The organism is Photobacterium indicum (genome assembly GCF_003026215.1).
GTDB classification, from domain to species: domain Bacteria; phylum Pseudomonadota; class Gammaproteobacteria; order Enterobacterales; family Vibrionaceae; genus Photobacterium; species Photobacterium indicum.
In genome coordinates this window covers 57672-115342 of record NZ_PYOC01000003.1, presented here as the reverse complement: position 1 = coordinate 115342, position 57671 = coordinate 57672, and the positions used below count along the sequence as shown (strand labels likewise).

The window sequence follows — 57671 nt, the reverse complement described above, 5'->3', positions numbered from 1 at the left end:
TGTAAATGTGTCTGCCTATAATTAACTCAAATAAGATATATAGGTTTTACAATATGAAACTTTTTGTGCTTTTTATAGGAATGCTGCTTCAAGGTTTAGCTGTCTATATCGCTTTTTTTAATGGTGTAGGTGGTAGTAATGTTTATATAGCGACTATTATCTCAATTATTTCACTTTGTACTCTAATGGCGATTAGAAGTTTAATTGCCCCTGCCTGTACATTTATGGGGATTATAATTGGTTTATCACTATCCCATAATCAGGCCGATTTAAGTGTGTTGGCTAAATTGGAACAAGCAGTAAATATTGCTTTTGAAGACGTCGATTTAAGTGTGAATGGACTGAATTTCAGCGGTGTTAATGGACAGAAAGCAGTGAATATTCAAAACATTGTAGAGCCTTATACTGAACAAAACAGTCTTGTCGCTGTAGTAGAAACAGAGAATATACAGTAAATATATATACCCAAGCTACCTCAACATGCAGGATTCAGAGTGATCTCAGCGTATTTAATTCAAGGAAAATGTGTGTAGGAATGGCTTTCCCTTTCAAACACATTTGACACAGAAGTAGATACGCTGAATCACTCCCAAAGGGCGAGTTTTGTTGGGCTCTATGCGGTGTTACTTATTTTTAACGTAGAACGACTAGGTCTATAAATAAGCGCCTTACCTAGAGCCCAACCAATTCTCGCTGAAACGAGCATCTTGAGGTAACTTGGGTATATACCCAACCTTGAGGTGGTTTGGGTATATTACATGTTTAATCAATGAGTGGGATTAATAATCGCTGCCCCGCAATAATATACGAATCTGACATTTCATTGGCTTGTTTTATCATTGACACTGTCGTGTTATTGTTATGTGCCAATTCACTTAACGATTCACCAATTCTTATTTTATGTATGAAATATTTGTGTCTAACATAAAGGCGACTGTCGATGTTGTTATAAAAAGCTTCAATGTTATTTTTGGGTAATAATACAATGTTGTCTCTATTTTTAAGTGTGTAACCAGCGGTATACCCAGGGTTTAGCGCATAAAGTTGTTTACTTGATATATCTGCATGTTTCGCTATTTGTTTTAAACGAACGCGGTTGTTCACTATAACTTTTGTCACTGCTGGTGAGGCTGGTATCATCGCGAAATCGAGCTGATACTGGTATTCTTGTTTATGTTTTACAATATCAGCCATCGCAAGCAACTTTGGTACATATAAGCGTGTTTCTTTCGGTAATTCTAAATACCAAAAATCAGTTGAAATGCCTTTTTTCTTATTACTTTTAATGGCATTCCTGACTCGGGCTTCACCCGTGTTATAAGCAGCTATAGCATGTAGCCAGTTACCATCAAACTTATCGTGCAAGTATTCAAGAAGATCCAATGCTGCATGGGTTGATGCAATCACATCACGACGACCATCGTAACCTTGCCAATACTCCAATCCAAAAGACTTCCCAGTAGGTGCTGTAATTTGCCAAAGTCCTGATGCCCCTTTGTTTGAATGGGCAAACTGATCAAAAGAGCTTTCAATAAAAGGAAGCAGCACTATTTCTGTCGGTAAACCACGTTTCTGTACTTCTTCATACATCAGGTATAGAAAAGGTTCAGCACGTTTAGACACCGTTTTAATGTGTAAGGGGTTATCGACAAACCAATTTCGGTAATATCGAATACGTTTGTTATTTGGCACAGGTAGTGAAAAAGACTCTCCCATTACGTTCCACAAATCGGGTGCGGAATGAGGGGGAATTGTTGTTGTACTATTAAATGTCTGACTATTTAAATACTTAATATTAAAAGGTTCATATATAGACTGGCTGCTTTGCTTACCAGTAGCAATAAAAAAACCTTCTTGCTGCTGATGAGATATAGGGCAGTTTTGGTTAAATTCAACAGAGGTTATAGTTATAAGGTGGTCACTTTCTGTTAGAACGCTATTCGTCGGCTCAACGTTTTGGAGCCCTTGGCAACCGGAAATAATAAGTGTAAATAACAATATTAGAAGCCACTGCATATTAATACCATCTACGACTAATCAATGTGATACACCTTGTTAATGATATAAAAGTATCATTAAAACCAAGCATAAATATTTCATTGATAAAAATATAGCATGAATTATTTGTCTTGCTTGTGAATGAATATGACAATAACCAAAGTCTTGGTGATGAGACAATATTCTTGTTATTAAGGGGAGAGGTAACGGGTTATAAAAGGTACGATCGATAATCATTTTGAAAAAATCAGCTATTATTTAGTCATGTATTTGATAGTACTGTTAATAGGAAATGGTATGGAGATAACTCGTTATCCGGTAGGAACCATTCTTAAAGTTCGTTGCTTATCATATTGGCACTATGGTATGGCTGATGGGAGAGGTGGGGTAATACACAATTCAAAAAAACGTAGGCAAGTACAGTTTGATACTTTATATGAGTTTTCAGAAGGTAGAACCATCTTGGTTAGTTCAATTACCAGTGATGAACCAGAGAAAGCATATTTCTATGCCCAACAATATTTAGGTACTCCCTATAATTTATTCAATCGTAATTGCGAACAATTTGTTCGTCAATCGCATGGCTTGCCTGTTGAGTGCACTCAATTTCAACGATTATTTGTACTATTATTTGCAGGACTTCTTATTACGGGAACTGAAAATAGGCTAATTAAATTAGCGGGGATTGGCCTGCTCGTTGGCGGTATGATCGCGCCCGCAGAAAAGCGACCTTATCGACGGGCGATTGCGGGGGCTCGTTTGACCGTAGGGGGGGCGATTGTGCTTTCTAAGATATTGCGGCTTGTTTTTCGCCGTTAGTGTGTTTTTTTGTGGTTTAGTAATATTTTGGTCTATTCTTTTTCACTGTAGTAAGTCAAATTTGGACTATTCGATCTGTAGCACAGACATTGACTTGATATCCCGTTATGTTAAAAAGACGTAACAGAGTATTTGCACTAAAAAATGGAAAGAAAGTGACTATTTTAATCGAACGAGAGCATGACCTGCATATTGATGACGTTGCTGTCATGTCAGAACAAATCGCTGATGAGCTTGCTAATAAGTATGGAATCGAATGGTCTTGGCAAGATGACCGTTTGATTATTGATCATATGTCAGCCCGTGGTTTTCTTCATTCTCAGCATGGAAAAATTACCATTCAATTGAAATTAGGCTTTGCTGCTAGCCTTTTTGCTTCAAGTATTGAAAACAGTATTTCTAAACGTCTTGATCAGCTACTGATTACGCAATAATTACCTTTTCGTGTTGTTATTTACCGAGCTGTTATTTCATTAAAATAGCTCGGTTACCTTTACCTCTCTACTTACCTACCTCTTTGCTTATTAATTATCTTTATTCTTCAAATATTTGATCTCGCCCACGATAAATTGCTGTTTTAGTAAGAACATTCTAATTGAAATTCCTATTCTAGTTACAAGTAGTCAGGCAATACCCACTGACTGACAGTCGAATTAACAGTAATCCCGGAGGGCGCAACAATGAGCATCTTTAAACAGACTGCAGATGAATCAAGCAAAGAGAAAAAGCTTGTACGTGATGCCATGGTCTACAACATTTGGTTAGCAGGATTAGGTGCTTATGCGAAAAGTGCCGATGAAGTTAATCAACTGTCAGGCAAAGGCAAAAGCCTTTTTGATGAGTTAATTGAGCGTGGTCGTTCAGTTGAATCAAATACAAAAGAACGTGTACATACAGCACGTAGCCAAACATCAGTCGCTATTGAAGAACGTATGCATCAAATGGTGCAAGGTTTCATCGGTATTGATAATGAACGTTTAGATCGTGTTGATGACAAAATTGATCAACTAACAGCCAATATTGAAGCGCTATTAGTTCGTCAACAAGAAGGCAAATCTGCAGTTAAGAAGACTGTAGCGAAAGAGCCAGCAAAGAAAGTAGCTAAAACACCCGCAACCCGTGGAAAAAAACCAGGCGTTGCGCGTCGTAAATCAGCAGTGAGTGCTGTAGAAAAAAAAGAAACACTTTCAGAAAAAGCAGTAGTGGCAAATTCTGAAGTAAAGCAGGAAACCGTAGTAGCTAAAGCTGTTGTTGCTGATTCTATTGCGGATAAACCAAAAACTGACGCTAAGTCTGCCGTAGTGAAAACTGAACTGGCAAAAACTGAGTCATTAAATGAGAAACCAGAAGCAGTAACTACTGCTGGCAATCAATCTGTTGTTACAAAGCCAGTAGAAGTGAATTAATACGCGCTATATACCGATGAGCTTATGCATGAAATGGTGAGCTTTAAAGAAGACTTAGCGAGATTATCTTATACAGATCAGCGTTTATACGCAGGAGATTATTATGATTGATAAAACAGTAGCAAAAGCGGCGAAAAATGTCGTAGAAAGTGGCGAAGGTGTTGCACGCAATATTTGGCTTGCAGGTTTAGGTCTATATAGCCGCACACTTGAAGAAGCTCAACAAATTAACGATAAAACGAATACTGCGTTTGATGAACTTGTTGAACGCGGCAAAGAAGTTGAAGTTCAAGCGAAAGAGTGCATTGGTAAAAATGCAGAAAAAGCGACTGACGAAGTTGAAGCTGGTATGAATGATTTATTCTATCGCTTAAGTGGTGTTGATCGTGAAAAGCTAGATCGTATGGACGACAAAATCGACAAACTAACATCAGCAGTTGAAAAGCTAGCAGAAGTAGAATAGTTACAATTTACACAGGGTTACGAGGTTATAAGCCAGCCAAGCCAGACAATAATGTAGCCCTGATAGCATATATAGACTGAGTTATAAGAGATTTTTCTAACAACGTTAGTTATATGCTTTTTAAGGTTGCGCGTGTGCCATGCACGCGCACCTCTTTTTGTTTGTAACAATTCTATGTATTAGGACAGGGCAAAAAGACAGTGATAATCTATATTATTACGACGTATGTCACTTAACGTTTACTGCCATGGATTAAGCCGATAGGTTATCGATGAACTTTTATTTATAAGATTCATGACCTAAAGTACTAATAAAGAATGTAAAATTTAAGGGGGGTCGTTATGTACAGTTGGCGTACAAGAGCATTCAACAAAGTTTTATCACGCGTCATGCGCCAGCGCCTTGCGAGTTGTCACTCCACATTAGAAATGCGTGAACTTATTAAGAATATTGATAGCTATGGCGCACTCATTAGCATGCCTAAAGGAATGGAAGTTGCTCCTACAAAATTTGCTAGTATCAACTGCGATTGGGTCGATATGCCTAAAAGCAGTGGCAATAAAATCATTTTGTATTTTCATGGTGGCGGTTTTTGTTTCCATAGTCCCAATACCCATAATGCTTTCTTAGCCAGACTATCCAATGCAACCAAATCTCGTGGTTTAATGGTTAATTACAGCTTGGCACCAGAATCCCCATACCCGATAGCAGCTGATGAATGTTACGCTGTCTATAATGCGTTATTGTTACAAGGGTATTTAGCGCATCAGATAATCATTGCCGGCGACTCTGCTGGTGGAAATCTTGCATTAACAACGGCTATTCGCTTACGTGAAGCAAAGCAGCCAATGCCTGCAGCTCTCGTGCTTATGTCACCGGTTACAGATATGGCTGTAACGGGGGAGTCTGCGTTTACAAAAAGTAAAGATGATCCTTTCTTCGATTTAAGCAGCTTATTGTTGATGAGAAATAACTATATCGGATTGCAAAATCCTTGTGAGCCTGATGTCTCTCCTTTTTATGCCGATTTACATGGATTGCCACCTACTTTTATCACCGCTGGTACGGAAGAGGTCCTAATGGATGATGCTATACGTACCGCCAATAAGATGAGTGAAGCAGGGGGAGATGTAACGATCAATATCGTTAAAGGTGTACCTCATGTATACCCATTGTTTTATCAGCTAACCGAAGCGCGTGAAGCCATTAAGCTTATGTCTGAATATATTACAGGCAAATATAAAGAAGCTAAGCCATTAACGAAAAAGGCCAGCTAACCCCTTTCTTTCTGATAGCCTTTTTAACCGAAGGCTACCGTCCTAAAATCCTATCTCTTTGGCATTAATTTAAGTTGTATTTACTGTGCTTTCATATTGATACGTATCACTGTTTGTGGTGCCAAATTACATGCAGTTATTTACCCTGCGTGTTAATTGATTATTACTTTATCGGAAAGTAATAAATACGTGATCTTGCCCAGATAAAGGTGTGATCAACACCATACTGTCACGAAAAAACTATAAGATAAGTATTCTGGTCTGTGCAGTTTTAGCGCCGTTTAGATGTAGATTAATGCTAGGGCTAGCCCAAAGGGCACGAAAGAATTAAGAAAGGTAATCAGATGAATAATGCAAACGTGTTAATGGTTGATGAAAAATACCAATCCTACCCAGAGGGGATTCGTGACAAGTTATTATCACTGCGTCAATTAGTGATTGATGTATCAAAGAAAATTGATTTGCCAGCGCAAGTTCAAGAAACAATCAATGCTAACGAACCCAGCTTTGTTGTTGATGGTGGTAGCCCGATTCGTATTGATTGGAAATCACATACACCCAATCAATATGCAATGTATTTTCAATGTAAAACTAAATTGGTCGATACATTTAAAGAATTATATGATGATACTTTCCGTTTTGATGATGATAAAGGCATTGTTTTTACCGTTGACGATGACATTGCAACTCGTGAGTTAGCACACTGCATTTCACTGTCGTTACGTTATCATCAAATTAAGCATTTACCGCTGCTAGGTGTGTAGGTTTTGAGTCAATCCTAAGCAGTTGATACCGGAAGATGCCAGATAACATTTGTTAACATTGTGAATTACGTAGAATTAGGTAACTATACATCTATATAAATTGTCGCCTAAGAAGTGTGGCAATAAAACGATATAGGAAAAAGTATGGCGAAGAAATTTTACGTTGTTTGGGCTGGTCGAGAAACAGGTGTTTTCACAAGTTGGCCATATACGAAAAAGCTCGTCGATAAATTTCCGCAAGCACGCTATAAATCATTTCCTACAGAGCAAGAAGCAGAAGCTGCATTTGCATCTGGCCGTGTAAGTACCCCAAGGTCATCAGTAAAAAAGACAGCGTCTAAGCCGTCTGCATCTCTTGCACCTAAAACGGCTAATTTTGAAGTTAATATCTATTGTGATGGTGCGTGCGATCCGAATCCGGGTAAATCAGGCTCTGGCGTCGCTGTGTATCGTGATGGCGCGTTAGCTGAGCTTTGGTATGGATTATATAACCCAATGGGCACAAATAACACGGCAGAGCTAAATGCACTGCATCAATCATTGCTTATTGCTAAGCAGGAAATTGAGAAAGGTTTGCGTGTTCAGGTATTAGCGGATTCTCAGTACGCAATTAATTGTTTAACGTTGTGGGCATATAGCTGGAAAACAAAAGGCTGGAAGCGAAAAGTTGCAGGGGATATAAAAAACCTTGAATTGATTCAGCAAGCTCATGCACTGTACGACACAATCAAAAACCGCGTAGTAGTATCACACGTAAAAGCGCACATTGGTGTTGAGGGCAATGAACTTGCCGATCGCATGTCGGTATATGGCGCCGATCAAGAGCAGTACGACTTTTGCCAGTACTCAGATGCATTAGATATAGAAAAGATTTTAAATTATAAGCGTGGTTAATATGATTTTATAATCATGCTATTTGATAAGTGACCAAAATAGAAAACGGGTCGTTAAGTCGGATTGTAAACCGATTTAACGACCCATTTTAGAATTATAATAAAGTATGACTTAGCCTTGTAAATCAGCCAATTTAACTTGTTGGTAGTTTTTCGCTGAATCAGAAATTTTGCCGCTATTACCCGTTTGTAACCACTTTTTAATGCGGCCAGCATCGCCAATAGGGGTGAGCTTGCCTTGCGCATCAAGCATAACCATTAAAATCTCTTTACCATCAATCTTGGTGATCATTGTTAAACAATGACCAGCAATATCTAAATAACCCGTCTTAGTCATTTCTACATCCCATTTTTTACCACGAGCCAAAACATTTGTATTGGTGTAACCCAATTTGTATTTCGGTTTAGAAAAGTAAACGGTGTGAACGGGCGTTGTACTGTATTCACGGATCTTCGTATATTTATATGCGGCTTTTGCCATTTTATTAATATCTGAAGCTGTTGATACGTTTTTAGGATCGAGGCCTGAACTATCCACAAACCTTGTGTTGGTCATACCTAAAGCTTTGGCTTTCGCATTCATGGCTTTAATAAATGCGTTGTAGCCACCAGGGTAGTTCCCTGCCAGTGCTGCCGCAGCCAAGTTTTCAGATGACATAAGTGCAATGTGTATAGTTTCGCCACGGCTTAATCGTGATTCCATACGAATACGTGTGTAACCGTTATACATCCGTTTCTTATCAATCGGCTTGAAGGTTATTTTCTCATCTAAAGGCAATTTTGCATCGAGTGTAACCATTGCTGTCATAAGCTTAGTAATAGAGGCTAATGGCATTACCACGTTCTGGTTCTTTTTATATAAGGTTTTGCCAGATTTTAAATCGGTCACATAAGTACTGACTGACGCTGTTTGAATGTTGTTGGGATCTAATTTGGCAGTCGTGGCATGTGCGGAAGTGGCGATACTTACGCTTACCAGGGAAAAAATGAATAATAATGCTCTGCCCACAATTGCTCCTTGAGGATGAAATAGTCGAAATGGATAAAAAAGGAAAGAGTGCATTGTTCCCTTTAATGCCCAATACGTGCAAGTCAAGTTTATGTAAAAAAACGGAGAAGTGCTGAATAATTAAGCAGTCAGACGCAGATTTTAATGAAACGCAATGCAATTAGATGAATCAATATGCAGTGTGTGGATTATAATGAGAAAATATGCCAGACGAGTGTTGGTGAGGAGGTCATATGAAAATGGAACAATTGGAAAAATACCTGCTTAGCTTAAAAGGGGTTCAAGGTGGTTATCCTTTCGGCCCTGAAGCATATGTATTTAAAGTGATGGGGAAAATGTTTGCACTGACTGCCATTCATAATGAGGCTCCCAGTGTGACGCTAAAGTGCCTTCCTGCCGATGCTGATTTTTTAGTTAATGAGTTTGCCTCTATCATTCCTGGCTATCACATGAATAAGCAACATTGGATAACAATCGCTTTAACGGGGGAGCTATCGGAAAGTGTATTGCAAGACTTAGCCGATAAATCTTATAGCTTAGTTGTGAGTAAATTAACACGAGCAGATAAAGAAGCATTGTCTGCGTTATAATCGTTAACTGTCTTTATTGAAAAAGCCAGCTCATTGAGCTGGCTGGTGATATCAGTCTTTGTTTTTCAGTCAAAGAGGGGGATAGGCTTAGCTTGAAAAGTTATACGTTAAGCTAACTGGGCTAGTGATGTTTTGAATTGATGATTCTTGCTTATCATCAAATTTAGCCAGTATCGAGTATTTACCTTTCGATACTTTTACCGAGACATTATTGCCGTTTCCTACTGGTAACCCATCAATATAGAACACTGCATCTTTATTGCTTACAAGCATGATATCAAATGAGTTAATGCCGACTTCTTTCATGATTTGAGCATTGATTTGTTCGTTATATTGAACAAATAAGTTAAAGCTAACGTTGTAATCAACATTCCCTTCAAAATCCATACTGGCTGAATTGACCGTAAATTGATTGGTACTGCTTGTAATATCAATCTGACCAAAGCGTGATTCAATAGCATCATTCACAAGCTTACTTGTCGTTTGTTTGCTTTCAAAACAGGCGCGAATAGATTCATAAGGGGAGCATTGAAGCTTGCCTTCTATTTTAATAGGAAGGGGCTTTGAAAATTCTGTTTTTATACGGGTAACAACACTATTTTTGATGGCGGTAAGTTTATCGCTATACACGTTTTTAGATTGGCGAATGGAGTGGTTTAGCTTCTCAAGTTCCGCGTTATATTGAGTGACAAGTACCGTATTTTTGTGAATTGTATCATTGTTTGCTTTAATCTTATTTGATGTCTTTTTCATTGACTCAAAGTAGTAATTTGTATTTTCTTCTGTGCCAGAGAGCATCTCTTTGCTTAGTTTTTGTTGGTACTCTTGGTAGACTTGTCTTTCGTTAACAATCGAGGCTTTTAACTGACTCGTCTGGTTGGTTAACGTGAATATACTGCTATTAACTTTCGTTAATTTTTGTAATTCAGCAGTATCATTAAACTGTTCTCTTACAGAGCTGACTTGCTCTTGCTCGGCTTTTGTTAGCAATGGGGTCGCTTGAGTACAAAACGAAACCCCCACTGATATAAGAATAATGGCTTTTTTTAGCATGATATAACGAACCTTAGAAATATGAGAATAGTATTAATTTTCTTTAAGTTAGTAATGTTTAGTCTGTAATTTTTGATAAGTAGTGAATTCAGCGTCTTTTATATTCCGACTTGTCATATGACTATCGATTATCTCGAGTTGAAAAGGTTCGTACACGGTTATCCATTACGTGTAAGAACTGTACCAGATGACTACTTTGAATATCTTTATATACTTAGGGTAGATATTTAATAATTATTCTTCTACAAAGTCATTATATTTATTAATTTTAACCATATAAATTATACATTTATCATTGTTTATGATAACTCGATCATATCTCGAATGATTTTATGTGAAACTGGTGTCTTATTATTTTGTTAAGTTTATTTATATCAAGGTTGTATCGTCAAAAACAAGGCGGTTATTAAGTCAAAATATTAACGAAGTAATAATGGTGATATAAAGGCGGATAAATGAAAACCGGTTACGCCGTAACATGGTTCATGTCGTTACGGCGCTGAGTAGGTTATTAGTTAACCAGTTCGTCTAATAAGTCTTGATGTGTATAGAACGGTGATCTTGCAGATTCAGTTAAGTATGGTTCTACCATTGAAATTAAACGTAAAACGCCAGCACGAATGAGTTCCGTTTCACTGTATTTATCATCTAATAGTGTTTGGTAGTTTAACCAATTCAAACTGACTAAAAGTAAGTTATCTGATAATAGCGGTAGACTGTTATTATCGCATTGCAGTTTTCCTAAGCTCACTAAATGCGCAAGCATATCGCTACTGAGTTGCCGTAATTTTAAAATTAATGTGCGAATTTTACGTTTTATCTGTGGGTTTTGACCGTTCAAGTTATCTAAATTTCTGAACATGAACCGATAATGGGTAAACAATGCCATCACGGTATGCATGAAAGGCCAGTAATCATCAAAATCCTGAACTTGCTTGGGATACTCAATACTGATGGTTGATACTGAATTTTGTAATTCATTAATCAAGGTCGCAATAATCTCGTCTTTACCGCGAAAATGGTAATACAAGTTACCTGGGCTAATCCCCATTTCAGTAGCAATGATCAAGGTACTCACTTGCGAGATACCATTACGATTAAAAAGGTCAAGACTGACTGATAGAATCCGATCTCGAGTCTTCATTTTTCTTCCTTGTCTGACGTTTTTGGTTGTTGGTTAGCGTTTCGTTGTTACCAAGGTTACTGCTGGTAACAACGAAAGGGTTTATAAACACAACGTTGTTTGTTTAGTTGCCTAATACCAACCTAAATATTATCTAGATTGGTATAAGTTTGCGTGCTACTCAGTTAGTAATACAGGTAGCGCCTCAAGCAAAAATTCATACTCAGTTTGCATTTGCTGCTTTATATCGTCACAAATGAACGAGACCAATGTGCTACCAATGAATGGCACAGATGAACTAATGGTCATCTCCACATTATTACGCGTTGTAGGCCCACTTTTTAGCTTTGCTGCTGGCTCACTAAATAGCATTTGACCGGTAATCGCCGCAGGCACACCGATAAGCTCAACTTGCATCTCACACTTTAGTTGATCACCGTCTAACCAGTGCCAAGTTTCAGATTGCTTTATTGTGTTGTAATTACCTAGCAGGCTTTTTAGCATTCCTGGCACATTCGCCGGTACTTCTCGTTGTGTCTCCACAAGGAAGCCATCTTCTGTTTCTTCAATTTTGACGATACGTACATTACGCGCACCGAGTTTTTGATACTTTTCGATAATCAGTTCTTCTTCGCTGAAGAAACGTAAAATAGTATCGAGATCTTCTTGGTAATCATGAATCGCTGAGACTTGCATAATGTGTCCTTACATATGTATTTCACGGATGAGATTGGATAACGCCATTACGTCAGCACTATTTTGTTTAGGATCGCTGTCGTGTTTTTTCCCATCTGTTTCGGGGGCCATGTTAAAACCGGTATTCATTACCAGTTCACCTAATTTAGGGTAAACGCCGTGAACTAACGCGGCAAAAAGACCGATACGGTTTGCGATACGTTTCGGCTTTTCAATAATTGCTTTGATGATTAAATCGGCGGCTTCATCTGACGATAGCAGCGGAATGCCACCTTTTGCTTTACGGTAATGATCGGCAATCATCGGAGTTTCGACTAACGGCATATTAATTGTCGTGAAGTTAACGCCTTGTCCACATAATTCAGCACTTGCTGTACGTGTAAATGAATCTAATGCCGATTTAGAGGCAGCATAGGCAGAAAAGCGAGGTTGGTTCGTTAATACAGCAACGGAAGACAAGTTGATGATATGCCCTGATTGCTGCTCCACCATGCCAGGCAGGCTACCTAGAATTAAACGTAGCGCGCCAAAGTAGTTAATTTGCATGGTACGTTCATAATCGTGCAAACGGTCTGTCGAGTGCATAACAGAGCGGCGAATTGAACGACCCGCGTTGTTGATCAAAATATCGATGTTGCCGTGATGGCGTTTAATTTCATCCATCACCTTGTTACTTTCTTCTTCTTTACTGAGATCGGCTTGGTAGATGAATGCGCGTCCACCTCGGCTTTCAACATCATTTCGAGTTTGCTGTAGGCGTTCTAAATCACGGGCAATCAAGACTAACGTGGCGTTGGTGTCTGCCAGTTTCAATGCAGTGGTGTAACCAATACCTGAAGAGGCACCTGTTAGTACAACCACTTTATTTTCTACACAGCCTTTTAAGGTGCGATCGACATGAAGTGATGGATCAAGGTTACGCTCCCAGTAATCCCAAATCTTTGGCGCATAATCTGTTAAGCGAGGGCAATTGATTGTGCTGTCTTCTAAGGCTTTTAATGTGTTGTGGCAATCGAATTGGGTAGGGTAGTTAAATAAACATAATGCTTCTTTCGGTACTTGCATCTCTTGGCTTAACGCATCCATGAAACGACGAAGTACTGGTAATTGGCTTAACTCTTTCCATAAATGCGTCGGTATCATGCGAAATAGTCGCATATCTAAACGCATTGCCATACGTGGCGCGTGACCGGCTTCAGCAAAAATATTGATAACCTCACCTGCGCGGTAAGGGTCGGGATCGACAATATGGAAAGCTTGTCCGTCTAATTCATCTTTGTGGGCAATGTGATCGATGCTATCAACAACATAATCGACAGGCACTAAATTTAAACGCCCACCTTCAAGGCCCAGCATCGGCATCCATTCTGGTAATGAACGACGTAGCTTTTGTAAAATCTTAAAGAAATAATAAGGACCATCGACACGTTCAGCTTCACCAGTTTTTGAATCACCGATAACGATACCCGGTCGGTATGCTCGCCAAGGGATGGTTGCTGTTTCTTGAACCAGCTTTTCAGCTTCATGTTTGGTTTTGAAGTAAGGGTGTTCCAAATCGGTTGCTTGCTCTAGCATGTCCTCTCTAAACCAGCCACGGAATAGACCTGCTACGGCAATTGAACTTACATGATGGAAACAGCCTGCTTGAATTCGTTCTGCTAGCCGAAGGGCATTTTCTGTGCCTTCAACATTGGCACGCATTAAATCATTTTCATCTGCTTCTAAATCGTAGACTGCTGCAAGATGGAAAAAGTGCGTTATCTTACCTGTTAGATGTTTGATGTTTTCTGTAGAAAGCCCCAGATTTGATTCTGTAATTGAGCCTCTTACGGTATGAAACTTATCTTGAGGAAAAGCATGCTTTTCAATTAAATCTTGAAGTTTCTTCTCAGAAGATTCGCTACGCGCCAATACGTAGAATACTCCAGGACGTTTTGCCATACGTTGCAATAAATGGGATCCGATGAACCCTGTTGCGCCGGTAATGAAATAATTCATAACCACTCCTTACGCGATTTTTTTTATAAATATAGTCATCCATCACAGCAGCCAAACTGGTCGGATGAGGATTCTTTATTATGCTACTTGTGGCGTAAATTCTCAAAGAGGAGCAACCAAAAATATCGAGTAGATCAATATTCCTTCATGGAATCTTTAGATTTAGAGTAACTGCTCACATTTGGGGTGTGAAGCGATGTAAAATCAACTCATTTAGTGCATTAGTTTTTGTATTGGTAATCATGATGGGTCGACAATGTTATATCGTGGTTTTCTACAAAGAAGAGATTGTTATACATAGTAAAAGCGTTCATTTATTAAGAGGTGAATGACGGTGTTTTATTTTATGATGGCTTTTTGCGGCGAGGGATAACAGGTTGCTTGTAAGAATTGCAATCATTGTTGTTATGTGGTCAGAGTAAGTATTTAAAACGAAGCATTAAATACTTGCTCTGCTCCTGACTATTACAGGCGTAATCCGTTGTGTAATACCATTCTGGATAAGTAAATGATCAGATACTTGTCTAGATTGGTATTAGTTAGCACTCCATACTTGCTTGCCGCTGCGTGCAAAGTTATAACCGCCTAGTTGATCACCCTTGGCTTGTATTTCCATGTCAGATAACGATTGCAATAGCTGTTGTTGTAAGGTGCGGAAGTAAATGTTTTTAGGTATTACTAATTCAAATGCTTCTCTACATAAAGGTATAAAGCCCAAACCAAATTCACCAGCTGTGCTTTGGCTTGCACACCCCACATCTGCAAGCCCACGTGCAATATATGAAGCCAGTTCACGTTCACTGTTACACGTATCAGCCTTTGTAAGCATACTGATATTAAAGGCATGACCATGTAACCATTCTTCTAAGGCGCGCATACTACCGGCACCTTCTTGGCGTAACGCCCAACGCCAACGTGAGGCGAGTAATTCTTGTGGGTTTAACGAACGTGAGTTAACAGCTTCTGCAATGTCGTGACTCACGACTAACCCTTGTTGGCGTTCGAAGGCATGTATTAGCACCCAGTTTTTATGACCCGGATATTGTTGTAATAAAGCAGGGTGACGCAAAGCCGCTTCTTCAGCATGCCCCCAATGAATTGCGCATATATCTACATGCCCTTTACTTAACATGGCTAACCCTTGTCGAGTACCTGTCGAGGTATAACCGACTAAGGCGGTACTGCCTAATTGGTTCGCCATTTTCCCTACCACCATCTGTAATAAAGGATCGTCAGACCCCGCTATTAATAAGCGATCGTTTAGCACACCGTTATGACAAGATTCTAATAGCCATTTATCGAGCATTGATTTAGGGAATAGCCATTTACCCGTTACTTTCGTTGCGGGTAACAATGCATCGTTTGCCAAGGAGTAGACTTTCTTTTCATTCAGATCTAAATATTCAGCAACTTGTTTAGCATTCATAAACTCTGGAAAGCTAGTGGACATTACGCCTTACCCCCAGAACGCTCATCTCTATGTGCACCTTTAGCTTTATCATCTAAGTTGAAGCCAGACGCATCACCTTTCACATCTAAAATCAGGTTATTCATGCCGTTATAAACTTGGAAGCGATTTCCTTTAGCGCGGGCTATCATGGTAATGCCCAACGTCTTTGCTAAGTCATAGCCCATCTGAGTCGCACCAGAGCGAGAAAGCAGAACAGGAATACCCATTTGCGCGACTTTGATCACCATCTCTGACGTCAAACGACCAGTCGTATAGAAAATCTTGTCTTCACCGGTTTCACCTTTCAACCACATCTCACCAGCTAAGGTATCAACGGCGTTATGACGACCTACATCTTCAACAAACGATAAAATATTGGTGTCTTTACATACTGCGCATCCATGAACAGCACCTGCGGCTTTATAGGTTTCATTATGGTGGGTAAGGGACTCAAGCAAACCGTATAAGGTTGACTGCGCTAATGTTATTTGAGGCAGTGTAACACCTTCTAGTTTCTTTATTACGTTACCGAACATGGTGCCTTGACCACAGCCTGAGGTAACGGTTTTCTTACCGAGCTTCTTCTCTAAACCGTCAGTGTTTTCTTTAGTAATGACCGCGGCAGAATTGGTATCCCAATCAATAATGACAGATTCAATGGCTTCAATATCATCAATAAATCCTTGGTTTTTTAAATAACCCAACACTAGCACAGACGGTCTTTCACCTAATGTCATTAAGGTAACAACTTCAATCCAATTCAAGTAAACGGTAAGCGGATGCTCGCAGGCGATTTCTTTGGTCATCATGTCGCCGTATTCATCCATCACGTCGACGGTCATTGTCTGACTGACAGAAGAGTTTGTTTTTATAATTTTTGGCAATTGGGGCATCAGAAAATCCTGCTGGTTCATCAATGTCTGTAAACAGATTATATGTGTTTTTATTCTAAGGGTTCAGTATTTTAGACGTATCATGCTTTCTTAATACTGAACTCGCCATATCTCACATTAACACTATGCTATATAGAGCTTAGTACTTGAAATATAGATAGAGCGAGAGATAAAGCAAGGTTCATTCCAACTTAACTATTTTTTATTTTTAAGTTAACAAGATCGTTTATTTAGACGGATTTGTTACTCGAGGACACCTCCTCCTTAGGGGTAATCTTTCCCTTATTTCTCATAATTATTCAACTTGGTCTAAATATTGCCTTTCTTGGTCTAAATATTGCTTTAGTTACGATGAAAGAGAATCACTGTTGAACATAACAAACAAGAATTAAGGAGCATGTGTGCAACAACTCGATGAACATAAGCTACTACAAAAAGATGAATCTATTTGGCCGATTGCCTTTCGCTTAGTGTCGGAAGAAAAGCAAGTAGGTCGCTGGACGACACTATCTTGGACGATTGAAGATGTTGTTCTTTACGATCAAGACAGGGTGTATGAAATTGATGAATCTAAAGGCAGTTATGAGCGACTTCTAACACTTTATCGTGATGAGCGCACAGACTATCGCTTTAACCTTAGCTCTCAAGACCCGCACTTATTCATTGTTTGTGAAGAAGAGAATGAACAATTATCCCCGTTATTAATTACTGCTGCGCAAAGTGTTGCCAGTAGTTATATGGACGGTGACTACCAAGTATTACACATTAAAACCCCATTACCTGTACAGGCGTGGATGGAAGCATTCATCGGGCGCCATGGCGAGTTAATTGAATTCAAGCGCAAGCGCTGTAAAGACAAGAAAGGACGTTCTAGTGGCAACTAATTTTTTCCAGCGTTGGTCTAGCCGTAAATTGACTGCCAAGGAAGAGCATGAAGAGCCAACTAGCAATGATGCTGCTGTATCTACCATACCGGCAAGTACTGAAGCGCAACAGGCTGCCAGTATTGATGATTCATCGGATGATCTTGAATCAAAATATATTGAACCTGAACTCGGTGAATTTGCAGGGACGAGTGAAGATGATGTAACAGACTCAGCTGAATCATTGATTGATGTTACTGAAGATAAGATTTTAACGATAGAAGATGCAGCAGATGTCACGTTTGATAGTGGTGTTGCCTCTTTCTTAAAGCAAGGTGTTGATAAAGCAGTTAAAAAGGCAGCCTTGCAGAAACTATTTCACTCTGATGAATTTAACTACATCAGTGATATGGATGATCACACCGAGGATTTCTCGAATATTCCAACGCTAGATCCTAACGTAGCAAAACAACTGCGTGGTTGGGTGAATAATGTATCTGAAAGCATTAAGAAAGTAGCAGATGCGTTAGATGATGGAAAAGAAAGTGCTGGTGGTGAGCTGACTGACGCCAATCTTATTACAGATGCTAGCACTGCGTCAGAAGGTGAAGCAGAAAATCTTACTATGGCTGATGAAGCGACAACTGGTGACACATTATCACAAGAGCTGCCTCAAGAACTGTCACAAGTAGAGATAGCTGAAGAGACAACAGAAGAATTAGCCGACGGTGAGTCTATCCCTACCTCTTTATCTCAGACAGATAAAGAAGAAGACTTACTTGTTGGTGTTGAAGCTAACAAAAATTAATAACGAAAAAGTCTAAAGAAAGGCAGTTGAGACATTAAGGGAATAATAACCCTATAATTAACCGGGACAAATTGACGCATTTGCATTTAAGTGCAGAGACAAATTGTCCCAGTTGAGATTGTACCAACTGTCCCTTTCTGACTTTAGTTCCTTATAGGTCATTTTATTCCGTTAAAAGTTGGTTCGGTTATTGCTCTTATAGAAGCAGAAGAACTTATCCCGTTCTTTAATCGACACTGACTAACGGTGACGAGTACACAGGAATAAGAATGTTAAAAAGTACACTAGAAGCATTTTCTGATACGAATGGTCAAGCTCGACTGAATGCTATTACAGGCACAGTAGAATTGTCGAATTTGATTCCCCCTACGGTTTCTTATGAGAGTCGTGGTGATTTATTGATCATCGGTGCTCAAGGTTCGATTACAACACTGGCAAGCCAATTTTCAGCCCTTCATTCTGTAACGCTTCTTGCTACAGAAAAGACGGCGATTGATGAAGCATCAAAATCAACGAAAGCTGAAAAATGTGCAAATTTGTATTTTAGTAAAGAGGTTGCCATTAAAGGTTACCTTGGCGCGTTTGAAGTGACATGTCGCGTAGACGGAACAATTACAGAGACTAAAGTCAATCTTGCGAAAGTGGCTATTGGTCGTGATTGTTTTGATCTTGTATTAGACATGACGGAAGAAGGGATTGTGGCAACTGAAATTCCTGCTCCGGGTTATTACCTAGTAGGTGCAAGTAAAGGTAAGTTGGCCGATGTGACTGAAGAACTGCCTGCTATGTTAGGTACGTTTGATAAGCCTAAATACTTCCGATTAGACCCTGATCTTTGTGCGCACTCATCTCGTGGTGTGAATGGTTGTAATCGTTGTGTTGATGCATGTCCTGCTGGTGCCTTATCAAGCCTTGGTCATGCTATCGAAATTAACCCTTATCTTTGTCAGGGGGTGGGAACATGTGCAACGGCTTGTCCTACTGAAGCGATTACATATGCATTACCAGATCCTGAAAAGACACAAAATTTTGTGCATCGTTTACTCGCACGTTATCAAGAAGAAGGGGGAGAAAAACCAACGATCCTTTTTTATGGTAACCGTGATGAAGAAACCATTACTCAAACACTGACGACACTTCCTTCAAATGTTGTGCCTATTGCGTTGGAAGAGTTAGCGACTGTTGGTGTTGATACTTGGTTTAGTGCATTGGTTTATGGTGCGCATCAAGTTTTACTTGCAACTAATACGGCTTATATTCCAGCAACGATTGATCGTGTTTTGGCTGATGAACTTTCGATTGCCAATAACTTTTTAACGGAACTGGGTTATGAAGAAAATCGAATAGCGCTGTTTGACTTATCTACGGCTGATTCATTTACGGCATTTGATAAACCACTTATTGCGCTTACACATTCTCAAACTTTTGCAGAACAATTGTCTGGTACTAAGCGTGAGAAATTGTTTGCTGCACTTGAACGACTGTACGCCAATAGCCCAGAGCAACCTGAATATTCAGCTGTGCCTGACAATGCGCCTTATGGTTCTGTTGAATGTAAAACGGATGATTGCACATTGTGTATGAGTTGTGTGGCGGTTTGTCCTACACGTGCATTTCATGCTGTGGGTGGTCGTCCAGGATTACAACTTATTGAAGAAGATTGTGTTCAATGTGGTTTATGTGAAAAGGCATGTCCTGAAAAGGTTCTTACGTTAAAACCTGGCTTTAATTGGAATGCTGAAACACGTAAAGCCGCTGTTGTGGTTCATGAAGAAGAAGCGGCTTGTTGTACAAGTTGTGGTAAAGCGTTTGCCCCTGCATCCATGGTGAAAATGTTGACGGAGAAATTACAGAGTCACTCTCAATTTCAAGGAGATGCGATTCGTCGTTTAGCCATGTGTGAAGATTGTCGTGTGCGCGATATTTTCTCAAATATGGAAGACGATCCTGAAAGTCAGCTAAGGGTATAGGGCAAATTTATGGAATCACAAAATATGTCTAATTCAGAAACTATGTCTACATCAGAAACAATAGCGCTAACAGAAGATACTCGGTTGCGTGTTGATATTTACAGCATGTTGGCACATCTACTGCGTAAAGCACCCGATCAGAATGTGATCGATTGGTTAGCGGCATTAGATGTTGATGCCCCAAATGCATTGAAACAAACAACAGGTATGGCAGCGGCTTGGCCATTACTAAAACTTGCGGCACAGAAAACAACCTTGATGGCGACAGAAGATGAATATCAAGATTTGTTTATTGGTATTGGTCGTGGCGAGATTGTGCCTTTTGGTTCTTGGTATTTAACCGGTTCATTAATGGAAATGCCTCTTGCGCATTTGCGTCATGATCTTAAACAACTGGAATTTGAACGTGATGAATCAGTAAAAGAGCCAGAAGATCATATGGCAGCCTTGTTAGAAGTGATGGCAATGCTGGTGGAAGAGGGCGAGAACACACTGCAAGCAAGGTTCTTTAATCGTCATATCGCAACATGGTGTGAACGTTTTTGCGCTGATCTTAAAACCGCTAAAAGTGCTGTGTTTTACAGCGCGGTTGGCGAACTAGCATTGCAATTTTTGACTGTAGAAAAAACGCGATTTGTAGAAGCGAACTAATATTAACGCATTCGCTTTTATTGATGTAACGAATTATAGCTATAAAAAATAATCGATTTCCTATGAGAGTCGAAGAATACGACGAAGGAGCAAGCTTTATGAGTGAGCAAAGTAAACCTAATGAAAGCCGTCGCCAATTGTTGAAAAACATTGGTTTAGGCGTGGCAGTAAGTGCTATTGCTGCTGGCACAACAACGGCTGCTCATGCTGCTGTTGATAAGCAAGACGATAGCAAAAAAGAAACCCAAACTACTGGCTATCACGAAACTCAGCATGTTCGTGATTACTACGAAACCTTGTAAGCGGAGCTTTAAATGAAATTAACAAAACGTTCCGATAATGTAAGCAAGGACGAAAACCAATTAGGTATTTCTCGTCGTTCCTTTATTCGTAATACATCACTTGCTGCCGCTGGTGGTGTTGCTGGTGCCAGCATGTTTGCGCCTGGCATGATGAAAAAAGCAGAAGCGAAGACTGTCGACCCTACATCGCCAGTTGAAATTAAACGTACCATTTGTTCACACTGTTCTGTTGGCTGTGGTATTTATGCTGAAGTACAGGAAGGGGTATGGACAGGGCAAGAACCTGCTTTTGACCACCCATTCAATGCGGGCGGTCACTGTGCAAAAGGTGCAGCACTGCGTGAACACGGTCATGGTGCTAAACGTCTTAAATACCCAATGAAGTTAGTCGACGGCAAGTGGACCAAACTGAGCTGGGAACAAGCATTAGATGAAGTCAGTAAACAAGTGCTTAAGATTCGTGAAGAGTCTGGCCCTGATTCTGTTTATTGGTTAGGTTCAGCAAAGCATAACAACGAGCAAGCGTATCTATTCCGTAAAATGGTGTCGATGTGGGGTACTAACAATGTCGATCACCAAGCACGTATTTGTCACTCTACTACAGTAGCCGGTGTTGCAAATACATGGGGCTACGGTGCGATGACAAACTCGTTGAACGACATGCATAACTGTAAGTCGATTCTGTTTATCGGTTCAAACCCTGCTGAAGCACACCCTGTTGCTATGCAGCACATCTTGATCGCAAAAGAGAAGAACAGCTGTAAGATTGTAGTTGCCGATCCGCGTCGTACTCGTACGGCTGCAAAATCTGATCACTATGTCTCTTTACGCCCAGGTTCTGACGTTGCTTTCGTTTGGGGTGTGTTGTACCACATCTTTAAAAACGGTTGGGAAGATAAAGAGTTTATTCGTCAACGTGTTTACGGCATGGAAGACGTACGAAAAGAAGTGGCAAAATGGACACCAGCAGAAGTTGAACGTGTTTCTGGTGTACCAGAAGCTGATGTTTATGAAACGGCAAAATTGTTATCTGAAAATCGCCCTGGCTGTGTAGTGTGGTGTATGGGTGGTACGCAACACACTACTGGTAATAACAACACACGTGCTTACTGTATTCTTGAGCTTGCTCTAGGCAATATGGGTAAATCTGGCGGTGGTGCTAATATTTTCCGTGGTCACGATAACGTTCAAGGTGCGACTGACTTTGGCGTACTGTCTGATAACTTACCGGGTTATTACGGCCTTTCTGAAGGTGCATGGAAACACTGGGCAGGCGTGTGGGATGTTGATTACGAATGGCTAAAAGGCCGTTTTGATCAAGCTGATTACCGCGGTAAGAAACCAATGAACCATGCAGGTATCCCTGTTTCTCGTTGGATCGATGGTGTGCTTGAAAATAAAGACAACATTGAGCAGAACGATAATATTCGTGCAATGTTCTATTGGGGACACGCAGTAAACTCACAAACCCGTGGCCCTGAAATGCGTACCGCAATGGGTAAATTGGATATGATGGTTATCGTCGATCCGTACCCAGGTGTTGCCGCTGTAATGAACGGCCGTACAGATAACGTGTATTTGCTACCAGCAACGACACAGTTTGAAACAACGGGGTCTGTAACAGCAACAAACCGTTCTATTCAGTGGCGTGATCAGGTTATTGAACCGCTATTTGAATCTAAGCCTGATCATGAAATCATGTTTAGATTATCGCAAAAACTCGGTTTATCTGATCAGCTGTTTAAGAATATTAAAGTTGAAAACAATATCCCTGTTATTGAAGATATAACCCGTGAATATAACAAGGGTATGTGGACAATTGGTTATACAGGCCAAAGCCCTGAGCGTCTTAAAACACACCAACAAAACTGGCATACCTTCCACAAAACGTCGCTAGAAGCTGAAGGCGGTGTGGTTGATGGCGAAACTTATGGTCTTCCTTGGCCATGTTGGGGTACGCCAGAAATGAAGCACCCTGGTACACATATTCTTTACGATACATCGAAAACTGTTGCACAAGGTGGCGGTAACTTCCGTGCACGCTTTGGTGTAGAGCGTGAAGGGGAAAGCTTGCTGGCAGTCGATAGCTATTCACTAGGTTGTGAGCTTGAAGGTGGTTTCCCTGAATTTACCGATAAGCTGTTGAAGCAACTAGGTTGGTGGGATGACTTAACCGACGCAGAAAAAGCAAAAGCAGAAGGTAAAAACTGGAAAACAGATGTTTCTGGTGGTATCCAACGTGTTGCGATTAAACACGGTTGTATTCCTTTTGGTAATGCAAAAGCGCGTGCTGTTGTATGGACCTTCCCTGATGCTGTGCCTATTCACCGTGAGCCGCTGTACACACCACGTCGTGATTTGGTTGCTGACTATCCTACGTGGAATGACAGTGAGGCAATGTTCCGTCTACCTACATTCTATAAGTCGATTCAAGATAAAGATGTATCGGGTGAATACCCAATGATTCTTACATCTGGTCGTCTTGTTGAATACGAAGGTGGCGGTGATGAAACCCGTTCAAACCCTTGGCTTGCTGAACTGCAACAAGAAATGTTTGTAGAAGTTAACCCTAAAGATGCGAACGATCTTGGTTTCCGCGATGGCGATATGGTGTGGGTTGAAGGTGCTGAGAAAGGCCGTATTCACGTTAAAGCGATGGTTACCCGTCGTGTGAGACCGGGCTTGGCATTTCTTCCATTCCACTTTGGTGGTTACTTTGAAGGTGAAGATCTTCGTGGTAATTACCCTGAAGGCTCTGCACCGTATGTGTCGGGTGAATCAGCGAACATTGCAACAACATACGGTTATGACCCTGTAACACAAATGCAGGAAACCAAAGTAACCCTATGTAAAATATCTAAAGCGTAAGGAGTCATTCAGATGGCACGTATGAAATTTCTTTGTGACTCTAAGCGTTGTATCGAGTGCAATGGTTGTGTTACCGCATGTAAGAACGAGAACGATGATGCCCTAGAGTGGGGTATTCAACGTCGACGCGTTGTAACCCTTAATGATGGTGAACCCGGCGAAACGTCAATCTCTGTCGCTTGTATGCATTGCTCAGATGCACCATGTATGGCGGTTTGTCCTGCTGATTGTTTCGAACAAACTGAAGACGGTATTGTTCGTCACGATAAAGACCTTTGCATCGGTTGTGGTTACTGCTTGTTTGCTTGTCCTTTTGGTGCTCCTCAATTTCCTAAAGAGGACGCCTTTGCTGAACGTGGCAAGATGGATAAGTGTACTTTCTGTGCAGGCGGTCCCGGTGTTGAACCTGGCTCGATTGAAGAAAAACAAAAATACGGTGCAAACCGTATTGCAGAAGGCAAGCTACCTATGTGTGCATCGCTTTGTTCAACAAAAGCCTTGTTAGCAGGTGATGCTGCTAAAATCTCTGACGTCTTCCGTGAGCGTGTAGTTGCACGCGGCGCGAAAGAAGCGGGTTGGGCAAATGTTGATGATCTTGCATACGATGCAAGTAAAGAACAAAAAGCCTAATTTCTTATTTGAATCGCTCGTTTGTGTGTAAGCGCACACGAGCGACTCATTGTAGAAAGATGATATGAAAATAATGAAATCAGCATGTAGTCACAAAACTGGTTTCTTTTTACCGCTGTTTTGTATAAGCAGTTAGGAGTTTTAATGACTAAGCGAATCCAACGTTGGTTCACTTTATTGGTTACTGCATTTATGCTGGCGTTTACTTTGTCGGCGATAGCCAGTGAAGAGTCGAGCCAAAACATAAATAATGAGCGCTTAGGGGAATCTGTCATTAAAGGTGAAATGGCAGGTTTCGCTGGTGCTGACTATTGGCGCGCGGTCAAGAATGGTCAAGAAGGGACAACAACATCTAAATCACCAGAGCATGGTGTGTTGATCAGTGTTCCTGGGCAGACGTGGTACATTCTGAAAGAAAAGTGGATGTCACCGTTAGGCGCATTGGCTATCTTCGGTAGCCTTGCAATGGTTGCACTCGCGTACGTCACTATTGGCCCTTTGAAGCTAAGCAAACCTAAAACTGGTCGTAAAATTAAGCGCTGGAGCCGTATGGATCGAGCCTTACACTGGAGCATGGCGTTTACGTTCTTAACGTTAGCATTCAGTGGATTAACACTGGTTTATGGTAAGCATTTCATTAAACCCATTGTGCCATCAGAAATATGGGGTTGGGTTATTTATGCCGCGAAGCAATACCATAACTACATAGGACCTATCTTTGCTATCTTATTGTTTACCGTTTTAATTAAGTGGTGGCGTAAGAGCATAGTTAACAAAGTAGATATAGTATGGTTCATGAAACTAGGCGGAATGGTGGGGAAGCATAAAGGTAAGCATCCATCCGCTGGATTTTCTAATGGTGGCGAAAAGGTCATTTTTTGGTTGCTGATTTGGTTTGGTATTTTTATTGCTGTAAGTGGGTTTGTATTAGATTTCCCTATATTTGGTCAAACACGCCGCGATATGGAATTATCTAATCTCGTGCATATGTTCTCTGCTTTGATCTTAATCTGTGGTTTTGTATTCCATATCTATATTGGTTTATTTGGTATGGAAGCAGCATTAGATGGCATGATTACGGGTGAAGTCGATGAGACATGGGCGAAAGAACACCACGATTTATGGTATGACGATGTTAAAGATTTACCTGAAAATCAACCCGGTTATGATGAAAAATTGGATGCTGAATCGAAAGGTAAAGCAAGCCAAGATAATGTATAGCGACTGATGTGTAGTTATTTGGCGTAGTCGCCGTAACGTTAAAGAGAGGCCGATGGTATAATCCATCGGCTTTTTATTGTCTGTTAGTAATGTAAAATGTCTTAATTTATAATGAGTTACAATTATGTTAGAATAAGTGAAGTATGACAAATGGAAATAGATGCTTTATTTACTCAGGCCTAACGCACTATAACTTTAAATTGGCAATCAATATAACTCACAACTTGAGATCGTTAAAACACAGATAAAAAATACAAATCGCTTTAAAGTAAGAACATTGAGTATTCATTAAAGACTGTGAGCTTGATAAAGGCTTGTTAGACCATGGTATTATACGAAGTAGGTTAAAACCATATAAAAACAATGGTATAAATAGTATATCGTTACAATAAGGACAGTGAGTATGCTTTTTCCCTACCGTAATATTGTTATTTTAACTGGTGCGGGCATTTCTGCTGAATCTGGTATAAGAACATTTAGAGATCAAGATGGTTTATGGGAAAACCATCACATTGAAGATGTTGCAACACCAGAAGGGTACCGCCGCAATCCTGTTTTAGTCCAAAATTTTTATAATCAACGTCGTCAACAACTAGAAAGTGGAACTGTTTCCCCCAATGCTGCCCACCTTGCTTTATCTAAGCTTGAAGCTGAACTTGATGGCACGGTTACGATTGTCACTCAAAATATCGATAATTTGCACGAGATGGCAGGCAGCGAAAATGTTATACACATGCATGGTGAATTATTAAAAGCACAGTGCAGTGGAACAGGGCAGAGTATTCATTGGCAAGGCGATATAAAATTAGATGACCACTGCCATTGCTGCCAGATTCCTTCACCGTTACGACCTAACGTTGTGTGGTTTGGTGAAATGCCTATCGGAATGGAGCGCATACACGATGCGTTACTAAAAGCAGATTTATTTATTTCTATTGGTACATCTGGTGCAGTCTATCCTGCCGCTGGGTTTGTTCATGAGGCTGCTATGCATGGTGCTCATACTATTGAGTTAAACCTTGAACCGAGTGAAGTTCAAAGCGAATTTGCTGAAAAACGTTATGGGCCAGCATCGATAGTGGTGCCGGAATTTATCGATGAAATATTAAGTACCAAATAGCATTTATTCTGCTGTATTCATATCATAAAAAAAGAGGCTCAATAAGAGCCTCTTCTAATTTTATGCGTTATATCTTAAAGCAATTTGCGCAAAATACCATTCTGGGTAAGTAAATGGTCAGATAATTGCGTAGATAAAATTGATAATAACAAGGCAGAAATTGAAGTAACTAGTGGTTCTAATTATAAAATTTCTAACGTAGTTATAAGCTATTTTAACCAGCAAAAATGACCAGATATTTGTCTAGATTGGTATAAATTACTGACCAGCTTTTAGCTTTTGGTAATACTCTTCATAAATTGTATTTGCTGTACCAACATTATCTTGCCATTCACCCGCATCAAGTACGTCTTGTGGTGGGAAGATATTTTGATCATTAACAAATTCAGCAGGCAATAGCTTTTTAGCTGTTGCTACTGGTGTAGGGTAGCCGATTTCGACTGCAATTTTTGCTGCGTTTTCTGGACGAAGTAAGAAGTCGATCATCTTATGAGCTGCTTCTGTATTTTTCGCTTTTGCCGGAATAGATAAACTATCCATCCAGAAAATAGCACCTTCTTTCGGCCATACGATATCAATTGGAGCACCTTCAAGACGCGCCATATATGCAGAGCCGTTCCATAACATACCCAGTGACGTTTCACCTGCCATGTATGGGTTTGCAGGGTAGTCAGAGTTGAATACTAATACGTTTGGCATTAGTTTTTTCAATTCTTCGTATGCTGCTTTAATTTCTTCAGGATTCGTCGTGTTAGCTGAATAGCCTAATTTACGAAGGGCAATGTGGAAGAACTCACGCGAGTCATCCATCATCATTAATTGACCTTCCCATTTAGGGTCCCAAAGATCTGCCCAACCACTAACTTCAGACTTATCCATCATATCGGTGTTAACACCAATACCTGTTGCGCCCCAAATATATGGAATAGAGTAGTCGTTATTAGGATCAAAAGGCTTGTTCAAGAAATTAGGATCAAGATCTTTGAAATGTGGCAGCTTCGTTCTATCGATTTTTTGTAGCATACCTTCAGAATGCATCTTAGATACATAATACGTTGATGGTACGATTAGGTCATAACCTTCGCCAAAGGTTTTAAGTTTAGCGTACATGGTTTCATTTGATTCGTAAGTCGAATAAATAACTTTAATGCCAGTTTCTTTCGTAAACTGTTCTAGCACTTCCGACGGAATATACTCAGACCAATTGTAGAAATACAGTTCTTCATCTGCAGCCATCGCTACATTCGTAAACATTGCAGCAGCACAGATGCCGCTGGTCATTAAAGAGGACCATTTTTTCATTATGTTGTTGCTCCTAACAAACAGGAATATCGAGAGTGCTCTCTAGCGGTATATACCGCTTCTCCTAATAAAATGGAAAAAAACATATCAACGATTTAACGTTAAATGATATTTCCGTTTTAGTGTAATTAAAACAAGGGGTAATTATAGCAGAACTATAAAGCTAACGTCTTAAGTTCGCGATTATAAAGGCAATCAAATCTACTAACTAAACTGATTGCCTTGTTTAAATCGTCAACTAATAATTACTGGCTAGCTTTTAGTTCAAGAAAGTAATTTTCATAGCGGATATTCATATCGCCAACTGCATCTTGCCACTCACCACGGTCTAAATCTTCTTGTGGTGGGAAAAGAGTAGGGTCGTCTTTGTATTTTGCGTTAGATGCTTTAACCGCTGTTAAATAACCAGTTTCTTCAGAGATTTTCGCTGCAATCTCAGGGCGAAGCAAAAAGTCGATCATTTTATGTGCAGCTTCAACATTTTGTGCATTTTTAGCAATGGCTAAGCTATCAACCCAGAAAATACCGCCTTCTTTTGGCCAAATTAACTTAATAGGTAAACCTTCTTTCTGTGCAGCAGCAGCAGAACCATTCCAAAGCATACCTAAGCCAACTTCACCTGCTAAGTAGGGTGCTGCAGGGTTATCTGAATTAAAAACTAATACATTAGGCATCAGTTTTTTCAGCTCTTCTTTTGCTTCATCAATTTGCTTAGGATCTGTCGTGTTACCAGAATAACCCAGTTTGCGTAATGCTATATGGAAGACTTCGCGTGTGTCATCCATTAGCATCAACTGACCTTTAAATTTTGGGTCCCATAAGTCAGCCCAGCTATCAAAATCGGCAGGATCATACATATCGGTATTTACGGCTAAACCTGTCATTGCGACCACATGCGGCATGGAGTAATCATTGTTTGGGTCAAAAGGCTTATTTAGATAGTTTTCATCTAATTCATCAAAATTGGTCAGCTTTGATTTATCAATTTTCTGCAACATACCTTCGTCACGCATCTTTGCAACGAAATATGTTGAAGGTACAACTAAGTCGTAACCTTGTGGGTGTGTTTTTAACTTAGCGTACATTGTTTCATTCGATTCGTAAGTCGAATAAATAACTTTAATACCAGTTTCTTTCGTGAACTGTTCTCGAAGTTCCGTAGAAATATACGGCCCCCAGTTCATGAAGACTAATTCCTTATTTGCTGCGTTTGCTGTAGTCGTAAACATAGCGGCTGCACATGCAGCACCAGTAAATAAAGCAGACCATTTTTTCATTTTTCTATCAACTCCAAAGCCCCATTGGGGAATAAAAAAACAAGTGATTAATTAGATTAATCACTTGTGTTTAGTTGGCTAATGCCAATGATGTATTCGTTGTCAGTATAGCTCTATTTGATCTTATCTCTTGCCAGGAGTTGTGAACACACAACAAGGAAGAGAGATACAATCAACATGATCGTCGCCAGTGCATTTACTTCAGGCGAAATGCCGACTTTAACCATTGAATAAATTTTCAACGGAAGAATTTCATAACTTGGGCCAGTTACAAACGAACTAACGATAACGTCATCGAGCGATAGGGTGAAGCTTAACAACCAACCCGCAGCAACAGCCGGTTTTGCTAATGGTAGAATGATTTGCTTTAAAATCACCCATTCACTCGCACCAAGGTCGCGTGCCGCTTCTAACATCTTCACATCAAAGCCTTTAAGACGGCTATATACTGTCACTACCACGAAAGGCAAACAGAATGTAATGTGCGAAAGAAGTAGGGTTAAGAAACCCAACTGAGCCCCCATAATTAAGAACAACGCTAATAGCGAAATAGCCATAACAATGTCAGGCGACATCATTACAACAAACAACATGCCATTGACGAATTTCTTGCCTCGGAACTGATAACGAAATAATGCTACTGCCGTCAAACTACCAATAATAGCGGCAACAGTGGCAGAGAATACCGCTATCGTGATCGAGTGCCATGCTGCTTGCATTAAGCTATCGTTATTGAGTAATTGTTCGTACCATTTGGTTGTAAAACCGCCCCATTTCATCCCAAATTTGCTGGAATTAAATGAATTCACAATTAAAATCAAAATAGGTGTATATAAGAAAGCGTACACCAACGTCATAAAGCCAAATTTAAAGGTACGTCCCATTATTCCAGCTCCACTTTACGGTTCAGCAATTTACCAGCACGATAATAGGCATAAAGCATAATTGCCATTGACGCCGTTAAGGCAATACTGGTTGCAGAACCAAATGGCCAATCTCGAGCGTTCAATACTTGGCTCTTAATCACATTACCGATTAGTAGGTTCTTCGCGCCACCTAATAAGTCAGATACATAGAACATACCTAGTGCTGGCAGCAGGACAAGTAAACAACCAGCGATAATACCCGGCATTGTTAATGGGAAAATCACTTTGATAAACGTTTGGAATTTTGATGCACCCAAATCACGGGCAGCTTCAATATACGTATTATCGAGTTTTTCGATGGCTGAATATAATGGCAACACCATAAACGGCAAAAGAATATAAACGAGACCAATCATGACAGCGTATTCTGTGTACATGATACGTATTGGCTTATCAATAATATCTAAATAGAGCAGGGTATTGTTAAGAATGCCACGCGTACCAAGCATGATTTTCAAACCATAGGTACGGATTAACGAGTTAGTCCAAAATGGCACGATAACCAAAAATAACATAAACGGACGCCACTTTACTGGCATCTTCGCAATGGCGTACGCAAACGGATACCCAATAAGCAAACACAACGCCGTTGCCGTAATTGCCATGTAGAACGAGTGCCACATAACTTTTGCATACAACGGATCAAACAACCTTATGTAGTTATTAAAGGTAAAGGTCATTTCAATCAGATTTGCATCATCACGGGTCAGAAAACTGGTTCCGATGATCATCAAGTTTGGCACGAAAACAAATAAAACCAACCAACTGACGATAATTGCTATGATGATGTTTTGTAGATTAAGCTTCTTGTTCATCAGCTAATACCACTTCCCAGCTTTCTACCCAAGTTACAGCAACTTTTTGATTAAGTGAGTGGTCAACGTCTGGATCATCTTCGTTGAAGAACTCACTTACCATTACTGACATGCCTGATTCTAATTCTATGACTGAATCGAGTGTCATCCCTTTATAGGTACGTTCACGTACGTAACCGATAATGCCTTTAGCTTGTTCACCATTGTTGATCTCTTCAAGGCGAATATCTTCAGGGCGTAGCAATACTTTCAGTTTATCGCCAGCGTTGACAGCAAGATCACAGTGAACCTGCGCTATACGACCTTCAACCTCAGCCATAATACGTTTTTCGTCTAAACGCTCTTTTACAGTGGCATCAAACACGTTGATCTCACCAATAAAGCGTGCAACAAATAAGTTTGTTGGTTCTTCATATATTTCACGCGGAGAGCCGTCTTGTTCGATATTACCGTCACGCATAACAATAATACGATCAGACATCGACAATGCTTCTTCTTGATCGTGCGTAACGAAAATAAACGTAATGCCTAATTTTCTTTGCAGTTGTTTTAGCTCGAGCTGCATTTGTTTACGTAATTTGTAATCAAGAGCAGAGAGTGATTCATCTAATAATAATACTTTTGGTTTGTTTACAACGGCACGCGCAATAGCAACACGCTGTTGTTGTCCACCAGACAACTGATGTGGCTTACGAGGTGCAAACTTATCAAGCTGTACCATGCGCAATGCATCCATAACACGAGGCTCTATTTCACTCTCGTTTACTTTTTGCATGCGTAAACCAAACGCAACATTCTCAAATACTGTCATATGGGGGAACAGTGCGTAGCTTTGAAACACCGTATTGACATGGCGTTGTTCAGCGGGAATCTGAGTAACATCATTACTGGCAATAATAACCTGACCAGCGTCAGAGTTTTCAAAACCAGCAATAAGACGAAGTACTGTGGTTTTACCACAACCTGATGGACCTAAGATGGTTAAGAACTCACCATCATTAACGTTTAGATCCAAACCAGCAATAATTTGCTTACCATCGAAGCTCTTGCTTAACCCTTTAAGCTGAATGACTGGTTTCTTAGATGTTGTTGAAGCGTTCAATTCTACGTTATCTCCATCCTGAGGCTTTGCTTATACCCCAATATAAAGGCTAATTTTAGGAGGCGCATAATAGACCTCAAATCGCGCAATTCAAAGCGTTTTTTTTCAGTGTTTTTTCTAGTGGGTGCAATACGTTGTGCCTAAATTCCTTCAATCGAAAAAATGTCACTTATTTGCTACAATTTACAGTTGTTATGAACATGAAAAATAGGCGTATTTAACATGACTTTTTACTCTTTGGAATGTGCACCTGTGAGCAATACTGTTTCAGTGCTATATCAACCGTAATGAAAACACTAAGAACCAGCATGAAAAATGATATCACGAGCCATTATCGGACAAATATTGAACAATTCAACAAATGGTAACTACTTTTTAGTATGGCTAGGTTTTTTAAAAAGGTGTTGATGTCGTACAATGGGCGTTCCTCACACAGAATGATATGTTTATGAAAGACGCGATGAATAAAAGTTTCCATGTTGGCGGGTCGGTTGAAAAAGCGTTAAAGGGAGATGTAGAACTGCAGGCTGTTGCTGTTTTACAAGAAGCGTGGAAGATAACTGCTCGCAACATTCTCACATTTTTACCTGCTGTGATCGGGTTGTTTTTGGCGCAAATCGCGTTATTGCTGCTTGGTCTGCAAGTTCAGCTTGGTAATCCGGCAATATTTTTCGATGCCGTGATAACAGGAAAAGAACTGACACAAGAGATCGTTCAAGCTGGCTACATGGCTAATTTTTGGTCTGATGTGTTGAGTGCACCATTGTATGTAGGCGCAAGTTTAATGGCGCTTAATCATGCTGTTGGTTTACCTTCTAAGCCTGGGCACTTGATCAAAGGTTTTCCGTTTACGCTTGTTTCTATCATTACTATGCTACTGATATCCTCTCTTCAGGGTATTGGTAATGCGATATTTCCAATCATCGGTTTATTGCTGTCTATGGGCTTTAGCATGGCAATTATTCTTGTTTGTGAAAAACGCATTGCGCCAATTAAAGCGATTAAAATTTCATTGCAAGCTACATTCAAAAAATTCATGCCAATGACAGCTATTTTTCTGGTTGTTTTGATTATGTTTTTTGTTTCTTTCGCAACAGCAGGCATTGGTCTTCTTTGGACGATTCCATTTTTCTTTAATGTGAAAGCAATTATATATCGCAATATGTTTGGTATTACCTTGCAAGTAACATCAACTAAAACGAAGGGAAACACATCAGAAAACAACGTGCTGACTGGTCATGTTCAATCAGAGAATGAACAGCAACAACCGACGTCTGTCCTAGACAATGAAACTGACACAACAGACTCTGCACCGACGCCAAATAAAGACCACGCTGATGATGATGAAAATGATAACCACCAGCAAGGTAGTGGAGATACGCCACAAAACGATGACACAGAAAAAGGCGGTAAGGTATTTAACGCGTAATGAATAAAAACAAGGTTGTTATTGCAGCGTTAATGTCTGCACTTATGGTGGGGTGTGGTGATACACCAAATTCTGATGAAAGTGTAAATGTTGCGTCACTTTCAAAACCTAATTTTTCTGCAATGACAGATGTGAATGAAAAGAAAGCGGCTTTCTTTGCGTATTTAATGCCATCTGTTGAACAAGAAAATAAACGAGTGACGAAAGAAAGGGATTTCTTATTAAAAATAAAAGCAGAGCTTGATGCGGGTGAATCATTAGATAATGAAGAAATAGATCATGCTAGACGTTTAAGCAAAATGTATAGCGTTTCCTTCATTGGTGACGGTGTAACTGATGCTTGGTTGTCTCATATGCTACTTCGAGTTGATGTTTTACCGAAAGAGTTAGTATTAAGCCAAGCTGCAAATGAATCCGCTTGGGGTACATCACGCTTTGCCACTGAAGGGAATAATTATTTTGGTCAGTGGTGTTATCGTAAAGGCTGTGGACTAGTACCGTTAGCAAGAAGTGAAGGCTCTACACACGAAGTTGCTGTATTTGAATCAGCTTATCGTTCTGTTAATGCTTACTTTATGAATGTGAATCGTAATAGTGCTTATGCTGAACTTCGTGACTTACGTGCCGCTCAACGTCGCGCAGGTAAGTCGATTGAAGGGACAAAGCTTGCTGAAGGGCTAACTCGTTACTCAGAACGTGGTAACGCTTACGTCACTGAAATTCAAGCCATGATTAAACATAACAATAAATATTGGAGCCAAGGATAAATGAAGTTAACTCATTGGCTATTAGCAGGTCTGTTTGCAACAGGATCTGTTTACGCTCAAGATGCAGCAGCACAAAATATTGAAATGCGTTATAGCACGCTTTACGGCAAACTAAAGCAAAATGTAAAAGAAGGGCATGACGACGTACGCATTGCACTGTATCTGATTAATCAGGCTAATGGTGAAGTCTGTAAGATTCAAAAAGGTTCAATGCGTAAAGATGAGCACTATGAAGAATTGGTGATTCCAAGTAGTAATGAACTCGCAGTTCCTGTCGATAAGAACTTACGCTCGGCAAACCCTGATGTCACTTTCGTGATTGATGATGGTATTACGTGTGATGTCTCTATGCAGGTTATTGCAAATAAGGCTTACGATAATGCTATCAGCCAGGCTGAACTTGCCAACCTTGTTCCTCAAATGAATAACATGATGGGTGACTTAGGTGGCATGTTCTCTAAATGGTTTATGCCTGAAGTGAAAGGGGTGGTTGTGCACTTTGCAACACCATCATCGAACCCTATTACATTAAGTAATGGCAAAACATTAACCGTAAGCGATCAAACGCTTGTGCTTAAGCTTGCTGATTTAACTGAAGGTGAGAATGTTCAGTTTCCAGGAAATCCAATAAAAGTGACACCATGGATTCCGCAAGATAGTTGATTTATCAGTAATTATTGATAATTGACTACAAAATCAAAGAGAGTACATCATTCTGTGATGGCTCTCTTTTTTTCATTTTTGTCTATTAAAGCAATATTTATTTTACTTATCCTCTTAAAAAATGACCCACCTCAAAGCCAGCTTTGCCCAATGTGCATAATAATCACTGTTACATTTTGTAAGTACTTATCTATTTTCGTAACAGTACTTAAATAACCTAATTAAGAGTGGTCTATGGATAATTTAGTTGAGCGTTTTCTACGTTATGTAAGCTTTGAAACTCAATCTAACTTCTCAGTTACCCACTGCCCAAGTACCAGTGGTCAGATTGTACTTGCAGAACAATTAAAGAATGAGCTTATCGAGCTAGAATTGGTTGATGTTGAGCTTGATGAGAACGGTTACGTGATGGCACGCTTGCCGTCAAATGTAGAGCATGATGTGCCAGCGATTGGTCTTATCGCGCATATGGACACAGCACCAGATGCTTCAGGCAAAGATGTAAAACCACAGATTGTTGAAAATTATCAAGGTGGTGACATTGCATTAGGTATAGGCGATGAAGTGCTTTCGCCGATTCAATACCCTGATCTTAAAAAGTTGCTTGGTCACAATATTATTACCACTGACGGTACAACATTACTGGGTGCTGATAATAAAGCGGGTATTGCAGAGATTATTACGGCTATTGCGCACCTTAAAGCTAACCCAGATATTAAACATGGTGATATTTGTATTGGTTTTACACCGGATGAAGAGATTGGTCGTGGTGCAAATTTGTTTAATGTTGAAAAGTTTGGTGCAAAATGGGCTTACACCATAGATGGTGGCCCTGTTGGTGAGCTAGAGTTTGAAAACTTCAATGCCACGTCGGCTGATGTTATTTGTCATGGTGTGAATGTTCACCCTGGCACTGCAAAAAACAAAATGATTAACTCGATGAATATTGCCGCTCAATTCCAGTTAATGATGCCTACAGAAGAAACACCAGAATGTACCGAGCACTATGAAGGCTTCTATCATTTAAAATCAATGGAGCCTTCTGTTGCAAAAACTGAACTTGGCTACATTATCCGTGATTTTGATCGCGAAGGGCTCGAGCAACGAAAAGCCTTTATGCAAAGTAAAGTCGATGAGCTAAACAGTTCATTAACGAAAGGACGTGTTGAGCTTATTCTTACCGATAGTTATTTCAACATGCGTGAAATGGTAGAGCCACATCAGCATATTATTGAATTGGCGAAAGAAGCAATGATTGCGTGTGATGTAAAACCTGATATCAAGCCTATTCGTGGTGGTACAGACGGAGCTCGCTTATCGTTTATGGGCTTACCTTGTCCTAATATTTTCACTGGCGGTTATAACTTCCATGGTATTCATGAATTCATTACGATTGAAGGCATGGAGCAGGCTGTACGTGTTATCGTTAAATTAGCTGAGAAAACATCAGAGAAGTACCAGTAAATTTGATGTGTTTTTAGCATTGACCTGTAAAGTTGCTCTGTAAAAAAGGCGCAGTATGATTACGGCGCCTTTTTTGTACCTAACGAGAAGTTACTCTCTTTATGCTAGAACAAACTCAACATCAATATGCGGATATGTCTGACTAAGCTGCTGACTTATGCCATTTTTTGCTGTCTGTAAAGAGTCGCTATCTATAGATGTGAGTTGCTCAGCCGAAAAGCTGATCACGACCAAATAGCTGCTCCCTGTTTTGCTGATGAACAAGGCTTCTTGCTTAAGTGCTTGTGCAGTGAGTGAATCACTAATAACACTTTCAATGCGCTGATAATCTTGTTGATTTTGTAACTGTCCGCCTGCCATTTCGATAAAGGCATTTCTGATGATAGAGATAGGTTGTTTTATCATCAGGCACGCCAAAATTAGAACCATGATGGCATCACCAATATAAAGAAGAAAACCCCATCCACTATCAGCATTCACGTACCCGATAATAACCAAAGCGGCACCGGTGCCTGCCGACATGAAGCCATCGACGAGCGATGCACTTTTGTCGATACTGAGCATGCTGCTTTTATTGCCTACCTGTTTGTTTTGATAATGATAAAACAAAGATAAGCCAAAGCAGATGATGACCATCGCAATGGAGTAAATCAGTATAGGACCTGTTTTGAGAGGCGGTAATTCTGCTCCATTGATGTACTGGACAATTTTAGACACGTTACCGATGATTGCAGCCAGTAGCACGCCACCAATCAATAAGCCTTTAACCAAAGAATATAAGGCTTCTGTGATAAATAAGCCAAAAGGGAAAGTGTGAGAGCGCCGCGTTTTTATCTCAGCCACTTTCAGTGCAGCGATAGATGACAAGAACATAATGAACGAAAAGTTACCGTCGAGTAATAAGGCTTCAGACCCTGATAGGTAAAAAGTCGCCCAGCCAGATAGCGCCATTACAAGATTTGCAACAACACCAACAGTCAATGATTGCCGCTCGATAGATTGTAGTTTGTGAATCATGATTTGCTCTCAACAAAAACAGCTAAAATACGTCGTTGCTTTACCATACCTGTTTTAAGCCACCTAACGCTAACTAATCTGTTAATTAATACGTTGTTTCTACGGCTTAAAAGCACCATTGTTGCGAACCTCAGTCGTACTGATAATAAGTGCCTTTATTACGTAGTTCAATGGTATTGAGCTACTTCTTAGCCCTGTTAGCTCAGAATCGTTACGGGTTTAATAAAGAATACACGACTAGCCATAAATGGACATTTAATTAAATTTAGTCTATAAATATACATATAAAAGTAAAATGAAGAGGGTGCGATGAATACAACACCAGCGACTCACCAACAAGCTCAACTCAATGCTGGAAATGCAGTACTGCCAGTTGTTTTCAATATTTTGGATAAATGGTCTTGTACACAAGCTCAGCAGATGGCTGTACTTGGCTTAACCAGCCGTTCAACCTTGAATAAATACCGTAGCCACCCAGAGTCTGCAAAAGTATCGAAAGATTTACTAGAGCGTATGAGCTACATATTAAATATTCACAAATGTCTACGCATAATGTTTACCGCGGAAGAAAGTGTTTATAACTGGGTACAGAAACCCAACACACATCCTTTCTTTTCTGGCCGAAGCGCAATGGATGTCATGATGCAAGGTAAAGTGATTGATCTTTACCAGGTAGCTTCACGCTTAAATGCTTGGCGTGGTGGGAAGTCTTAATGCAGTATTCAATGAAATCTTTTTCAGAACAATTATGTTTTCGACTGATCCCATCTAAATATCCACCGATAAATCTTTATGAAGATGTGGCAAATCCAGAACAGTTAGAAGCGATCTTTGCTGTTGAAGCGATTACCAACCCAAGACTAGCCGAAGAAGTCGGTGATTTTAGTGGAATACCCGTGAGCGATCGTTTGGTTGGTATTCCACATTGCAGCTATGTTATGGCTGCGTTTACCCATATAAACCCTGACGGTTCTCGGTTTAATACAGCAGATTATGGGGTTTATTATGCGGCGCCTGATATCAATACTGCGATTAAAGAAACGGTTTATCACCTTGAGCGTTTAATGGGGTATACCAAAGAGCCCGCGCAAGATATTCAAATGCGCTGTATAGATGCTTGGTTTAATGGTGAACTTGCTGATTTAACTGATCAAGGCTCTTTAGATTCAGAGGTTTATCACCCAACGAATTATACCCACTCGCAAGCTGTTGCTAATGATATTAAAGGCAAAAAAGGTGACGGAATTCTTTATCAATCAGTACGGCACCAAGGTTACGATTGCTATGCGTTATTCAAACCTAACCTAGTCAGTAAAGTTTGCCAATCAAAGCACTTTTCATATAAATGGAATGGGGCATCAGTAAATGCCGTTCTTGAGATTAGCTTGGTGTGATTGATTAGAAAGTATTAAGCCAGCAAGGAATTGCTGGCTTATAGAAATAATCAAGTAGGTAGATGTTATAACTCACTCGATAACAGCGACGTTCTATTTCAAACCTTTCTCGGCTTTTTCAGCTTCATCTTTAATGTCAGGATTTTTTTCAAGACCATCTACAATCCAATCATTTAAGTGTTTAAGAATTGCTGTGACAGCATGTTTTTTTGTGCCTTTCTCGCCAGAAGGAATGTCTAATTGTTGTTGTGCATGCAAGCCTGTTTCATCTTCCGCAATGTGTAGCCAATCAGGGTGCCAGTAAAATGAATTTCCTTTATCAGAAATCCAGTTATGTACGCCGCAATTTTCACCTTTGTAGTCTAGATTTTGTGCTTTGTACTTCATACTTATTCCTTCATTCATAAACAACATCGAATAATATTGCTAAATAAGTATAGAAAATAAATAGATAGAAATTGTGACGTATGATAAAAAAATTATAATTAAGTTGTTTCTTTTTATATATCGTAAGAAATTCGGTCGTTGCAAACCCTCTCAATGAACATAAAGGTACAACTGCAAGTGTTAATTAATTCGTGATGCGAGTACCTCAGAAATTTCTACAAAACACTCCATGGTCCCACAGGGCGTTTCAGTGTGAGAAGACTCACAATAAAAATGAGTCTTTGTCAGAATCAGCTATTACTATTTCAAGTAACGATTTTCTAAATGCATCTTAAAATGAGTACCATCCAAATGCTACCTGGAAGAACACCGATCCACGTATCCTGCAAATTCTCTCCAACTTTCAATTTCTCTTGGATCACCTTCTTGACGCACAAACCGTGTAAATGACTGTGGAACAGCTATACCATACTTAAATTTAAAGTATTCATTGAGTTTGAAATGACTTGAGTATCCATCTTGAAATGCATCATAAGCAAGATGTGCTTTACGCCAAAATGCAGGATTTGCATGGCCTCTTACACTTAACCATGGATATGATGGTTTATTGTCCTGTGTCGTATATATTGCATTACCCATAAGGTGTAAAAGTTTAGATAAAGTATCATTACCAAACTCTTTGATTTCTAAAGATTTGATTGCTTCGATATCTGAACCAACTTGCGAAGCTACTTTGTTTACCAAGAAATCAAGATTCAATGTCATGCACAACTCAAACCCTATCCAGTCTATGCGATCTAAGATAGCTTCAATGTACTCATCTTTTGTGATTTCTTTGTTTCTTATAGCGCGTCGATATTCAACTGATTTTTTATTCTTCTCTAAGATATGGGTTTGAAGTTCTGGATAGTCTTCAAGAGCTGATGGATTTTGAGCTAATATATCTAGAAGTTTGTCTTGGTCTGTTAGTAGAAGTCCAAGTTGGGAACGCGATTTTTCATCCATAATTGTGCTCACTTGAGAATTCATCTTATCCGATATGGAATTGAGCTTTAAACTGTAGCATATTGTTGACATCAGCACTTACACAATATCAATGACTTATAGAAAACTATACTTTCGGCGTTTTCCAAACCACATCAAATCGCATAAGCTAGAACTAGGCATACCAGCAGAAGTTACAAGTGATAAGAAATAGAAAGTACTTACATAACCAATAGATGGATATGCTGCTAATATGGCCATCATCAGTAGTGTGATACCAAAGAAAAACTAGAATCAATACAAATGAAATAGAATATTTTAATGTTGAATGAAATTTCATAGTGAACAAAAGGAGAGGTTATTCTCTCCTCTATAGACTGATTGATTAATAATTCTTAATATGAACTTCTGGATGTTCAGCATCTGTCTTGATATACATATCAACTTTCTTTTTGTCTACTTCAAAGCGAGTTGATGTGACTGTACCCATCAATTCGCCACGGCCTTTCCATAATGGTTTAGTCTCTGCAAAAGATTGGGTTTCTGCCTTAGTAGTATTCACTGTCGCAGATTGAATGAATCTTTCAGCTGCTTTTTGACGATCAAGAGAGTGCGCAGCAAATTCATGGTTTACAAAGTCCTTCGAATGGAAAATTGAGTGGTTAGCATGAGCTTGTTTGTTAGAAATGCTGTAAGAAACATCACCACCATAATTATTTTCGATGTTCATTATTTTTCTGTTTGCATCTACTACAGTGTAAGTGAAGAACGCTGTATATTCAGGGTATGCTTTATACATATCGATCACATCCCGGTAGCTTTCAGCATTATAAGCATCCCAGCTCAAGTAGTATGATGGGGTAGCCGTTTCAGACAAAATATCACTATTAGCATTTTGTCGTGCTGTGCCTTCATCGGCCATTGTGTTCATCAGCATCGCTTGGCCACCTTTGCTAACACCACCATAAGGGATTAGGCCTGCCCAGGTTTGAATAACACGTGTTTTACCATCTATGTCAGTATGATTTAACACAATCAACCCTTTGTAATTAATACCCATGTAGTCAAAGTTTGCTTGACCCCAAGCTTTACCTTTACCATCACTTACCCCCATTACAGTACATTTAGCAGGAGCTTTTGGATCATGACCGGCTTTCTCAGTCTGAAGAAAGCCCATACCACCATTGCGCTGAGATTCAAGAATTGCTTCATCTGACATACCAACAGCTAGAAGCAAGTCAGGATCTTTGTCGAGGCTTTCTGCCAAACCTTCAATATAGGCTGCCGCGTCAGGAGATGCTTTTTGCAATTTGCCATAAACATTCTTTTCTTTAAATGAAGTTGACAGTTTTGAAATGCTTAAACCAGGAAGCATTACATCTAATGTGCTATCAAAGCGTTTGATAGCATCAAGAACTTGGTTTTTGGCAACAGCACCAACATGTTTACCAAGTTCATAAGATGAACCCGTGAATTTAACCTCAGCAATTTGGTCAGTGTGTTGGATAAGCTCGGCTTTTGCACCAAAAGCTGAAACTGCAAGCAATGTAACAATGACTGATTTTCTCATGATATTAATCTCAATGTTATAACCATTTGATTTATGTGTTTTTTCGTAAATTGTTTAATTTTCACCTTCTTTATCAGAGATATTAGAAAGTGTTTTCATTTGATGGGGGAATAGTAGAGCAACGCTTATTTCAAGTAATTTGGGGGGTTATTAGATGTAATTAGAAATACTATTTGGGATTTAGAAATGGGCATCCTTGCCCTGTGGACTGACTTCTATTCAGAAATAATAAGAGACTCCTAATGTGAACTTGTTATCATTGCTAGTACCAAGGCCTTTGAGTTCGCTATCACCAGCTATACGAGTATAAGAGTGCGCAACTTCAACCCACCATTTAGCGTCTGAGCTAAATGGTTGACCATATGCGGTCCGCATTTCAAACTTGCTACCAACGTTAGTATCCATCCATTGTGGTTGGAACACCATATACTGACCAGCTTCACCAAATGATAAGGAACCAAATAAGTTAGTTTGATATCCTTTGATACTAAGGCTACCAAGGCCATTAGCTTCAGCTTTGCCTGTTACATAAGCAACATTAGGGAAAATAGTAAAGCTTTCCCAGGGTGTAGTGACTTTAGCTATTGTACCAAGCGCTACAATATCGCTATCAACACCATTAGTTTTCTTCCAGCCTTTCATGTAGTCGATTGAGAAGCCTGCTTGAGGAAGGCTATCAATACCAGTATCTAATACTTGAAAGTAACGGAGACGAGTATTATGGTCTTTTTTACCGATAGTGTTATCCTTTGTCGCGCTTGAGTGCTCAATCAAGCCAAGGAAGCTATTACCTTCTGTATACTGACCGGCGAGACCAGCTATGCCTTTTAGTGTTCCATCATTATCAACCGTGCCATAAACAAAAGAGTTAACTTGAGTTAAGTCACTTGGGTCTGGCGGAGTGTCAGCAGCATTAGAAATAGCTGAAAATGGTAATAGTAATACTGCTAAAAATGATTTCTTCATAATGATTTTCTCATTTTTTATTTATGTATGGGCAATGGATAGTATTTTCCTGATTAGAAACGCAACCAATTTATATAGATGAAATTAATATTTACCGCATTATCATTGATTGTGGGGGGAATGATATACATGCGGGGTTTTTAAAGGTAGTAGGGTGATCAATAGTGATTAGTTGAAATAGATTACGTATATAAAGACAAGCTTAACCTTCTTGTTGTATTAGCCGAACAGCATGGTTTATTTAAGTACGGTATTTGGTTTGTCTGGAATATACTCTGCTTACAGGCTGTATAGTAAATAAATAAGGAGTGTCAAATGTGTTGCACTCATTGTATTACTCCAGCGGAATGCCATTCCTACACATTTCCCTTGAATTAAACACGCTGAGATCACTCTGAATCCTGCATCTTGAGGTAGTTTGGGTATAGTAATGAAGGAGAACTTTAGTTCTCCTTCATTACTTAATTTGAGTTTGTTTCTCCTACTATTACAACATCACCCGTTTCTTCATCTAGATAAGCACCAATTGGCTGCTCTTTCTCTGTCTTCGTTTCATAATCGTGTATGTAAGCACCAGAAGCTCGACTGATTTGTGCCATTAGCTCTTTGTTTTCATATTGAAACTCATAACAAGTTCGAGATTCCCAAACACCAGAACGGTTTTTGCTTGCAGTCGCTACCATGCCATCTTTGTTTTGTGACAGCCATTCGTTTGCAGCATCACGCAGAGGTTGTTCTTCAGTGTCACTAAAAAGGCCACTATTGGTGTAACATACAAGCATTAGGTCTTTGTTGCTATCATGCGCCGGTGGGATAAGGTATTGACTACCATCCTGCGAATTAAATACAGAAGCACCACTTGCAAGAAGGTTGTAGTCCAACATTAGACTGGCGGCACGCGTCATGTTGATTGCTTCACAGCCAAACATAGCGAAAGTAGAAAGAAGAGTCAGAACAATAGTTTTTTTCATAAAATCACCAATAAAGAGGCAGTCTATGACTGCCTCTTATACATACTTAGTTAGAAGCTAAATTGCGCACCGATTTTCCAAACGTTGTCATTCTTCAACTTACCGTTAAGACCACCGTCAAAGTTAGTATCACTCTTAACCGTGTATTCGAAGTATGGTTTAAAGTTATCAAATCCTGCATATTGTGCTTTTAGCTCAAGTTCTGTTTGACTGAAGTCTGCATCTAGTGAATTTGTGAGTTGGTGTTTTGGCACTTCGCTATCGATATCTAACTTACCCGTTTTAATAATGTAGTTTGCTGACAAATCAACCATGTCGCCAACTACATAACCAGCAGTAAGATCAAAGCGATGTAGCTTCTCTTTCTCTTTAGAAGAAAGCGTGGCGTCAACTCCATCGTTTACAGATAAGAACTTAGCATTTAATTTGCCGTCACGAACTTCATAACGGTAACGAGCACTAGTATAAAAGCCATTACCGAAGTTATAGCCAGTTTCGATACCAAATTTAGCAGTGTTGCTAGATTTATAGCTAGCATTTACCTCATCTCCCCCCGGCATCATTGCACTACCGTCAATATTGCCATAATAAGAAGCACGACCAACATGGTGAGATGGAATTGTCAAATCGAATTGAGGTTCAATATACCAAGCATCAGTGATGTCAAACTTGTAATCCAGTGAGAAAGTAGTTTCTTTGTGGTATTTAAGGTTATCCATGGCGACAAGCTCAATGCCGCCATGTAAGCCTCCGATCAATTCTGAATCAAATTTTGCGGTGGTTTCTTGGTCACCATCATGTGAAATTTCATAAGTTGTATTAGCCAGAGCCGCGCCAGAGAATAGTGAAACTAGAGTTGCTGCTAAAATAGCCTTTTTCATTTTTAAACCCTATCTGCTTTTTCTATCAAGCAATCCATCGCAAGGTTTTGTATTCCGTTGACAGTGTTGAATATTAAATTTCGGTTCAAGGTGCAAGCGACTTTCCGTGAGAAATATTATTCTACTTTCTTTCAAAATTAAAATTTCACACATTCGCTTACTGCGATTTATTCGACGGGGTGTATGCTATGCTTGATGGGGTTTTGAGTAAAAACAAACGTTATTAGAAATGATTAGAAATGGTTAGAAATGGTTAGGGTGATTAAAAGTTATTTCTGCATCATATTATATGTATTAATAATAATCCTCCTGTCATGCACATAAATGATTATTTGATTTTTTTTGCGAAAAGAAATTAAAAGCTTATGCGGTGCTTTGTACATGTCTTCAATATATGATTAGTATAATATAAGGTGGTTGGGTTTATTCGGCATTTAGCGTGTTTCTGGTGTTCACCGGAAACAAAAAAAAGGGACTCAGAAGAGCCCCTTTTTGAGCTGGGTGTTTACTTACTTTCGCCAACGATAACAACGTCACCAGTCTTTACGTCGAGATAAAGGCGAGATTATTTCAGATAGCGATCAATTAGGTGTGTTCTGAAGTATTGAGCATTTAAACGTTCGCCAGTCGCTGCTTTTAATATATCGTCCGTCGATAATGTAGAGGCTTTCTTCCAAACATGGCGATCTAACCAATTAAATATCGGCGTTAGGTTACGTTCACGAATAAGGTTTTCAATATTCATTTCAGTACGCATAGCAGACATAAACTGGGCTGCGTACATTGCACCTAATGTATAAGAAGGGAAATAGCCGAAGCTGCCATCTGTCCAATGAATATCTTGCATACAGCCATCGGTATAATTTCCTTTGGTTGAAAGCCCAAGATACTCAGTCATTTTCTTATCCCAAAGTCTTGGAATATCAACGACTTCAATATTACCTTCAATTAAATCACGTTCGATTTCATAACGAAGAATAACGTGTGCAGGGTAGGTTACCTCATCTGCATCTACTCGAATGTATCCCGGTTTAACACGCGTATTAAATAGAGCAAGGTTCTCGTTCGTTAATGCTTTATCGTTCTCGCGCTCAAATGCTTCACGTGCAGAAGGTGCAAGTAAGGCAATAAATTCAGGGCTACGAGAAAGCTGCATTTCAAAAAATAGGCTTTGAGATTCGTGAATACCCATAGAACGCGCTTGGCCAACGGGTAATCCCGCGAGTTGTTGAGGTAAACCTTGCTCATAACGAGCATGGCCCGTTTCATGAATAACGCCCATTAATGCAGAAGTGAAATCGTCTTCATCGTAACGCGTAGTAATACGTACATCGCTTGGCACACCACCACAGAATGGATGTGTACTTACATCTAGACGGCCATGGTCAAAATCGAATCCCAGCTTGCTCATAACCTCTAAACTAAGGGATTTTTGCTCATCAATGAAGAAAGGCCCCTTAGGTGTTAAAACCGATTCTGTATTTTGTTTTTCACGCACTTGCTGGATAAGGGAAGGTAGCCATGATTTAACATCAGCAAATAGTGAATCAAGCTCAGTAGTTGTCATTCCTGGTTCATAAATATCGAGCAATGCATCATAACGACTCAAGCCCGTAGCTTCTGCGCGTATCGCGGCTTCTTTTCGTGCTAGCTCAACAACTGTTTCTAAATTCTTACTGAAATCATGCCAGTTGTTGGTTTGGCGCTGAGTTCGCCAAGCATGCTCACATTTAGAACCTGCAAGCGATTGCTCCTCTACAAGTTCAGCAGGAAGAATATTGCTCATTTGCCAAACACGCTTCATCTCTTTCAGGCTGATGGTTTCTTCAGCCGTTAATGATTCTGCTTCTGCTTGATTGAACCAATCAGCTAAATGAGAGGCTGTGGAGAGTTCATGAGACATAACGGCTAATTCAGCCATGGCTTCTGAACGAGCATCATTACCACCTTCAGGCATCATTGCAGCCTGATCCCAACCACAGATAGCCCCAAGATGTGATAAGCGGTTAATTTTCTTTGAGTGTTTTACTAACTTTTCATAGTAAGTCATCATCAATCCTTGCGTTGACTTAGTAGCTTTAACTACTAAGAATATCGATAAATACCGGAATAAAGAATGCCTTAACTAGCAAACAGGGCATTTTACCGCAGTTGAGTGATTTATTTGCTATTACGGTTGAATTTGTCGAGTTTTATCAGCTACTGCAGAGTAATACGCTGGTTAATTATCCTATAAAACGCACATTACTATTTATTGACACAAAACTGTCAGTATAAAAATGAAGAGTGTTGAATCTGACTGGTCTTTTCTGCTAAAAAGGCATTATGAAATTAAGAACGTATTTTCTAAAAACGTTTCTCAGAAAATCACTGCAAATATATGTAATTAATGTCATATTGTGTAGTGTGATAAATGAAGCGTGATAAGCTCTAATGTGTCAAAACACTTACACTTTCGTAAGAATTTGTAAAGTACGCGCGCATTGAATTGATAGTCAGATATAATGCCCAAAGTAGTCGTAATTAGGAATTTTCATACTAAAATGAAAAAGACATCAAGAATAATTTCAGCAGTAACAGGTACTTTTTTTCTCTCGTTATCTTTGCCTGCTCTAGCCGTACCAACTGTGGTTCCTGACGCACCTGTATTAGGCGCTAAAGGATATGTATTGATGGACTACAATACAGGTCGAGTTCTCGTCGAAAAAAATGCAAATGTAAAATTAAATCCTGCCAGTTTAACAAAGCTAATGACCAGCTATGTAGCAGGGCAAGAGATGAAACGCGGAAACATCAGTCAAGATGATATTGTTGTTATAAGTAGAAATGCATGGGCTAGAAACTTTTCTGATTCATCTAAGATGTTTATTGAAGTAGGTACTGAAGTCTCAATGATGGATTTGTACCGTGGCCTTATTATTCAATCGGGTAATGATGCAAGTGTTGCTATTGCTGAGCATGTTGCTGGCTCTCAAGATGCATTCGTTGGATTAATGAATTCATGGGCTAAAAATTTAGGCATGAATAACAGCCAATTTGCGAATGCACATGGTCTTGATAACCCTAATTTGTTCAGTACCCCTTACGATATAGCTTTGTTAGGGCAAGCATTAATCAAAGATTTACCGGATCTTTACCCTCTATATAGTGAACGTTCTTTTACTTACAACAATATTACACAGCGTAACCGTAACGGGTTACTCGGTGATAAAAGTATTAATGTTGATGGTATGAAAACGGGCTACACTAGCGGTGCTGGTTATAGTTTAGCGAGCTCAGCAACGCAGGGGAACATGCGCTTAATTTCAGTTGTTATGGGCTCTAGTAGTACAAAAAGCCGTGAAGCCGAAAGTAAGCAGCTGCTAAATTATGGATTCCGATTCTTTAGTACAATCTCGCCACATAAAAAAGGGCAAGAGGTGCTGAATGAGCGTATTTGGATGGGTAACACCGACACAATTAGCCTTGGGGTCGATAGTGATACTTACGTGACACTGTCACGCAATGATGCAAAGAAAGTGACAGCCAATGTTAAATTAACACATGATTTAATGGCACCAATTGTGATTGGTGATAATGTCGGTTCAATCTTCTACCAAGTGAATGGTGAAGATATTGCAGAAGTGCCGTTAGTCGCTTTAGAAACGGTTGAAGAAGGCGGTATCTTTAGTCGCTTAATTGATTATGTTAAAATGTTTTTTGCGAACCTGTTTAAGTAATTACTAGCTTAACAGGCTGAATCAATTATAGATTTAGAATTGAACCCACTTTCACTGTACAAGAGAAAGTGGGTTTTTTCTAACATATTTATACTCATCTAGATAATTATCTGATCATCCTTGCTGACCATATATTCTTCAGAATGGTATTAAATGTTAGTTACATCAATGAACATTGATTCATCAATATTGATATTAGAAGACGATACTTCTGCTTCAGTAAATTCATACTCAGCTCTTTCACCATTTCTATCTAACGGTAGATTTTCAAAATCAAAGATATTTCTATCAGCTAGCTGACTTGGGCTAATATTTTGTGTTGATTTGAAAATGCTTTCTACACGACCTGGTGTTTGTGTATCCCAATCAATCAGCATTGCTTTAATGTTTTGACGCTGAAGGTTTTCTTGTGAACCACATAAGTTACAAGGAATGATTGGGTATTCGCGGTATTCAGCGTAAGCGATTAAGTCTTTCTCACGGCAATAAGTAAGAGGGCGAATAACAACATTACGTTGATCATCAGAACGTAATTTAGGCGGCATTGATTTCAATCTTGAGCCATAGAACATGTTCAAGAACATTGTCTCAACCATATCGTCCATGTGATGACCAAGCGCAATTTTAGTCGCTCCAATCTTCTCTGCGAAAGAATATAAGGTTCCGCGACGTAAGCGAGAACAAAGGCCACATGTTGTTTTACCTTCAGGTATTTTCTCTCTAACGACAGAGTAGGTGTCTTTATCTACAATATAATAAGGAATGCCCAGAGATTCAAAATAGTTTGGCAAGATATGCTCTGGAAAACCTGGCTGTTTCTGATCCAGATTTACAGCGATCACTTTAAAGTTAATCGGTGCTGATTTTTGCAAGCCCAAAAGAATATCAAGCATCGCAAAAGAATCTTTACCACCACTGATACAAGCCATTACAACATCTGACTCTTCAATCATGTTGTATTCAGTAATCGCATTACCTACATTGCGTCGAAGTTTCTTTTGAAGCTTATTAAATTCAAGGTTTTCTTTGTGCGTATCTTGTTGATTCATTCTCAAATCTCGTACTACCGTAAATGAAGTAGTGAACAGCTGATGGATTAGCGGGGGATTATAATGCTTTTTTACACGTTCAGGGAAGTGTTCTTGTGCTTAATACCAAATCCATTAATTATCTGACCATTCGAATACCACTGGGAGTCGAGTTCAAGGATAGTACTTGATAGAAGAGTGGTTCTCTTTTAACTCTTGCTGAACTCAGCAGATAATTAATGGATTTGGTATAGGTACATAAAGTGTAACAACACGTAAAATTTAAACAAAAACCAAACTAACAATAAAACTGCTTTTGAATTAAGATATTAGTACCATATACTCCATAATTGGCTATTAACAGTAAGTCATATAGACCTACTCAATGATAAATACGTAAACAATATTTACGTAAAGGGATGGGAATGGATAAATTGCATCGATGTTTAATTGCTGGTATTGCTATAGCTGCTTTATCTGGATGTTCAGCGAAGCAATCTCAACAGCTGGGAATGCGAAGTAGTACTGTTACAAAAGTTTCTCAGCAAATGTCTAATTTAGAGCTTTGCGAAACGTACTTATATGGTCGAAGTACAACACAGACTCACTTTGCGATTGCCAGTGAATGGAGCCGACGTGGTTTAAGCCGTAAATACTGCGAAGAAACAATTAACCAACTTTATATTTCTGCTTGGGCGAGCTGGTTAGCTGCAAACAAAGACAAAAAAACGACCGAAGGTGCAACAAAACCTGTTCCTTTGCCAGCAACGAACCTTTAATACCAATTTAGACAAGGTTCTGCACATTCTTATCCCAGAAGATTTAGGTATAATAAAAAAGCCTCGTTGTTAGAGGCTTTTATCGTAGCAATATTGTGTTTAACATCGAGCTTTAATCAATATTAGGTGCGAGAGGGCTTACATAGCCATCGGGTTTTAACGCGAGTAAGTCACAATTTAGACTATCAATAGTATGCTCGGCAGTATTGCCGATAAAGACGGCTGATAAGCCAGTACGCCCAGTAGTCCCTAAAATAACAAGTTCAGCGTCTAAATCTTCTGCCACTTTAGGTATAACGTCTTCAGGTAATCCTTCGATAACATGAGTTTGATCTTCACAAATACTATATTGCTGTCGTAGCGCTTTCATTGACGTTAAGTGATGCCCACGCACTGCATCGGTATAAGAAGCGGGATCAAACTCGGGTAGCTCAATGGTAATATTAACGGGTGTTGCTGGGTATGCGTTCACAAGGTTGATTTCTGCCCCTAAAATACCCGCGAGACATTGCGCTTCTTTTACAATGGCATTATTAAGTGACTCATGTGTTTCACTATCTGCAGCTAAATTAACACATGCGACAATTTTTCCATTTTCAGGCCAACTATGCTCTTTCACCATAAGAACCGGGCAAGGGCACTTACGTAATAAATGCCAATCTGTTGGCGTAAAGATAACTGAACCAATTTTATCGTGTTCGTGCGTTGCTTTAACTAGCAGGTCTATATGGCTTGTAAATACTTCGGCCACAATTGCCTCATACGGACGGTTATGCCAAACAACCTTTATATCTATATCTAATCCGTCTTCAGCATGTGGCTTAATGAGATCTTTAAGCCATGCTTCTCTTTGCATCACAACACCACGGCGCATAGCGTGTCGTTCTTCAGATGAGAGCATAGATGTCATTTCGTATGAGAAATCATAAATGGCAAGAAAGATGGTGATTTTTACGTCGGAAGACTTGTTGGCAAGATGAATGGCACGCGATAACGCAGGTTGGTGATCCTGAGCCGGGTCGATAGCAACAAGAATATTATTGTATTTTTTCATAACTGCCCCCTTACACAACTGTGCTGGCAAAATACCTTTCTGAATGATAGCAGGTAAAACTGTGTCTAATCAGATTAGTACATTAACTGTAACGTATAGAAGGTATTAAAGGGAGAGGATATAACAAAAAATATAAAAAAAGTGATACGCATCAATAGTCGTATCACTTTTTCTGAAAACAAATAGTTATTGATTAGATGCTTTTTTTACTAACACCAGCAAGGCGAGCTAGCTCGTCGTGATCAAGGATTGTAATATATTTACCTTTAACACTTAGCATGTCTGATTTTTGGAATCGACCCAATAAACGACTGATAGTCTCAACCGTTAAACCTAGGTAGTTGCCAATATCACCACGTGTCATTGTTAGACGAAATTCACGAGGTGAAAAACCACGCTGCGAAAAACGCAGTGATAAGTTATAAAGGAAAGCCGCTAAGCGCTCTTCTGCATTCTTTTTAGAAAGCAGTAAAATCATTTCTTGGTCACCTTTGATTTCATGACTCATCAAACGCATGATTTGCTGACGTAGCTTTGGCATCTTGCCTGATAAGTCATCTAGAATTTCAAATGGGATTTCACATACCATTGATGTTTCAAGAGACTGTGCAAAGCTAGGGTGCATCATTTCATTGATAGCATCGAAACCAACAAGATCACCAGCAAGATGGAAAGCTGTAATTTGCTCATCACCTTGTTCTGTAATGGTGTAACTCTTGATCGTACCAGAGCGGATAGCGTAAAGAGATTTTAACTCATCGCCAGCTTTAAAAAGCTCTTGTCCTTTCTGGATAGGTTTTTTCCGTTCGATAATTTGATCGAGTTGATCAAGTTCAGACTCATTCAGTGTGAATGGAATACATAACTGACTAATACTGCAATCCTGACAGTGAATAGCACATCCCCCTGACTGGATACGTTTGGTTGTAAGTTTGTCTGAAATCATAAGCCTGTCTAACCAATTTGATGTAGGTCAATATTTTAACATATTATGAAGTAATATTACGAGTAATAAAAACTCTACAACATTTGTTTGATTGCGATGTAACCAGTATGAACGCCATACGCCAATAACAGCAAGGCACTCGCGCGTTTAAAGTAGAGGTTTTTTAAAAGTTGTTTTGCATGTTCAGCAACTGAACCAATCAATAACATCGCGGGCAGTGTGCCTAAACCGAAAGCAAGCATCACACTAGCACCACCAATGGCACTGCCAGAGACTGCAGCCCAACTAAGAGTCGAATACACCAAACCACAAGGTAACCAGCCCCAGAGAACCCCAAAGGGTAGTGCTGATAATGGTGATTTCAAAGGTAGAAAAGATTTCGCCGTCGGGGAGATGTATTTCCAAAGGAATTGCCCGAGACGCTCAATTTTTGTGATGCCTTGCCACCATTGACCAAGGTATAGTGCCAAGCCGATCATCATTAAAGCGGCAAATAAGCGCAATGAAATCAATGCACTTGAATAACCACTGTAAGCTGCCATGCCTGCGAAAGCACCACCTATAATGGCACCGGCAATAGAATAAGAAAATAAGCGCCCTATATTATAGGCCAGTAAGTAAAGCCAACGATTATTGCGTTCTTGACCCGGCATACCTAAGGTTAGTGCGGCGGCTACACCACCACACATACCAATACAATGTCCTGCGCCCATCAGGCCGATAGCAAAAGCAGCATAGAAATCTATATTCACGATTTATCGCCAGTATTTTGGTTTTCTATCGTCTTTGTAGTCGGCTCTATTTCTTCAGCAGAAGGTGCACTTTTTGACTTAGATTCTGTTTCATCAAACAAAATATCGAAGCCTTGGCGTTCAAGATCTTCGAATTGATCTGATTTTACTGCCCATAAAAAGATAGCAACTGCGATGCATACAAAAATAATGGCAATAGGTATTAATAAGTAAAGACTAGCCATTTTCTTTTAACAACCTTAAAGAATTTGATACAACAATGATCGAACTTGCAGACATGCCAACAACGGCAATGTACGGCGCAACCATCCCAGCAACAGCAAGAGGTAATATAATCAGATTATACCCTAAGGACCAAGCAAGGTTTTCGCGAATAATCTTTTTAGTTTTCAACGCTAATCGACGAGCTTGTAAGATACGGGTTAATTGGTCGCCCAATAACACCATATCAGCTGAAGACTTGGCAATGTCTGTACCGCCACCCATCGCAACAGAAAGGTGCGCACCCGCCAGAACCGGGGCATCATTCACACCATCACCAATCATTAGTGCCACATCTTTGTCATCTAAACTGCGTAAGTAATCCAATTTGCCTTCTGGTGTAACGCCAGATACCAACTTATCGACATTCAGTTTATCGGCAACAAGCTGCGCGTTAACGGAATTGTCGCCAGTTAACATCGTGACTTGAATACCTGCACGCTGGAATTGTCGAACTAACTCAGCACTGTCTTCGCGGATAGGATCATCTAATTTGAATGCTGCGACAAGTTGAGTGTCACACGATAGCCAAACTTGATAACTATTATCTGCTTGATTCACTAAAAATTCGGCGTTCGTATTCCCCTCAAGTACAAATTTAATCTGGCCAATACGCCATTCTTGCCCATTTTTAACACCTTTAAGGCCACAACCAATCACATTGTCGACGTGGTCAAAGGCAAAGGCTTGGTCTCTATGCGGTGTAAATGCGCGAGCGATGGGGTGATTGGCAAAACGTTCTAATTCAGCGGAATAAGATAAGGCATCGTTTTCTGCCACGTGAGTAAATAACTGAGTATTGATTAAACGGATATTACCTTCAGTTAGTGTGCCTGTTTTATCAATGACTAATTGATTCACCTTGCAAAGCGTTTCTAATACATGGCCTCTACGAAGCAAAATACCTAAGCGGCCGAGACTAGAGGTAGAACAAGTGAGTGCGGTGGGTGTTGCCAAAGATAACGCACAAGGACAGGTTGCAACTAATACGGCTAAGGTGATCCATAGTGCATCTTCTGGTTGTTGCTGATGCCAATAAAGCCAAGTACCCGCAGCAATAATCAAGATCCCTGCGACAAAATACCGCGCGACTATATCGGCAAGCACAGCCACCTTGGGTTTAGACATTTGTGCTTCATCTTGAAGGCGCACAATATTAGAAATTAATGAATTCTGACGATCTTTGGTAACTTTAATCGTGATATTACCATCGCCATTAATTGTACCTGCAAAAACTGGCTCACCGGCTGAGCGAGCAATTGGCATTGGTTCACCCGATAACATTGATTCATCAATCGCGGTTTCGCCCTGAATAATATCGCCATCTGCAGGCAAGCTTTCACCAGGCAGAACAGTGACAACGTCACCAATGTTTAGTGTTTTCGCTGCGACTTGAGTTCCATCTTCTAATGTAGCCATCGCAGGAACTAACTTTAATAAGTTTGCACTGGCAGCAGCTGCATGCCGGCGGGCTCGCATTTCAAGGAAACGACCCAGTAATAGGAAGAAAGTAAACATTGAAATGGATTCAAAGAACACTTCACCTTTTTCAGCGACTGTCGCGTAAAGGCTGGCAACATAGGCGAAAAGTAGGGCAATTGAAACTGGCACATCCATCCCAAGCGTTCGAGCTCGTAGGTTTCGCCATGCACTCATGTAAAAAGGCAGTGCAGAATACAGTAGTACCGGGGTAGCAAAAATTAAGCTAACCCAGCGAAGATAGTTTCTAAATTCAGTGTCTAGATCGCTAAACACTTCAAAATATAGTGCCACAGCAATCATCATTACTTGCATAGTGGCTATGCCCGCAATACCCAACCGATACAGGTATTGTTTCATTGTATTGTGATATTGCTGTTCTTGCGCATCAGCCTCAAAAGGAGCTGCTTTATAGCCAAGGCGATGAATTGCCGAAAGTAGGGTGCTGAGTTTAGTTTGTTCAGGGTTCCACTTTAATAAGGCGCGGTGAGTGGTCGTATTAACTTGAATTGAAACTAATCCCACTTCTCGCGAAAGTTGTTTTTCAATAAGCCAAGCACATGCCGCACAGGATACGCCATCAAGTGAAAGTGACACTTCTTTGCAATCATCAAGATTACGTACAAATTCTTGTTGAACTTCTTCATGATCATAAAGTAAGAGTGATTTAAGTTGCTGTGGTACTAAATCAGCTTTTTCTGCGGGGGCAGTACGATATTCATAATAAGAAGTAAGGCCACTTTCTACAATGGTTGTCGCGACAGCTTCACATCCTGGGCAGCACATGTCTCGTGCTTTACCTAAAATGTCTACTTCATAGTGGCAACCCTGTGGAACAGGATCGCCGCAATGATAGCAGTCGGTATCTCTGCTGATTTCTTTTGTCATCCCTTATTCTGCCCGTACAACGCAATCGGATCGGAAGTAGGTAAGTTTACACGACCTTGTAACATCCAGTCACCATCAAACGCTTCAACTTCGATAAACCATGGGCCTTGTAGTGGCTCTGGCGAGTTAAAGTGATAGGTACCTTTAAGATCGGCACTTACCATTTGAGTAAAGTCTTGATTAGCAAGTGTACGGTGAGTAAAAGTAACACGTAAATTAGGATTACTTCTGAGTTCTCCTTTATCAAATTTAACCGCAATTTGATTTTCTTCTACTGCCACTGTTGCATGAAGTTTTAATGCATCGGCTACGCGAAGGCGTGAAATATCGACATTAATCGCTTTGCCTTTTTTGTAATAATCTTCAGCAACAAGGTCGACTTGGTTTTGAGAGAAAATATAAACAGCCGTTAAACTATAAACAACAGAAGATGCAGGAAGAGCGATGACAAACCAAGGCCAAAACTGCTTATACCATGGTTTTTTTTGCATGATGACAACCTTTGATATTTAGATGAAATTAGCCCCTGAAGTTAACAGGGGCTAGGTATTATGTCTCGGTAATAAATCACACATTGCTAATAAACATGTAACTGATTATTAACGAGTAATATTACTTATCGGTCTTTTCGCTTAGATTCCAGACATAGGCAGAAATTAGCTGAATTTTTTCTTCACCTAACACATCTTTCCATGCTGGCATTACACCATGACGACCATGCATAATAGTAGCTTCAACTGCACGACGAGAACCACCGTACAACCAGTTACTATCTGTTAAGTCAGGTGCACCAAACGCAGGGTTACCTTTACCGTCCGTACCGTGACATGCTGCACATACAACAAAACGACTTTTACCCGCTGCTGCTTCTTTTGCATTCACTTTACGACCCGATAGACCAAGAACATAACTTGTTACTTCTTTAACGCCATCTTTACCTAGTGCATCACCCCAAGCCGGCATAACACCTTGACGACCTTCCATAATGGTTGTTTTGATGGTTTCTGCTTCACCACCATATAACCACGCATTGTCTGTCAAGTTAGGGTATCCAGCTTGGCCACGAGCATCTGAACCATGACATTGTGAACAGTTCTGAATAAACAGACGCTGGCCTACTTTAATCGCTTCTGAATTAGCAGCGATGTCAGTAATAGGAAGTAGGGTATTGCCTGAGGTATCGTAAGCTAGAGTTTTGAATGTTTCACCGTATTTAGCCTCGGCTTCATCCAATTCTCGTGCGTACTGATTCAACTGTTTGTTCTGCTGAGCATTAGCAAGTGATGCCTTTGACTCTTCAAGTGAACGAACCGTTTGGTCAGAACTTGTCCAGCCTAAAAAGCCTTTGTAGTTACCTAACCCTGGGTAAAGGAAAAGGTAAAGTACAGCAAAGACAATCGTGCCCCAAAACATGTACGACCACCACTTGGGCAGTGGGTTGTTATTTTCACGAATACCATCGTATTCGTGTCCCATATCTTCACCTTCTTCGACACCCATCTTGTCGCGGCTGCACCAAAAAAGTAGGCAACCCATAATGACTAAAGTGCCAATAGTGATAATAGAGATCCATAGGCTCCAAAACGTACTCATGCTTCCTAGCTCCTGTCTTTCCCACGCGTGGCTAAATCTTGTTCTTCGTCAGCAAACACAAGGTTTGCAGCTTCACTGAACTCAGACTTGCGGCGCTTGCTATAAGCCCAAAGGATAATACCAATAAAGCTAATGAACAGCACAACAGTCCAGACACTGTGAACAGTTATAATATCCATGATATCTCCTTATTTCATCGCATGGCCAAGAGACTGAAGGTAAGCAATAACTGCATCCATTTCAGTCTTGCCTTTAACGTCATCACCAGCGCTTGCAACTTGCTCGTCAGTGTACGGAACACCGAAGTTATCTTTAAAGATTGCAAGTTTCTTAGAAGTTAATTTACCGTCAAGTACATTTTCTTCTAGCCATGGGAAACCAGGCATATTTGA

The 57671-nt window shown here is 39.9% G+C and carries 57 protein-coding genes (1 of these 57 only partly in view); 26 read left to right on the top strand and 31 right to left on the bottom strand.

Annotated features, from left to right (window positions below):
* Nucleotides 1-53: 53 nt before the first annotated feature.
* On the top strand, nt 54-455 hold the full coding sequence (locus C9J47_RS10965) for a hypothetical protein (protein ID WP_107253568.1): 402 nt from the start codon (nt 54-56) through the stop codon (nt 453-455).
* Nucleotides 456-762: 307 nt separating this feature from the next.
* Here the strand turns inward: C9J47_RS10965 and C9J47_RS10960 are convergent, their stop codons facing one another.
* The gene (locus C9J47_RS10960; protein ID WP_107253567.1) at nt 763-2016 is read right to left on the bottom strand and encodes a transglycosylase SLT domain-containing protein; all 1254 of its coding nucleotides are present in this window, start codon (nt 2014-2016) and stop codon (nt 763-765) included.
* Nucleotides 2017-2295: 279 nt separating this feature from the next.
* Between C9J47_RS10960 and C9J47_RS10955 the strand changes: the two genes are divergently transcribed.
* The 7 genes from C9J47_RS10955 (at nt 2296) to C9J47_RS10925 (ending at nt 7621) form a co-directional block, all read left to right on the top strand.
* A complete protein-coding gene (locus C9J47_RS10955) occupies nt 2296-2817 on the top strand; it encodes a lecithin retinol acyltransferase family protein (protein ID WP_107253566.1) in 522 nt (173 codons plus the stop codon).
* A 155-nt stretch (nt 2818-2972) separates the two neighbouring features.
* A complete protein-coding gene (locus C9J47_RS10950) occupies nt 2973-3251 on the top strand; it encodes a polyhydroxyalkanoic acid system family protein (RefSeq protein ID WP_006231816.1) in 279 nt (92 codons plus the stop codon).
* A 246-nt stretch (nt 3252-3497) separates the two neighbouring features.
* Nucleotides 3498-4223, top strand: coding sequence for a phasin-related domain-containing protein (locus tag C9J47_RS10945; RefSeq protein ID WP_006231817.1), 726 nt, complete (start codon nt 3498-3500; stop codon nt 4221-4223).
* Between the two features lie 103 nt (nt 4224-4326).
* Nucleotides 4327-4686 carry a phasin family protein gene (locus tag C9J47_RS10940; RefSeq protein ID WP_006231818.1) on the top strand — a complete coding sequence of 120 codons (360 nt, stop codon included), beginning with the start codon at nt 4327-4329 and terminating at the stop codon, nt 4684-4686.
* Nucleotides 4687-5027: 341 nt separating this feature from the next.
* The gene (locus tag C9J47_RS10935; protein WP_006231819.1) at nt 5028-5963 is read left to right on the top strand and encodes an alpha/beta hydrolase; all 936 of its coding nucleotides are present in this window, start codon (nt 5028-5030) and stop codon (nt 5961-5963) included.
* Between the two features lie 344 nt (nt 5964-6307).
* Nucleotides 6308-6727 (top strand): DUF1801 domain-containing protein, encoded by a 420-nt coding sequence (locus C9J47_RS10930; protein ID WP_036803666.1) that lies wholly within the window; start codon nt 6308-6310, stop codon nt 6725-6727.
* Between the two features lie 144 nt (nt 6728-6871).
* Nucleotides 6872-7621: a ribonuclease H family protein gene (locus C9J47_RS10925; RefSeq protein ID WP_107253565.1), complete on the top strand. Its 750-nt coding sequence runs from the start codon at nt 6872-6874 to the stop codon at nt 7619-7621.
* Nucleotides 7622-7732: 111 nt separating this feature from the next.
* Here C9J47_RS10925 and pbpG read toward each other — a convergent pair whose 3' ends face one another.
* The gene (pbpG, locus tag C9J47_RS10920; protein ID WP_107253564.1) at nt 7733-8629 is read right to left on the bottom strand and encodes a D-alanyl-D-alanine endopeptidase; all 897 of its coding nucleotides are present in this window, start codon (nt 8627-8629) and stop codon (nt 7733-7735) included.
* Between the two features lie 233 nt (nt 8630-8862).
* Here pbpG and C9J47_RS10915 point away from each other — a divergent pair, with 233 nt between their 5' ends.
* A complete protein-coding gene (locus tag C9J47_RS10915) occupies nt 8863-9219 on the top strand; it encodes an MmcQ/YjbR family DNA-binding protein (protein ID WP_107253563.1) in 357 nt (118 codons plus the stop codon).
* Nucleotides 9220-9306: 87 nt separating this feature from the next.
* On the opposite strand, the gene C9J47_RS10910 is transcribed toward C9J47_RS10915, so the two are convergent.
* The 6 genes from C9J47_RS10910 to fdhD form a co-directional block, all read right to left on the bottom strand.
* A complete protein-coding gene (locus C9J47_RS10910) occupies nt 9307-10272 on the bottom strand; it encodes a hypothetical protein (protein WP_107253562.1) in 966 nt (321 codons plus the stop codon).
* A 511-nt stretch (nt 10273-10783) separates the two neighbouring features.
* Nucleotides 10784-11416 (bottom strand): TetR/AcrR family transcriptional regulator, encoded by a 633-nt coding sequence (locus C9J47_RS10905; protein WP_107253561.1) that lies wholly within the window; start codon nt 11414-11416, stop codon nt 10784-10786.
* A 156-nt stretch (nt 11417-11572) separates the two neighbouring features.
* Nucleotides 11573-12091, bottom strand: coding sequence for a DUF2505 domain-containing protein (locus C9J47_RS10900; RefSeq protein ID WP_107253560.1), 519 nt, complete (start codon nt 12089-12091; stop codon nt 11573-11575).
* Between the two features lie 9 nt (nt 12092-12100).
* The gene (locus C9J47_RS10895) at nt 12101-14089 is read right to left on the bottom strand and encodes an SDR family oxidoreductase (RefSeq protein ID WP_107253559.1); all 1989 of its coding nucleotides are present in this window, start codon (nt 14087-14089) and stop codon (nt 12101-12103) included.
* Between the two features lie 535 nt (nt 14090-14624).
* On the bottom strand, nt 14625-15539 hold the full coding sequence (locus C9J47_RS10890; RefSeq protein WP_107253558.1) for a helix-turn-helix transcriptional regulator: 915 nt from the start codon (nt 15537-15539) through the stop codon (nt 14625-14627).
* A complete protein-coding gene (gene fdhD, locus C9J47_RS10885) occupies nt 15539-16432 on the bottom strand; it encodes a formate dehydrogenase accessory sulfurtransferase FdhD (protein ID WP_107253557.1) in 894 nt (297 codons plus the stop codon). Before fdhD ends, C9J47_RS10890 begins: the two co-directional genes overlap by 1 nt.
* Nucleotides 16433-16833: 401 nt before the next feature.
* On the opposite strand from fdhD, the gene C9J47_RS10880 reads away from it, so the two are divergent.
* The 9 genes from C9J47_RS10880 (at nt 16834) to cobB (ending at nt 26865) form a co-directional block, all read left to right on the top strand.
* Nucleotides 16834-17316 carry a DUF3305 domain-containing protein gene (locus tag C9J47_RS10880; RefSeq protein WP_107253556.1) on the top strand — a complete coding sequence of 161 codons (483 nt, stop codon included), beginning with the start codon at nt 16834-16836 and terminating at the stop codon, nt 17314-17316.
* Nucleotides 17306-18103: a DUF3306 domain-containing protein gene (locus C9J47_RS10875; RefSeq protein WP_107253555.1), complete on the top strand. Its 798-nt coding sequence runs from the start codon at nt 17306-17308 to the stop codon at nt 18101-18103. Before C9J47_RS10880 ends, C9J47_RS10875 begins: the two co-directional genes overlap by 11 nt.
* A 269-nt stretch (nt 18104-18372) precedes the next feature.
* Nucleotides 18373-20073 (top strand): 4Fe-4S dicluster domain-containing protein, encoded by a 1701-nt coding sequence (locus C9J47_RS10870; protein WP_107253554.1) that lies wholly within the window; start codon nt 18373-18375, stop codon nt 20071-20073.
* 24 nt (nt 20074-20097) lie between these two features.
* Nucleotides 20098-20724 carry a TorD/DmsD family molecular chaperone gene (locus C9J47_RS10865; RefSeq protein WP_425440598.1) on the top strand — a complete coding sequence of 209 codons (627 nt, stop codon included), beginning with the start codon at nt 20098-20100 and terminating at the stop codon, nt 20722-20724.
* A 98-nt stretch (nt 20725-20822) separates the two neighbouring features.
* Nucleotides 20823-21026 (top strand): formate dehydrogenase subunit or accessory protein, encoded by a 204-nt coding sequence (locus C9J47_RS10860; protein ID WP_107253552.1) that lies wholly within the window; start codon nt 20823-20825, stop codon nt 21024-21026.
* A gap of 12 nt (nt 21027-21038) precedes the next feature.
* The gene (locus tag C9J47_RS10855) at nt 21039-23894 is read left to right on the top strand and encodes a formate dehydrogenase subunit alpha (RefSeq protein WP_107253551.1); all 2856 of its coding nucleotides are present in this window, start codon (nt 21039-21041) and stop codon (nt 23892-23894) included.
* A gap of 12 nt (nt 23895-23906) precedes the next feature.
* Nucleotides 23907-24524 carry a formate dehydrogenase FDH3 subunit beta gene (fdh3B, locus tag C9J47_RS10850; protein WP_006231841.1) on the top strand — a complete coding sequence of 206 codons (618 nt, stop codon included), beginning with the start codon at nt 23907-23909 and terminating at the stop codon, nt 24522-24524.
* Nucleotides 24525-24668: 144 nt separating this feature from the next.
* The gene (locus tag C9J47_RS10845; protein ID WP_107253550.1) at nt 24669-25745 is read left to right on the top strand and encodes a formate dehydrogenase subunit gamma; all 1077 of its coding nucleotides are present in this window, start codon (nt 24669-24671) and stop codon (nt 25743-25745) included.
* Between the two features lie 403 nt (nt 25746-26148).
* Nucleotides 26149-26865 carry a Sir2 family NAD+-dependent deacetylase gene (cobB, locus tag C9J47_RS10840; RefSeq protein WP_107253549.1) on the top strand — a complete coding sequence of 239 codons (717 nt, stop codon included), beginning with the start codon at nt 26149-26151 and terminating at the stop codon, nt 26863-26865.
* 258 nt (nt 26866-27123) lie between these two features.
* On the opposite strand, the gene C9J47_RS10835 is transcribed toward cobB, so the two are convergent.
* The 5 genes from C9J47_RS10835 to potA form a co-directional block, all read right to left on the bottom strand.
* Nucleotides 27124-28167 carry an extracellular solute-binding protein gene (locus tag C9J47_RS10835; RefSeq protein WP_006231844.1) on the bottom strand — a complete coding sequence of 348 codons (1044 nt, stop codon included), beginning with the start codon at nt 28165-28167 and terminating at the stop codon, nt 27124-27126.
* A 245-nt stretch (nt 28168-28412) separates the two neighbouring features.
* Nucleotides 28413-29444: an extracellular solute-binding protein gene (locus tag C9J47_RS10830; protein ID WP_107245011.1), complete on the bottom strand. Its 1032-nt coding sequence runs from the start codon at nt 29442-29444 to the stop codon at nt 28413-28415.
* Between the two features lie 113 nt (nt 29445-29557).
* The gene (gene potC, locus C9J47_RS10825; RefSeq protein ID WP_107253548.1) at nt 29558-30328 is read right to left on the bottom strand and encodes a spermidine/putrescine ABC transporter permease PotC; all 771 of its coding nucleotides are present in this window, start codon (nt 30326-30328) and stop codon (nt 29558-29560) included.
* The gene (gene potB / locus C9J47_RS10820) at nt 30328-31185 is read right to left on the bottom strand and encodes a spermidine/putrescine ABC transporter permease PotB (RefSeq protein ID WP_107253547.1); all 858 of its coding nucleotides are present in this window, start codon (nt 31183-31185) and stop codon (nt 30328-30330) included. Before potB ends, potC begins: the two co-directional genes overlap by 1 nt.
* Complete coding sequence (potA, locus tag C9J47_RS10815; RefSeq protein ID WP_107253546.1) at nt 31169-32287, bottom strand: spermidine/putrescine ABC transporter ATP-binding protein PotA; 1119 nt, start codon at nt 32285-32287, stop codon at nt 31169-31171. The genes potB and potA overlap by 17 nt, the downstream gene beginning before the upstream one ends.
* A 448-nt stretch (nt 32288-32735) precedes the next feature.
* Between potA and C9J47_RS10810 the strand changes: the two genes are divergently transcribed.
* The 4 genes from C9J47_RS10810 (at nt 32736) to pepT (ending at nt 36610) form a co-directional block, all read left to right on the top strand.
* Nucleotides 32736-33716, top strand: coding sequence for a DUF2189 domain-containing protein (locus tag C9J47_RS10810; protein WP_245903427.1), 981 nt, complete (start codon nt 32736-32738; stop codon nt 33714-33716).
* Nucleotides 33716-34483 carry a glucosaminidase domain-containing protein gene (locus C9J47_RS10805; protein ID WP_107253544.1) on the top strand — a complete coding sequence of 256 codons (768 nt, stop codon included), beginning with the start codon at nt 33716-33718 and terminating at the stop codon, nt 34481-34483. The genes C9J47_RS10810 and C9J47_RS10805 overlap by 1 nt, the downstream gene beginning before the upstream one ends.
* Nucleotides 34484-35146 carry a DUF2987 domain-containing protein gene (locus C9J47_RS10800; RefSeq protein WP_107253543.1) on the top strand — a complete coding sequence of 221 codons (663 nt, stop codon included), beginning with the start codon at nt 34484-34486 and terminating at the stop codon, nt 35144-35146.
* Between the two features lie 234 nt (nt 35147-35380).
* Entirely contained in the window at nt 35381-36610 is a 1230-nt protein-coding gene (gene pepT / locus C9J47_RS10795) for a peptidase T (protein WP_107253542.1), read from the top strand.
* Nucleotides 36611-36709: 99 nt separating this feature from the next.
* Here pepT and C9J47_RS10790 read toward each other — a convergent pair whose 3' ends face one another.
* Entirely contained in the window at nt 36710-37627 is a 918-nt protein-coding gene (locus C9J47_RS10790) for a cation efflux transmembrane domain-containing protein (protein ID WP_107253541.1), read from the bottom strand.
* A 309-nt stretch (nt 37628-37936) separates the two neighbouring features.
* Between C9J47_RS10790 and C9J47_RS10785 the strand changes: the two genes are divergently transcribed.
* Nucleotides 37937-38341, top strand: coding sequence for an MbcA/ParS/Xre antitoxin family protein (locus tag C9J47_RS10785; RefSeq protein ID WP_107253540.1), 405 nt, complete (start codon nt 37937-37939; stop codon nt 38339-38341).
* Nucleotides 38341-39021, top strand: a complete 681-nt coding sequence (locus C9J47_RS10780) for an RES family NAD+ phosphorylase (RefSeq protein WP_049788930.1) — start codon at nt 38341-38343, stop codon at nt 39019-39021. The genes C9J47_RS10785 and C9J47_RS10780 overlap by 1 nt, the downstream gene beginning before the upstream one ends.
* A 93-nt stretch (nt 39022-39114) precedes the next feature.
* Here the strand turns inward: C9J47_RS10780 and C9J47_RS10775 are convergent, their stop codons facing one another.
* The 7 genes from C9J47_RS10775 to C9J47_RS10745 form a co-directional block, all read right to left on the bottom strand.
* Nucleotides 39115-39408, bottom strand: coding sequence for a hypothetical protein (locus C9J47_RS10775; protein ID WP_107245020.1), 294 nt, complete (start codon nt 39406-39408; stop codon nt 39115-39117).
* A gap of 354 nt (nt 39409-39762) precedes the next feature.
* Complete coding sequence (locus C9J47_RS10770; protein WP_107253539.1) at nt 39763-40413, bottom strand: hypothetical protein; 651 nt, start codon at nt 40411-40413, stop codon at nt 39763-39765.
* 364 nt (nt 40414-40777) lie between these two features.
* Nucleotides 40778-41962 carry a C45 family autoproteolytic acyltransferase/hydrolase gene (locus tag C9J47_RS10765; RefSeq protein WP_107253538.1) on the bottom strand — a complete coding sequence of 395 codons (1185 nt, stop codon included), beginning with the start codon at nt 41960-41962 and terminating at the stop codon, nt 40778-40780.
* 219 nt (nt 41963-42181) lie between these two features.
* Nucleotides 42182-42928: a hypothetical protein gene (locus tag C9J47_RS10760; protein ID WP_107253537.1), complete on the bottom strand. Its 747-nt coding sequence runs from the start codon at nt 42926-42928 to the stop codon at nt 42182-42184.
* A 461-nt stretch (nt 42929-43389) separates the two neighbouring features.
* Complete coding sequence (locus C9J47_RS10755; protein ID WP_107253536.1) at nt 43390-43899, bottom strand: hypothetical protein; 510 nt, start codon at nt 43897-43899, stop codon at nt 43390-43392.
* A gap of 50 nt (nt 43900-43949) precedes the next feature.
* Complete coding sequence (locus C9J47_RS10750) at nt 43950-44780, bottom strand: hypothetical protein (protein ID WP_107253535.1); 831 nt, start codon at nt 44778-44780, stop codon at nt 43950-43952.
* A 565-nt stretch (nt 44781-45345) separates the two neighbouring features.
* Entirely contained in the window at nt 45346-46830 is a 1485-nt protein-coding gene (locus C9J47_RS10745; protein WP_107253534.1) for a carboxypeptidase M32, read from the bottom strand.
* A gap of 493 nt (nt 46831-47323) precedes the next feature.
* Between C9J47_RS10745 and C9J47_RS10740 the strand changes: the two genes are divergently transcribed.
* Complete coding sequence (locus tag C9J47_RS10740; RefSeq protein WP_107253533.1) at nt 47324-48499, top strand: D-alanyl-D-alanine carboxypeptidase family protein; 1176 nt, start codon at nt 47324-47326, stop codon at nt 48497-48499.
* A gap of 149 nt (nt 48500-48648) precedes the next feature.
* Here the strand turns inward: C9J47_RS10740 and ttcA are convergent, their stop codons facing one another.
* A complete protein-coding gene (gene ttcA, locus C9J47_RS10735; RefSeq protein ID WP_107253532.1) occupies nt 48649-49548 on the bottom strand; it encodes a tRNA 2-thiocytidine(32) synthetase TtcA in 900 nt (299 codons plus the stop codon).
* 404 nt (nt 49549-49952) lie between these two features.
* Here ttcA and C9J47_RS10730 point away from each other — a divergent pair, with 404 nt between their 5' ends.
* Nucleotides 49953-50306 (top strand): hypothetical protein, encoded by a 354-nt coding sequence (locus C9J47_RS10730; RefSeq protein WP_107253531.1) that lies wholly within the window; start codon nt 49953-49955, stop codon nt 50304-50306.
* A 112-nt stretch (nt 50307-50418) separates the two neighbouring features.
* On the opposite strand, the gene uspE is transcribed toward C9J47_RS10730, so the two are convergent.
* From uspE to ccoO, 9 genes are all read right to left on the bottom strand, one after another.
* The gene (gene uspE / locus C9J47_RS10725; protein ID WP_107253530.1) at nt 50419-51360 is read right to left on the bottom strand and encodes a universal stress protein UspE; all 942 of its coding nucleotides are present in this window, start codon (nt 51358-51360) and stop codon (nt 50419-50421) included.
* A gap of 193 nt (nt 51361-51553) precedes the next feature.
* Entirely contained in the window at nt 51554-52306 is a 753-nt protein-coding gene (locus C9J47_RS10720) for a fumarate/nitrate reduction transcriptional regulator Fnr (protein ID WP_107253529.1), read from the bottom strand.
* A gap of 74 nt (nt 52307-52380) precedes the next feature.
* Nucleotides 52381-53058, bottom strand: coding sequence for a sulfite exporter TauE/SafE family protein (locus C9J47_RS10715; RefSeq protein WP_107253528.1), 678 nt, complete (start codon nt 53056-53058; stop codon nt 52381-52383).
* On the bottom strand, nt 53055-53282 hold the full coding sequence (gene ccoS / locus C9J47_RS10710) for a cbb3-type cytochrome oxidase assembly protein CcoS (RefSeq protein ID WP_107253527.1): 228 nt from the start codon (nt 53280-53282) through the stop codon (nt 53055-53057). The genes C9J47_RS10715 and ccoS overlap by 4 nt, the downstream gene beginning before the upstream one ends.
* Complete coding sequence (locus C9J47_RS10705) at nt 53275-55686, bottom strand: heavy metal translocating P-type ATPase (protein WP_107253526.1); 2412 nt, start codon at nt 55684-55686, stop codon at nt 53275-53277. The genes ccoS and C9J47_RS10705 overlap by 8 nt, the downstream gene beginning before the upstream one ends.
* The gene (locus C9J47_RS10700) at nt 55683-56177 is read right to left on the bottom strand and encodes a FixH family protein (RefSeq protein WP_011218545.1); all 495 of its coding nucleotides are present in this window, start codon (nt 56175-56177) and stop codon (nt 55683-55685) included. The genes C9J47_RS10705 and C9J47_RS10700 overlap by 4 nt, the downstream gene beginning before the upstream one ends.
* Nucleotides 56178-56298: 121 nt before the next feature.
* The gene (gene ccoP, locus C9J47_RS10695; protein ID WP_107253525.1) at nt 56299-57279 is read right to left on the bottom strand and encodes a cytochrome-c oxidase, cbb3-type subunit III; all 981 of its coding nucleotides are present in this window, start codon (nt 57277-57279) and stop codon (nt 56299-56301) included.
* A 5-nt stretch (nt 57280-57284) separates the two neighbouring features.
* Nucleotides 57285-57458 carry a cbb3-type cytochrome oxidase subunit 3 gene (locus C9J47_RS10690; RefSeq protein WP_107253524.1) on the bottom strand — a complete coding sequence of 58 codons (174 nt, stop codon included), beginning with the start codon at nt 57456-57458 and terminating at the stop codon, nt 57285-57287.
* Between the two features lie 9 nt (nt 57459-57467).
* Nucleotides 57468-57671, bottom strand: partial view of a cytochrome-c oxidase, cbb3-type subunit II gene (gene ccoO, locus C9J47_RS10685; RefSeq protein ID WP_107253523.1) — the end only. It continues 405 nt past the right edge of the window; only the last 204 of its 609 coding nucleotides appear in the window; its start codon lies beyond the right edge, outside the window; it ends in the stop codon at nt 57468-57470.

Coding starts and splice junctions, on each gene's coding strand:
- ttcA (WP_107253532.1), bottom strand. CDS start 49,548: ATGAATCAACAAGATACGCACAAAGAAAACCTTGAATTTAATAAGCTT.
- ccoS (WP_107253527.1), bottom strand. CDS start 53,282: ATGGCTAGTCTTTACTTATTAATACCTATTGCCATTATTTTTGTATGC.
- potC (WP_107253548.1), bottom strand. CDS start 30,328: ATGGGACGTACCTTTAAATTTGGCTTTATGACGTTGGTGTACGCTTTC.
- fdh3B (WP_006231841.1), top strand. CDS start 23,907: ATGGCACGTATGAAATTTCTTTGTGACTCTAAGCGTTGTATCGAGTGC.
- C9J47_RS10800 (WP_107253543.1), top strand. CDS start 34,484: ATGAAGTTAACTCATTGGCTATTAGCAGGTCTGTTTGCAACAGGATCT.
- C9J47_RS10855 (WP_107253551.1), top strand. CDS start 21,039: ATGAAATTAACAAAACGTTCCGATAATGTAAGCAAGGACGAAAACCAA.
- C9J47_RS10805 (WP_107253544.1), top strand. CDS start 33,716: ATGAATAAAAACAAGGTTGTTATTGCAGCGTTAATGTCTGCACTTATG.
- C9J47_RS10955 (WP_107253566.1), top strand. CDS start 2,296: ATGGAGATAACTCGTTATCCGGTAGGAACCATTCTTAAAGTTCGTTGC.
- C9J47_RS10830 (WP_107245011.1), bottom strand. CDS start 29,444: ATGAAAAAATGGTCTGCTTTATTTACTGGTGCTGCATGTGCAGCCGCT.
- C9J47_RS10845 (WP_107253550.1), top strand. CDS start 24,669: ATGACTAAGCGAATCCAACGTTGGTTCACTTTATTGGTTACTGCATTT.
- pepT (WP_107253542.1), top strand. CDS start 35,381: ATGGATAATTTAGTTGAGCGTTTTCTACGTTATGTAAGCTTTGAAACT.
- C9J47_RS10945 (WP_006231817.1), top strand. CDS start 3,498: ATGAGCATCTTTAAACAGACTGCAGATGAATCAAGCAAAGAGAAAAAG.
- C9J47_RS10785 (WP_107253540.1), top strand. CDS start 37,937: ATGAATACAACACCAGCGACTCACCAACAAGCTCAACTCAATGCTGGA.
- C9J47_RS10905 (WP_107253561.1), bottom strand. CDS start 11,416: ATGAAGACTCGAGATCGGATTCTATCAGTCAGTCTTGACCTTTTTAAT.
- C9J47_RS10765 (WP_107253538.1), bottom strand. CDS start 41,962: ATGAGAAAATCAGTCATTGTTACATTGCTTGCAGTTTCAGCTTTTGGT.
- C9J47_RS10740 (WP_107253533.1), top strand. CDS start 47,324: ATGAAAAAGACATCAAGAATAATTTCAGCAGTAACAGGTACTTTTTTT.
- C9J47_RS10770 (WP_107253539.1), bottom strand. CDS start 40,413: ATGGATGAAAAATCGCGTTCCCAACTTGGACTTCTACTAACAGACCAA.
- C9J47_RS10870 (WP_107253554.1), top strand. CDS start 18,373: ATGTTAAAAAGTACACTAGAAGCATTTTCTGATACGAATGGTCAAGCT.
- C9J47_RS10940 (WP_006231818.1), top strand. CDS start 4,327: ATGATTGATAAAACAGTAGCAAAAGCGGCGAAAAATGTCGTAGAAAGT.
- ccoP (WP_107253525.1), bottom strand. CDS start 57,279: ATGAGTACGTTTTGGAGCCTATGGATCTCTATTATCACTATTGGCACT.
- C9J47_RS10835 (WP_006231844.1), bottom strand. CDS start 28,167: ATGAAAAAATGGTCCTCTTTAATGACCAGCGGCATCTGTGCTGCTGCA.
- C9J47_RS10915 (WP_107253563.1), top strand. CDS start 8,863: ATGAAAATGGAACAATTGGAAAAATACCTGCTTAGCTTAAAAGGGGTT.
- C9J47_RS10690 (WP_107253524.1), bottom strand. CDS start 57,458: ATGGATATTATAACTGTTCACAGTGTCTGGACTGTTGTGCTGTTCATT.
- C9J47_RS10895 (WP_107253559.1), bottom strand. CDS start 14,089: ATGAATTATTTCATTACCGGCGCAACAGGGTTCATCGGATCCCATTTA.
- C9J47_RS10755 (WP_107253536.1), bottom strand. CDS start 43,899: ATGAAAAAAACTATTGTTCTGACTCTTCTTTCTACTTTCGCTATGTTT.
- uspE (WP_107253530.1), bottom strand. CDS start 51,360: ATGAAAAAATACAATAATATTCTTGTTGCTATCGACCCGGCTCAGGAT.
- C9J47_RS10865 (WP_425440598.1), top strand. CDS start 20,098: ATGTCTAATTCAGAAACTATGTCTACATCAGAAACAATAGCGCTAACA.
- C9J47_RS10925 (WP_107253565.1), top strand. CDS start 6,872: ATGGCGAAGAAATTTTACGTTGTTTGGGCTGGTCGAGAAACAGGTGTT.
- fdhD (WP_107253557.1), bottom strand. CDS start 16,432: ATGCCCCAATTGCCAAAAATTATAAAAACAAACTCTTCTGTCAGTCAG.
- C9J47_RS10860 (WP_107253552.1), top strand. CDS start 20,823: ATGAGTGAGCAAAGTAAACCTAATGAAAGCCGTCGCCAATTGTTGAAA.
- cobB (WP_107253549.1), top strand. CDS start 26,149: ATGCTTTTTCCCTACCGTAATATTGTTATTTTAACTGGTGCGGGCATT.
- C9J47_RS10730 (WP_107253531.1), top strand. CDS start 49,953: ATGGATAAATTGCATCGATGTTTAATTGCTGGTATTGCTATAGCTGCT.
- C9J47_RS10745 (WP_107253534.1), bottom strand. CDS start 46,830: ATGACTTACTATGAAAAGTTAGTAAAACACTCAAAGAAAATTAACCGC.
- C9J47_RS10760 (WP_107253537.1), bottom strand. CDS start 42,928: ATGAAGAAATCATTTTTAGCAGTATTACTATTACCATTTTCAGCTATT.
- C9J47_RS10965 (WP_107253568.1), top strand. CDS start 54: ATGAAACTTTTTGTGCTTTTTATAGGAATGCTGCTTCAAGGTTTAGCT.
- C9J47_RS10705 (WP_107253526.1), bottom strand. CDS start 55,686: ATGACAAAAGAAATCAGCAGAGATACCGACTGCTATCATTGCGGCGAT.
- potB (WP_107253547.1), bottom strand. CDS start 31,185: ATGAACAAGAAGCTTAATCTACAAAACATCATCATAGCAATTATCGTC.
- C9J47_RS10910 (WP_107253562.1), bottom strand. CDS start 10,272: ATGCTAAAAAAAGCCATTATTCTTATATCAGTGGGGGTTTCGTTTTGT.
- C9J47_RS10775 (WP_107245020.1), bottom strand. CDS start 39,408: ATGAAGTACAAAGCACAAAATCTAGACTACAAAGGTGAAAATTGCGGC.
- C9J47_RS10960 (WP_107253567.1), bottom strand. CDS start 2,016: ATGCAGTGGCTTCTAATATTGTTATTTACACTTATTATTTCCGGTTGC.
- C9J47_RS10900 (WP_107253560.1), bottom strand. CDS start 12,091: ATGCAAGTCTCAGCGATTCATGATTACCAAGAAGATCTCGATACTATT.
- C9J47_RS10700 (WP_011218545.1), bottom strand. CDS start 56,177: ATGCAAAAAAAACCATGGTATAAGCAGTTTTGGCCTTGGTTTGTCATC.
- C9J47_RS10750 (WP_107253535.1), bottom strand. CDS start 44,780: ATGAAAAAGGCTATTTTAGCAGCAACTCTAGTTTCACTATTCTCTGGC.
- C9J47_RS10810 (WP_245903427.1), top strand. CDS start 32,736: ATGAAAGACGCGATGAATAAAAGTTTCCATGTTGGCGGGTCGGTTGAA.
- C9J47_RS10720 (WP_107253529.1), bottom strand. CDS start 52,306: ATGATTTCAGACAAACTTACAACCAAACGTATCCAGTCAGGGGGATGT.
- C9J47_RS10935 (WP_006231819.1), top strand. CDS start 5,028: ATGTACAGTTGGCGTACAAGAGCATTCAACAAAGTTTTATCACGCGTC.
- C9J47_RS10890 (WP_107253558.1), bottom strand. CDS start 15,539: ATGTCCACTAGCTTTCCAGAGTTTATGAATGCTAAACAAGTTGCTGAA.
- C9J47_RS10790 (WP_107253541.1), bottom strand. CDS start 37,627: ATGATTCACAAACTACAATCTATCGAGCGGCAATCATTGACTGTTGGT.
- C9J47_RS10930 (WP_036803666.1), top strand. CDS start 6,308: ATGAATAATGCAAACGTGTTAATGGTTGATGAAAAATACCAATCCTAC.
- C9J47_RS10780 (WP_049788930.1), top strand. CDS start 38,341: ATGCAGTATTCAATGAAATCTTTTTCAGAACAATTATGTTTTCGACTG.